General features: G+C 65.6%; 47 protein-coding genes (1 of these 47 running past the window's edge). 13 read left to right on the plus strand and 34 right to left on the minus strand.

Features of this window, described 5'->3' with window-relative positions; translation table 11 throughout:
* The 4 genes from I8J29_RS33965 to I8J29_RS24790 form a co-directional block, all read right to left on the minus strand.
* A partial coding sequence (locus I8J29_RS33965) for a N5-glutamine methyltransferase family protein (protein WP_420831156.1) occupies window positions 1-715 on the minus strand: 715 nt, incomplete at its 3' end.
* Between the two features lie 123 nt (window positions 716-838).
* Entirely contained in the window at window positions 839-1,912 is a 1,074-nt protein-coding gene (gene prfA, locus I8J29_RS24780; RefSeq protein ID WP_090642498.1) for a peptide chain release factor 1, read from the minus strand.
* A 173-nt stretch (window positions 1,913-2,085) separates the two neighbouring features.
* Window positions 2,086-3,186, minus strand: a complete 1,101-nt coding sequence (gene ychF, locus I8J29_RS24785) for a redox-regulated ATPase YchF (protein WP_208850106.1) — start codon at window positions 3,184-3,186, stop codon at window positions 2,086-2,088.
* 125 nt (window positions 3,187-3,311) lie between these two features.
* Complete coding sequence (locus I8J29_RS24790) at window positions 3,312-4,037, minus strand: hypothetical protein (RefSeq protein ID WP_208850107.1); 726 nt, start codon at window positions 4,035-4,037, stop codon at window positions 3,312-3,314.
* Between the two features lie 231 nt (window positions 4,038-4,268).
* Between I8J29_RS24790 and I8J29_RS24795 the strand changes: the two genes are divergently transcribed.
* Window positions 4,269-4,415 carry a hypothetical protein gene (locus I8J29_RS24795; RefSeq protein ID WP_177222212.1) on the plus strand — a complete coding sequence of 49 codons (147 nt, stop codon included), beginning with the start codon at window positions 4,269-4,271 and terminating at the stop codon, window positions 4,413-4,415.
* Window positions 4,416-4,839: 424 nt separating this feature from the next.
* Here the strand turns inward: I8J29_RS24795 and I8J29_RS24800 are convergent, their stop codons facing one another.
* The 8 genes from I8J29_RS24800 to I8J29_RS24835 all read right to left on the minus strand — a co-directional run bounded on the left by I8J29_RS24800 (window position 4,840) and on the right by I8J29_RS24835 (window position 12,671).
* Window positions 4,840-5,610, minus strand: coding sequence for a MerR family transcriptional regulator (locus I8J29_RS24800; protein ID WP_208850108.1), 771 nt, complete (start codon window positions 5,608-5,610; stop codon window positions 4,840-4,842).
* A 178-nt stretch (window positions 5,611-5,788) separates the two neighbouring features.
* Complete coding sequence (locus I8J29_RS24805) at window positions 5,789-7,030, minus strand: molybdopterin-dependent oxidoreductase (protein WP_208850109.1); 1,242 nt, start codon at window positions 7,028-7,030, stop codon at window positions 5,789-5,791.
* Between the two features lie 40 nt (window positions 7,031-7,070).
* Window positions 7,071-8,231 carry a HAMP domain-containing sensor histidine kinase gene (locus I8J29_RS24810; RefSeq protein WP_208850110.1) on the minus strand — a complete coding sequence of 387 codons (1,161 nt, stop codon included), beginning with the start codon at window positions 8,229-8,231 and terminating at the stop codon, window positions 7,071-7,073.
* Window positions 8,228-8,968 carry a response regulator transcription factor gene (locus I8J29_RS24815; RefSeq protein WP_208850111.1) on the minus strand — a complete coding sequence of 247 codons (741 nt, stop codon included), beginning with the start codon at window positions 8,966-8,968 and terminating at the stop codon, window positions 8,228-8,230. Before I8J29_RS24815 ends, I8J29_RS24810 begins: the two co-directional genes overlap by 4 nt.
* Window positions 8,969-9,809: 841 nt before the next feature.
* Window positions 9,810-10,121: a thioredoxin gene (gene trxA, locus I8J29_RS24820; RefSeq protein WP_208850112.1), complete on the minus strand. Its 312-nt coding sequence runs from the start codon at window positions 10,119-10,121 to the stop codon at window positions 9,810-9,812.
* Between the two features lie 64 nt (window positions 10,122-10,185).
* Window positions 10,186-10,611 (minus strand): RrF2 family transcriptional regulator, encoded by a 426-nt coding sequence (locus tag I8J29_RS24825; protein WP_090642487.1) that lies wholly within the window; start codon window positions 10,609-10,611, stop codon window positions 10,186-10,188.
* 97 nt (window positions 10,612-10,708) lie between these two features.
* Window positions 10,709-11,602, minus strand: a complete 894-nt coding sequence (locus I8J29_RS24830) for a DUF72 domain-containing protein (protein WP_208850113.1) — start codon at window positions 11,600-11,602, stop codon at window positions 10,709-10,711.
* Between the two features lie 157 nt (window positions 11,603-11,759).
* Window positions 11,760-12,671 (minus strand): LysR family transcriptional regulator, encoded by a 912-nt coding sequence (locus I8J29_RS24835; RefSeq protein ID WP_208850114.1) that lies wholly within the window; start codon window positions 12,669-12,671, stop codon window positions 11,760-11,762.
* Window positions 12,672-12,855: 184 nt separating this feature from the next.
* On the opposite strand from I8J29_RS24835, the gene I8J29_RS24840 reads away from it, so the two are divergent.
* The 5 genes from I8J29_RS24840 (at window position 12,856) to I8J29_RS24860 (ending at window position 18,539) form a co-directional block, all read left to right on the plus strand.
* Window positions 12,856-14,022 (plus strand): ABC transporter substrate-binding protein, encoded by a 1,167-nt coding sequence (locus I8J29_RS24840; protein ID WP_240546470.1) that lies wholly within the window; start codon window positions 12,856-12,858, stop codon window positions 14,020-14,022.
* Window positions 14,022-15,707, plus strand: a complete 1,686-nt coding sequence (locus tag I8J29_RS24845; protein ID WP_208850115.1) for an ABC transporter permease — start codon at window positions 14,022-14,024, stop codon at window positions 15,705-15,707. Before I8J29_RS24840 ends, I8J29_RS24845 begins: the two co-directional genes overlap by 1 nt.
* The gene (locus I8J29_RS24850) at window positions 15,704-16,903 is read left to right on the plus strand and encodes an ABC transporter ATP-binding protein (protein ID WP_208850116.1); all 1,200 of its coding nucleotides are present in this window, start codon (window positions 15,704-15,706) and stop codon (window positions 16,901-16,903) included. Before I8J29_RS24845 ends, I8J29_RS24850 begins: the two co-directional genes overlap by 4 nt.
* A 19-nt stretch (window positions 16,904-16,922) precedes the next feature.
* Window positions 16,923-17,582, plus strand: a complete 660-nt coding sequence (locus I8J29_RS24855; protein WP_208850117.1) for a metallophosphoesterase — start codon at window positions 16,923-16,925, stop codon at window positions 17,580-17,582.
* A 327-nt stretch (window positions 17,583-17,909) separates the two neighbouring features.
* On the plus strand, window positions 17,910-18,539 hold the full coding sequence (locus tag I8J29_RS24860) for a DsbA family oxidoreductase (RefSeq protein WP_208850118.1): 630 nt from the start codon (window positions 17,910-17,912) through the stop codon (window positions 18,537-18,539).
* Window positions 18,540-18,642: 103 nt separating this feature from the next.
* On the opposite strand, the gene I8J29_RS24865 is transcribed toward I8J29_RS24860, so the two are convergent.
* The 4 genes from I8J29_RS24865 to I8J29_RS24880 form a co-directional block, all read right to left on the minus strand.
* On the minus strand, window positions 18,643-19,263 hold the full coding sequence (locus I8J29_RS24865) for a YjgB family protein (protein WP_208850119.1): 621 nt from the start codon (window positions 19,261-19,263) through the stop codon (window positions 18,643-18,645).
* Window positions 19,264-19,447: 184 nt separating this feature from the next.
* The gene (locus I8J29_RS24870) at window positions 19,448-19,771 is read right to left on the minus strand and encodes a DMT family transporter (RefSeq protein ID WP_090642476.1); all 324 of its coding nucleotides are present in this window, start codon (window positions 19,769-19,771) and stop codon (window positions 19,448-19,450) included.
* Between the two features lie 35 nt (window positions 19,772-19,806).
* Window positions 19,807-20,190 carry a DMT family transporter gene (locus tag I8J29_RS24875; protein WP_208850120.1) on the minus strand — a complete coding sequence of 128 codons (384 nt, stop codon included), beginning with the start codon at window positions 20,188-20,190 and terminating at the stop codon, window positions 19,807-19,809.
* 6 nt (window positions 20,191-20,196) lie between these two features.
* On the minus strand, window positions 20,197-20,793 hold the full coding sequence (locus I8J29_RS24880; protein WP_208850121.1) for a TetR/AcrR family transcriptional regulator: 597 nt from the start codon (window positions 20,791-20,793) through the stop codon (window positions 20,197-20,199).
* Window positions 20,794-21,553: 760 nt separating this feature from the next.
* On the opposite strand from I8J29_RS24880, the gene I8J29_RS24885 reads away from it, so the two are divergent.
* Window positions 21,554-21,883 carry a YnfA family protein gene (locus I8J29_RS24885; RefSeq protein WP_208850122.1) on the plus strand — a complete coding sequence of 110 codons (330 nt, stop codon included), beginning with the start codon at window positions 21,554-21,556 and terminating at the stop codon, window positions 21,881-21,883.
* 124 nt (window positions 21,884-22,007) lie between these two features.
* On the opposite strand, the gene I8J29_RS24890 is transcribed toward I8J29_RS24885, so the two are convergent.
* The 13 genes from I8J29_RS24890 to nirB form a co-directional block, all read right to left on the minus strand.
* Window positions 22,008-22,790, minus strand: a complete 783-nt coding sequence (locus I8J29_RS24890) for an SDR family oxidoreductase (protein WP_208850123.1) — start codon at window positions 22,788-22,790, stop codon at window positions 22,008-22,010.
* A 45-nt stretch (window positions 22,791-22,835) separates the two neighbouring features.
* Entirely contained in the window at window positions 22,836-24,821 is a 1,986-nt protein-coding gene (locus I8J29_RS24895) for an oxidoreductase (protein ID WP_208850124.1), read from the minus strand.
* Between the two features lie 7 nt (window positions 24,822-24,828).
* On the minus strand, window positions 24,829-25,944 hold the full coding sequence (locus tag I8J29_RS24900) for an acyl-CoA dehydrogenase family protein (RefSeq protein ID WP_240546471.1): 1,116 nt from the start codon (window positions 25,942-25,944) through the stop codon (window positions 24,829-24,831).
* A gap of 119 nt (window positions 25,945-26,063) precedes the next feature.
* Window positions 26,064-27,674: an AMP-binding protein gene (locus I8J29_RS24905; protein WP_208850126.1), complete on the minus strand. Its 1,611-nt coding sequence runs from the start codon at window positions 27,672-27,674 to the stop codon at window positions 26,064-26,066.
* 146 nt (window positions 27,675-27,820) lie between these two features.
* Window positions 27,821-29,128: a 3-phosphoshikimate 1-carboxyvinyltransferase gene (gene aroA, locus I8J29_RS24910; protein ID WP_208850127.1), complete on the minus strand. Its 1,308-nt coding sequence runs from the start codon at window positions 29,126-29,128 to the stop codon at window positions 27,821-27,823.
* Between the two features lie 243 nt (window positions 29,129-29,371).
* Window positions 29,372-30,118, minus strand: coding sequence for a GTP cyclohydrolase II (locus I8J29_RS24915; protein WP_420831160.1), 747 nt, complete (start codon window positions 30,116-30,118; stop codon window positions 29,372-29,374).
* A gap of 195 nt (window positions 30,119-30,313) precedes the next feature.
* A complete protein-coding gene (gene nagZ / locus I8J29_RS24920) occupies window positions 30,314-31,693 on the minus strand; it encodes a beta-N-acetylhexosaminidase (RefSeq protein WP_208850129.1) in 1,380 nt (459 codons plus the stop codon).
* Window positions 31,694-31,735: 42 nt separating this feature from the next.
* On the minus strand, window positions 31,736-32,005 hold the full coding sequence (locus I8J29_RS24925; protein ID WP_208850130.1) for a hypothetical protein: 270 nt from the start codon (window positions 32,003-32,005) through the stop codon (window positions 31,736-31,738).
* Window positions 31,993-32,817: an alpha/beta hydrolase family protein gene (locus I8J29_RS24930; RefSeq protein ID WP_208850131.1), complete on the minus strand. Its 825-nt coding sequence runs from the start codon at window positions 32,815-32,817 to the stop codon at window positions 31,993-31,995. The genes I8J29_RS24925 and I8J29_RS24930 overlap by 13 nt, the downstream gene beginning before the upstream one ends.
* Before the next feature lie 124 nt (window positions 32,818-32,941).
* Window positions 32,942-33,637 carry a DNA alkylation repair protein gene (locus tag I8J29_RS24935; protein WP_208850132.1) on the minus strand — a complete coding sequence of 232 codons (696 nt, stop codon included), beginning with the start codon at window positions 33,635-33,637 and terminating at the stop codon, window positions 32,942-32,944.
* Between the two features lie 153 nt (window positions 33,638-33,790).
* Window positions 33,791-34,615 carry a uroporphyrinogen-III synthase gene (locus I8J29_RS24940; protein WP_208850133.1) on the minus strand — a complete coding sequence of 275 codons (825 nt, stop codon included), beginning with the start codon at window positions 34,613-34,615 and terminating at the stop codon, window positions 33,791-33,793.
* 88 nt (window positions 34,616-34,703) lie between these two features.
* On the minus strand, window positions 34,704-35,039 hold the full coding sequence (gene nirD / locus I8J29_RS24945) for a nitrite reductase small subunit NirD (protein WP_208850134.1): 336 nt from the start codon (window positions 35,037-35,039) through the stop codon (window positions 34,704-34,706).
* Window positions 35,040-35,146: 107 nt separating this feature from the next.
* Window positions 35,147-37,576, minus strand: a complete 2,430-nt coding sequence (nirB, locus tag I8J29_RS24950; protein WP_208850135.1) for a nitrite reductase large subunit NirB — start codon at window positions 37,574-37,576, stop codon at window positions 35,147-35,149.
* A gap of 354 nt (window positions 37,577-37,930) precedes the next feature.
* On the opposite strand from nirB, the gene I8J29_RS24955 reads away from it, so the two are divergent.
* Window positions 37,931-38,485 (plus strand): ANTAR domain-containing response regulator, encoded by a 555-nt coding sequence (locus tag I8J29_RS24955; protein WP_208850136.1) that lies wholly within the window; start codon window positions 37,931-37,933, stop codon window positions 38,483-38,485.
* Window positions 38,486-38,799: 314 nt separating this feature from the next.
* A complete protein-coding gene (locus tag I8J29_RS24960) occupies window positions 38,800-40,038 on the plus strand; it encodes a nitrate/nitrite transporter (RefSeq protein WP_208850148.1) in 1,239 nt (412 codons plus the stop codon).
* 145 nt (window positions 40,039-40,183) lie between these two features.
* On the opposite strand, the gene mobA is transcribed toward I8J29_RS24960, so the two are convergent.
* Window positions 40,184-41,050 (minus strand): molybdenum cofactor guanylyltransferase, encoded by an 867-nt coding sequence (mobA, locus tag I8J29_RS24965; protein ID WP_208850137.1) that lies wholly within the window; start codon window positions 41,048-41,050, stop codon window positions 40,184-40,186.
* A gap of 326 nt (window positions 41,051-41,376) precedes the next feature.
* Here mobA and I8J29_RS24970 point away from each other — a divergent pair, with 326 nt between their 5' ends.
* Window positions 41,377-41,967 (plus strand): nitroreductase family protein, encoded by a 591-nt coding sequence (locus I8J29_RS24970; protein ID WP_420831157.1) that lies wholly within the window; start codon window positions 41,377-41,379, stop codon window positions 41,965-41,967.
* A gap of 325 nt (window positions 41,968-42,292) precedes the next feature.
* On the opposite strand, the gene I8J29_RS24975 is transcribed toward I8J29_RS24970, so the two are convergent.
* Window positions 42,293-43,951: a glutamine--tRNA ligase/YqeY domain fusion protein gene (locus tag I8J29_RS24975; RefSeq protein ID WP_208850139.1), complete on the minus strand. Its 1,659-nt coding sequence runs from the start codon at window positions 43,949-43,951 to the stop codon at window positions 42,293-42,295.
* Window positions 43,952-44,173: 222 nt separating this feature from the next.
* Between I8J29_RS24975 and I8J29_RS24980 the strand changes: the two genes are divergently transcribed.
* From I8J29_RS24980 to I8J29_RS24990, 3 genes are read left to right on the plus strand one after another with little or no spacing between them, the layout of a single operon-like run.
* Window positions 44,174-44,701, plus strand: coding sequence for a MarR family winged helix-turn-helix transcriptional regulator (locus tag I8J29_RS24980; protein WP_208850140.1), 528 nt, complete (start codon window positions 44,174-44,176; stop codon window positions 44,699-44,701).
* A 6-nt stretch (window positions 44,702-44,707) separates the two neighbouring features.
* The gene (locus I8J29_RS24985) at window positions 44,708-46,438 is read left to right on the plus strand and encodes an ABC transporter ATP-binding protein (protein WP_208850141.1); all 1,731 of its coding nucleotides are present in this window, start codon (window positions 44,708-44,710) and stop codon (window positions 46,436-46,438) included.
* Window positions 46,435-48,405 (plus strand): ABC transporter ATP-binding protein, encoded by a 1,971-nt coding sequence (locus tag I8J29_RS24990; protein ID WP_208850142.1) that lies wholly within the window; start codon window positions 46,435-46,437, stop codon window positions 48,403-48,405. The genes I8J29_RS24985 and I8J29_RS24990 overlap by 4 nt, the downstream gene beginning before the upstream one ends.
* A 344-nt stretch (window positions 48,406-48,749) precedes the next feature.
* Here the strand turns inward: I8J29_RS24990 and I8J29_RS24995 are convergent, their stop codons facing one another.
* From I8J29_RS24995 to I8J29_RS25005, 3 genes are all read right to left on the minus strand, one after another.
* Window positions 48,750-54,434: a tandem-95 repeat protein gene (locus I8J29_RS24995; protein WP_208850143.1), complete on the minus strand. Its 5,685-nt coding sequence runs from the start codon at window positions 54,432-54,434 to the stop codon at window positions 48,750-48,752.
* A 319-nt stretch (window positions 54,435-54,753) separates the two neighbouring features.
* A complete protein-coding gene (locus I8J29_RS25000) occupies window positions 54,754-56,253 on the minus strand; it encodes a response regulator (RefSeq protein WP_208850144.1) in 1,500 nt (499 codons plus the stop codon).
* Window positions 56,246-57,671, minus strand: partial view of a cache domain-containing sensor histidine kinase gene (locus tag I8J29_RS25005; RefSeq protein ID WP_208850145.1) — the 3' portion only. It continues 317 nt past the right edge of the window; the window shows 1,426 of its 1,743 coding nt (coding positions 318-1,743); its start codon lies beyond the right edge, outside the window; it ends in the stop codon at window positions 56,246-56,248. The genes I8J29_RS25000 and I8J29_RS25005 overlap by 8 nt, the downstream gene beginning before the upstream one ends.

The raw sequence follows: 57,671 nt of genomic DNA on the forward strand, positions 1-57,671 counted from the left end.
GGGTGCCGACGTCGACGACCGTCGGCACGGGCAGCGGCGCTTCGCCCGCCGCCGCGGGCCACAGCCGGTCGGCCGCCTCCAGCACGGCCTCCACGAGCAGCTCCGTCTCCGGCCGCGGAATGAGCACGGCCGGCGACACCGCGAACGGCAAGCCGTAGAACCACTGCTCGCCGATCAGATACTGCACCGGCTCGCCCGCCGCTTTGCGCTTCAGCAGCGCCTGCAGCCGCTCCCAGTGCTCCGCCGGGAACGGTTCGTTCCAATCGCGCAGCAGCTGCGCCCGCTCCAGGCCGAGCACGTGCAGCACGAGCAGCTCCGCGTTGTTCCGCGGCTCCAGAAGGCTGCGCTCCCGGAGCTTCTCCGCCGCGGACCGGCAGACCTCCCCTATCGTGAACGACGACAGCGGTTTGAACATCGTCCAACCGGCGCCCTCCGGCAGGTTCTTCGGCGGAGAGCCGGACTCATCGGCGCTTGCGTCCGCTGCCGAAGGCACCGCGCCCGCCACCCGTTGATCCGGTTCCGGTTCATGATGGCGTGCTTGTCCGCTTTCCGAGTCGCGCCGGTCCGCTTGCCCGTCTTCCGCTAGGCGCTCCCGCTCCCGCGCGTCTCCCAGGCCCGGAGGCCGTTCTTCTTGACCGGCTCCCCGAGCCCGCTCTGCTCCCGCGTCTTCCGGTCCGCTCGACCCCTTGGCCGCCCGCTGTTCCCGCTCCGCCATATCCTGTTCGCCCCTTTCCGTGCTTGCTCTTTCCGTTCCCATTCTACGCGCCGCCGTCCAAGCGGCAAAAACGGGAGCGCCGTTAGGCAGCTCCCGTCCGTTCGAATCCCTGATCGCCCGCGCTTACGCGAGGTTTTCCCGCTCCATCAATTCCGTCCGCTCCGTGAGCGTCAGGGCGTTGATGATTTCCTCCATGTCGCCGTTCAGCACGGAATCGAGCTTGTGCAGCGTCAGGCCGATGCGGTGGTCGGTCACCCGGCTCTGCGGGTAGTTGTACGTGCGGATCCGCTCGCTGCGGTCGCCCGTGCCGACCTTGCTCTTGCGCTCGCCGGCGTACTTCGCTTCTTCCTCTTGGCGCTTCATATCCGAGATGCGGGCGCGAAGCACTTGCAGCGCCTTGGCCTTGTTCTCGTTCTGGGACTTGCCGTCCTGGCACTGCGCCATGATGCCCGTCGGCACGTGCAGCACGCGCACGGCGGATTTCGTCGTGTTGACGGACTGGCCGCCCGCGCCGCTCGAGCAGTACGTGTCGACGCGGATGTCTTTGTCGAGAATCTCGACCTCGACCTCTTCGACCTCCGGCATGACGGCCACCGTCGACGTGGACGTGTGGATCCGGCCGCCGGATTCCGTCACCGGAATGCGCTGCACGCGGTGAGCGCCGCTCTCGTATTTCAGCTTGCTGTACGCGCCTTTGCCCGTCACCATAAAGATGACCTCCTTGAAGCCGCCGAGATCGCTCTCGTTGGACTCCATCAGCTCCACGCGCCAGCCTTGGGCGTCCGCGAACTTCATGTACATGCGGTACAGATCCGACGCGAACAGCGCCGCTTCGTCGCCCCCGGCCGCGCCGCGGATCTCGACGATGACGTTCTTGTCGTCGTTCGGGTCCTTCGGCAGCAGGAGCACTTGAATCTCGGCTTCCAGCTCCGTCCGGCGCTCGCTCAGCTCGTCGATCTCCATCTTGACCATTTCGCGCATGTCGTCGTCGAGCTTCTCGTTCTGCATGACCTTCGCGTCTTCGAGCTGCTCGGTTACTTGCTTGTATTCGTTATATGCCGCGTAAACGGGCTGCAAATCGGACTGCTCCTTGGAGTAGTCGCGAAGTTTCTTCGGATCGCTGGCCACGTCCGGATCGCACAACAGCTCGCTCAGCTTCTCGTACCGGTCGGCGAGTGCCTGTAAACGGTCCAACACTGTCATTCACCTCAATAAATGGTTTTTAGAATAAAATCCAAACCTTCGTCTTCTTCTTAGTATATCATATCGCGCGGCATTCCATAAACGTGACAATTCTGGATGACCGGCATTCACGCGGGCGTCCACGCCGAAAAGGACCCGGCTGCCCGAGTCCTTCTTCCCCGTATCCGCTAAACGTTGAAACGGAAATGCATGACGTCGCCGTCCTGCACGACGTATTCTTTGCCTTCGAGACGCAGCTGGCCGCGCTCCTTGGCCGCGTTCATCGAGCCGGCCGCGACGAGATCGTCGTAGGAGACGACCTCCGCGCGGATGAAGCCGCGCTCGAAGTCGGTATGGATGACGCCCGCCGCCTGCGGCGCCTTCATGCCTTGGCGGATCGTCCAGGCGCGCACTTCCTGCACGCCGGCCGTGAAGTACGTGTACAGGCCGAGCAGCTTGTAAGCCGCGCGGATCAACCGGTTCAGGCCGGACTCCGTCAGGCCGAGCTCCTGCAGGAACATCTCCTGCTCCTCGCCTTCGAGCTCCGCGATCTCCGACTCCACCTTCGCGCTGATCGGCACGACTTCCGCGCCCTCCGCCTTCGCGAACTCGCGCACGAGCTCGACGAAGCCGTTGCCCTCGGAATTCGCCGCTTCGGCTTCGCTGACGTTCGCCGCGTACAGCACCGGCTTCATCGTGAGCAGGTGCAGGTCGCGGATCACGAGCTTCTCCTCGTCCGACAGCTCGATGCTGCGCGCCGGCATGTCGTTGTAGAGCGCTTCTTTGACGCGCTCCAGCGTCTCGACCTCGAGGGCGACCTTCTTGTCGCCGCCCTTGAGGTTTTTGCGGGAACGCTCGATCTTGCGGTCGACGGAATCGATGTCCGCCAGGATCAGCTCCAGGTTGATCGTGTTGATATCGCCGATCGGGTCCACCTTGCCCGAGACGTGCGTGATATTCTCGTCCTGGAAGCAGCGAACCACGTGCACGATGGCGTCGACCTCGCGGATATGCGCCAGGAACTTGTTGCCGAGCCCCTCGCCCTTGCTCGCGCCCTTGACGATGCCCGCGATGTCGATGAATTCGAAAGCGGTCGGCACCGTGCGGTTCGGCACGACCAGCTCCGTCAATTTATCCAAACGCTCGTCCGGCACTTCGACGACGCCGACGTTCGGGTCGATCGTGCAGAACGGATAGTTCGCGGACTCCGCGCCCGCTTGCGTGATTGCGTTAAACAGCGTCGATTTGCCCACGTTCGGCAAGCCGACGATTCCAGCCTTCAAAGCCATTGCCGTACACCCCTGTTCCGTAATAAACAATCTCACGCCATTATACCCGATGCGCCGCGGGATTGAAAGGTTGTTTGCCCCGATGCGCGCGGCGGGACGGCCGGAACTTTCCGCCAGCGGGCGGCCTACATCGCCGGGAACGACAGGAACGTCATCAGCGCCGCGTAGGCCGCGATCGCGCAGCCCGCGAAGGCGAACCGGCGGCTCCTGGGAACGCCGGCCAGTTCCATGCCGGCCGCGACGTTCGTCGCCAGCGCCGTCAGCAGCGCGACGGCGAGGATGAAGAAGGAGATGCGCAGGTCGGCGAACGCCAACAGGCCCGCCGCGACGAAAGCGACGGCGAACAGGTACTGCGAGCCGCCGATGACGGTCAGCAGCGCCCGGAGCGGCGGTCTGCGCGCGCCCAGCCAGCTGCCCGCGAGCCACAGCGCGAGGAAGAGGGATACGAGCGAGATCAAGGCCAACCGGAACAGCTTGCCCGTGAGCAGCGATCGGATCGCGCCCGAGGCCCCGGTCATATCCGCCAGACCGGCGAAGCCGCCGAACAGCCCGTCCAGCATCGCTTCGATTCTCGTCCCGGCCATCCAGCCCCACAGGAGGAAGCCGAGCATCGCCGCCGCAAGGCCGGCCGCGCCGTAGATCCAGTCCCTGCCCGGCTCGAGCTCTTCGGCCAGCTGCGGGTTGCGGAGCAGCTCCAGCATTCGCCGGTAATCCGTCCGCTTGGCGGCCCCGACGGCCGCTTTCCAGCCGCCGCCGTCCTGCCGGGCGGGCTTGTCGAAGCCCGACGTCTCCGCGCAGACATGCGCATCGCCGTCGTAAAAGGGTTGTCCGCAAAACATGCAATGGTTCATGGTCCGAAAGCCTCCCGATATCGTCGATCATCGTTTCCGAATGCCATAAATAGACATATTAGCCCAGTATATCGGATCAAGAATGTCGAAAGTTGTCGCAATGGGGGATTTAACGGAAATTTAAAATCGCCGCCGGTTCCGGCGATCGCCCGTATCCATGTACCGCCCTGCGGCGGTTCGCATGGCCCGGCCGCCGGGCGCGCATACTACGTCTTGGAGGTGATCGTCGCCATGGAAAACAAAACGCACGAAGGCAACTACAAGGGCACGACGCACATGAAGGCGAAAAACCAGGACATGGCTTTCGTCAACGACGTTCTCGAGGACGCCAAGTCCGTCACCAATTACAGCAGCGTGAAGAAGAAAACGGACAAGTAAACGCTGAAGCGGCGGCCGGCATGAGCCGATACCGGCCGGAGGCCCGCAGCCGGGCGGCTTCGTTCGGCACGCGCACGAACGTGCCGCCTGCGCGCCGTCTCCGGCGCGGCGCGCTCGAAAAAGGTGCCTTCCCGCTTCCGCGGGAGGCACCTTTCGCCGTTTATCCATTCCCTCGTCTTTTTATTGCCGTTCATGGCTTCCGCTCGCCGCTCCTAAGCGCGGCTTTTATTCGCAGCTCTTATTCGCAGCCTCTACTCTAATCGAAGCCTCTGATTAAAATCTCTAATTGAAGCCTCTGATTGAAGCCTCTAGGGTTGAAGCCTCTAGGGTTGAAGCCTCTAAGTTGAAGCCTCTATTCGCAATCTCTGTTCGAAACTATTCACGCTTCTTTTCACGGTTCCTGTCCGCGCCTTTATCGCGGCTTCTATTCGCCGGCATCCGCGCCGGTATAGATCCGAATCGCGTCGCGCAGAAATTCCGCCGTGCCCGGCTGCTTGGCGTCATAATACGCCTTGAAGCGGTCGTCGTCCACGTACATTTGGGCCAGATTGGCGTGCGCCTCCTTGCTGTAGCCGTCCCAGTGGAACGTCAGCCACTGCCGGTGCAGGTCCGCCGCCTTCTGGGCGAGCGCGCCCGCCGGATCGCCCGCCGCGAACGCTTCCGCGAGCGTGTCCGTCACTTCCTGCGTCAGCCGGTTCACCTCTTCGTGCTGCTCCCGCGTCATGCCTTTCAGCTTCGCGTTCGAGCGGTTCACGGCGTCGTCGCCGTATTTCTCCCGCGCTTCCTTGCCGTATTTCCGTTCGTTCTCGTCGATCATCCGCTGCTTGAAGCCTTCGAACTTCTCCTGATCACTCATGTCCGTTCCTCCTTCGGCCGATGCGATCGTCTTCTCCACGTTCGCAATGAGCGCATCGAGCCGGTTTCGTTTATCGAGAAGCTGTTCCCGATGCCGTCGCAGGGCCGCCGCGCCGTCGAACGACGGATCGTTCACGATCGCCTTGATGCTGTCCAGATTGACGCCGAGCTCGCGGTAAAACAAGATCTGCTGCAGCTTGTCGACCTCCGCCTGGCCGTATATCCGGTACCCCGACGAGTTCGTCCTGGCCGGCTTCAGGATGCCGATCTCGTCGTAAAACCGCAGCGTCCGCGTGCTGACGCCCGCGAGCCTGCCCAGCTTTTGCACGGTGTATTCCATGTTCTCGCCTCCCGACACCTTCACTCTACACCTTTACGCAACGTGAATGTCAAACGCGTTTCGCGCGGAAATGTTTCTCTTTTCCGCTATGGCCGCGAATGCCGCCGGACAACGAAAAGCCCGGCGCATCGCCGCGCCGGGCTCTTGACATCCTTGCAACGCCGTCGCTCGCTTCGCCCTACACCCAAGCGTCGTTCGAGTAGCCGCGCTGCTCCCAGTAGCCGATATGATCGCCGTCGATCAGCTCGATGCGGTTCAGCCACTTCACGGACTTGTACGCGTACATCTTCGGCACGACGAGCCGGACAGGCCCGCCGAGATCGCTCGGAATCGGCTTGCCGTCATGCATGACCGCGACGAGGACGTCGTCCATGCTCGCCTGATCCAGCGTCAGCGCGTCCGTGTACACCCCGTCGCCGGAGTAGAACTTGACCGTCTTCGCGCCCGGCTTCACGCCCGCCAGCTGCAGAAAATCCTTCAGCTTGATGCCTTCCCACGTGTTGCCGTAGACCGACCAGCCCGTCACGCAGTGGAAATCGCTCACCTGCACCTGGCGCTTCAGGGCCACGAACTGCTCCCAGTTCCACTGCTGCTTGCGCTCCACCAGCCCGTCGATCGTGAACGAGAAGGTCGTATTATCGAAATGCGGAATCGGCGTCACCGTGTATATGCGGAATTCGCCCTTGCTCCCGCCTCCGATCGGCGGGCTCGAGGCGGGCAGCGGCGCCGGCGCAGGGAACAGCTTGTTGGCGTCCGTCGCGACCGCTTCCTCATAATTCGTGCCGGCGCTCAGCTGGCCGCCGAGCCACTTCAGGAAGGACGGGCCGATCGCGATCGCGATGCCGGCGCCCACCGCCGTCTTGATGAACGTCGCGCGCGACATGACGGCGGCGGGCTGCGCCGCGGGATGCACGCCGCCCGCCATGGTTTCGCCCTCCCGCCCCGTCTTGACCGTGCGGCGATGCGGCTCCTTGAGCCATTTCAACCGCGTGACGGAATGATAGATGATGTACGGCAGGCCGACCCATGTCAGCAGGTCGTGAATCCATAGCGCATTGCCCGCTGCGCGCGGTCCGACGAGCCGGAACTGCCACAACACCAGCCCCGAGAGCAGCCAGCCGACGAGCAGCGCCAGCACGATGACGACATTGGCCCGCTGCGCCGTCTTGCCCCGCAGCTGCTTCCAATGCTTGCCCGCCAGCAGCAAATAATAGACCACCGGGACGAGCGACGCGAGGCCCACGATAATATGGACGTACCGGATGAGCACGCGGCCCTCCCCCAAGATGCCCCGCCACAGCCCCTGGAACAGAATCAGCCCCGTGAACGTCAGCACGACGACGATCCAGCCGTTCCACGTATGCAGGCCCGCCAGCTTCCGCCCGTAGCCCTTTCTCACCTTCTTCAGCCATTCCGCCATGGGATCGGCCTCCTTTTCACGAGCATGCGCATCCAATGAATTAAACGTTCGTTCCCGCGATTTCGGTTCGAGCCTTTCGCGCGTCCGCGCGCGCGCCGCCCGCCGGATCGCCGCGGCCGGCCGGCACCGTGAACCAGAACGCGCTGCCCGGTCCCGCCCCCGCTTCCGGAGCGGCGGCGTCCCCGCGCTGGACGCCGATGCGGCCGCCGGCCTGCTCCGCGAGCGACTTGGCGATCGCGAGGCCGAGCCCCGCGCCCCCGCCGTCTCGGCCGCGCGCGCGGTCCGCGCGGTAGAACCGCTCGAAGATCCGCTCGCGGTCCGCTTCCCGCACGCCCGCGCCTTCGTCGGCGACGCTCACGCGCACCATGCCCCCGTCGGCCGGCTCCCCCGCGATGCGGATCAAGCCGCCCGCGGGGGAGTGCCGAACCGCGTTCTCGAGCAGGTTTTGCAGGATCCGCGCCAGCGATTCCGAAGCGAGGCCGCAGACGAGCGGCACGTCCGGCAGCGACACGCGCAGTCTTAGCCCTCTCGCGTCGAGCGACGGCGCGAAGCGCGGGAGCAGCTCCACGAGCACGTCCTCGAGGACGCACGGAACGGAATCGGTCCGCGCCATGTCCGCCAGCGATTCGGGCAGGGGCCGCTTCGCGGCGTCCAGCGTGCTGATCTCGAACAATTGGCGGATCAGCGTCCCGAGCCGGATGCTCTCGCCGCGGATCGTCGCCATGTAGCGGCGCTTCGTCGGCTCATCCGGCACGATATCGTCCTCCAGCGCCTCCGCGTAGGCCTGCAGCGACGCGAGCGGCGTGCGCAGGTCGTGCGCCAGGTTCGCGACGAGCTCGCGCCGTGCCGCCTCCGCCGCCTGCAGCTGCCGGAAGCTCGCCTCCAGCCGGCCGCCCATCTCGTTGAACTGCCCGGCGAGCGTCTTCAGCTCCGCCGGCCCGACGAGCGGCACCCGCGCGCCGAGATCGCCGTCCGCGATGCGCGCCGAGCCCTCGCCGACCTGCCGGACGGCCGCCTCGACCGGCCGCACGAGCAGGAAATGCAGCAGCGCGGACAGCAGCCCCGCGCCGAGCGAGGCGAGCGTAAGCCAGATCAGCTGCCGCTCCGACAGCAGCATGTATTGATACAAACAGACGAGAATGACGACGATCAGCAGAAGGCTCACCGCGTTGGCAAGCAGCAAATACACGCGCAGCCTCATGGCTGCCCCTTGGCGTCGAACTTGTAGCCGATGCCCCAAACCGTCTTGATCCAGCGCGGCTCGGAGGGCGCCGGCTCCAGCTTCTCGCGCAGCCGCCGGATATGGACCGTCACCGTCGTCGTGTCGCCCTCGAAGCCGATGTCCCAGATCAGGCTCAGCAGCTGGCTGCGCGAAAACACGCGCCCCGGCGAACTCGCCAGCGTCAGCAGCAGGTCGAATTCCTTCACCGTCAGCTCCGCGTCGGCCCCGTCGACCGCCACCCGGCGCTCCGCCGGGTAGATCGCCAAGCCCTCGAACGCCAGCACGCCGGCCGGCCGCTGCGCTTCCGCAGAGACGCCGCTCGAAGCCCCGCGAGCCGCCCCGCCGGCGGACCGCCCGACGCGCCGCAAAATATTGCCCACGCGCAGCACCAGCTCCCGCGGACTGAACGGCTTCGTGATATAATCGTCGGCGCCCATCGTCAAGCCCAGCAGCCGGTCCGGCTCCTCGCCGCGCGCCGTCAGCAGCACGACCGGCACGTCGCTGCGCGCCCGCACCGTCTCGCACACCTGCCACCCGTCGACGCGCGGCATCATTACGTCCAGCACGAGCAGATCCGGATCGTGCGCCTCCCACAGCCGAAGCGCCTCCTCCCCGTCCTGCGCGACGAGCACCCGGTAGCCTTCCCGCTCCAAATAGCGCCGGCACACGTCGGTAATGTTGCTCTCGTCGTCCGCGATCACGATCGTCCCGTTCACCTCGCCGCCTCCTTCCGCCCAAGCCGCTTGTTATTCCTAGTATACCTCTCCTCGGGCGGGAAGCGAACTCCGCCTTGCCTCCCCGCCAGCATAGCCCAAGAAGGTAACCGAAGAAGAACGAAAAGATTACGAAAGTATTAAATCGGGACGCGCAGCGGCTAGGCTGTTGGCGAGACAACCGAGTGCAACGAGGGCGGTGAGCCGGGACGCGCAGCGGCCGGGTAGTTGGCGAGGCAGTCGAGGGAAATGAGACGCGGTGAGCCGGGACGCACAGCGGCCAGGCAGTTGGCGAGATAACCGAGTACAACGAGGGCGGTGAGCCGGGACGCACAGCGGCCAGGCAGTTGGCGAGATAACCGAGTACAACGAGGGCGGTGAGCCGGGACGCGCAGCGGCCGGGCTGTTGGCGAGGCAGTCGAGGGACACGAGACGCGGTGAGCCGGGACGCGCAGCGCCCGGGCTGTTGGCGAGATAACCGAGTGCAACGAGGGTGGTGAGCCGGGACGCGCAGCGGCCGGATGTTGGCGAGGCAGTCGAGTGAAATGAGACGCGGCGAGCCGGGGCGCGCAGCGCCCGGGCGGGCGGCGCAGCCGACCCGCCCGCCGGCGCAGCCCCCAGCGAAGCCGGCCCACGCGAAAACGGGGCGAGACGAAGGAGAGCGACCTTGGTGCGAAGCACCACGGGAGCAATCCTTCGTCTCGCCCCGAATCCCGGGCCGGCGAGCCCCCACCCAAGGGGGGAGGGGGGCCTAAGCCCCCAAACCATTCCGCGCGCAGGTATTGCGAATGGATGCGACTTTGGTGCGGAGCACCACGGGAGCATCCATCGCAAAACCGGAGCCTCAGATTTGGTTTTGGATTTTCGACTTCAGCGAATCCTTCGACTGCAAGCCGACCATTTTGTCGACCGGTTGGCCGTCCTTGAACAGGATCAGCGTCGGGATCGACATGACGCCGAATTGGGAAGCCAGTTCAGGCTCCTCGTCGACGTTGATTTTGCCGATGTTCGCCGTGCCGGCGAGCTCGGAGGACAGCTCCTCGACGATCGGAAGCTGCATTTTGCAAGGTCCGCACCAAGGGGCCCAGAAGTCGACGAGCGTGACGCCGCTCTCGATGCTTTGGTTGAAGTTGTCTTTCGTCAATACGTTTGCCATGGTCAATCATCCTTTCTACAGATAAGTTCGAAGCTATGGGAAGGGATAACCCGTCTCACCGAAGCTAACAGTCGCTGCATTCCTTGATCTGGCTCAAGACACCGGAAATCGTGATTCCGCCGAAATAAGCCTCCAGCTGCTTCTCCGCCTTGCAGAAAATCCCATCCATGACTTCCCGCATGTTGGAGCCGACGACGCAATCCATATCCGGATCGCCCGAGCACCAGCTCGGAATAACGGAGCCTTGGGCCATGAGCCGATAGATGTCGGCCAAATTGACGACCGCCGGATCCAGCGTCAGCCGGTACCCGCCGCCCGCGCCTTCGCGCGTATCGACGTAACCGCCCCGCTTCAAGCAGCTCATCACTTTCCGGATGCGGGCCGGGTTGGTCGACACGTTCTCGGCGATGGCTTCGCTCGAAGCCATGCGTTCCGGCACGTGCGCCAAGTAAACCAAACTGTGGACGGCAATCGTAAATTCGCTGTTCATGGTGGAAGGTCACCCCGCTTTGTACTGTAATCATATCAGTTACAGTTGAAACTGTCAACGGCGGTTACCCGATTATTTTGCAGATAAGCGGCCGGTTCTATTCGAGGTCGAACAGCTTCAGCTGTTCCGGCGCTTCCTTGGGCGGCGCGAGCGCGAAGCTGCCCCGCGGCGGGAGCTGGCCGAGCATGGCCATCAGCTGCAGGGCGTTGTCGGCGGCATCCCCGCCGGAGTTGTTGTTGAACAGCACGCACACCTCGCGCGACAGCCGCTCCAGCCGCCGCAGGCGCGCCGCCCACTCGGTCAGCTCCGCTTCATCATAGCGATACAGATAACGCACGTCCCGCCAATCCGGACGCCCCGCCGTCACCCAGCCGTCCGCGTTGCGCCCGTGAAACCGCACGATCGTCATCGCGTCGTCCGTCGCCGCCTCCACGACCGGAATCGATCCGGCGCCGGCCTGCGGCTCGTCGCAGACGGTATGGATCCAGCCCTCGCGCCGGGCGAAGGCGAGCGTCTTCTCCGTCATGCCGTCCGCATACCAGCTTTGGTGGCGGAATTCCAGCGCGCAGGGCGTATCGCCCATGCGGGCTTTGGCGGCGCGCAGAATCTCGACGCTCCGACGCGTGCAGTCGAACCACGGCGGGTACTGGAAGAGCACGGCCAGCAGCTTGCCGGCCGCGCGTATCGGCGCGATCGCCTCGAGGAACGCCGCGAACATCGCCTCGTCGCTCTCGTACGGCCGGCGTCCGCCTCGTCCGCCGCGGTCGTGGCCGGTCATGCCCTGGTAGGCTTTGATCACGAACCGAAAGTCCGCCGGCGTCTCGTTCGCCCATTTTTCCAGGACGGAGGCCGCCTGAATCGCGTAAAAGGTACTGTCTACTTCTACTACCCGAAACCATTGCGCGTAAACCGGCAGCTTGCCGCGCGACGCGCCCGCCTCGCGGTACAGTTCCGAATGGTCGCCCCAGCCGCACAAGCCGATGTCGATCATTTTCGCCCGCCTCCTTCCGGTCTCGTCCGTCCCTGTTACCATCATTGCCCGATGGACCGGCAACGGAACCATCTTCGCCGGGATTTCTTCCGGCATACCGCGGCGCGTTCCGACTCCTTCATCGTTCCCCCGCGCGATGCTCCGCCTTCCGGCCTGCTCAGCCGGGCACCGCGAACGCCGCCGCGCCCCGCTCGTGCAGCAGGTATTGGATGAACGCGCGAACCTGCCGGGAGATCTGCTCTTCCTTCCGGTACACGAGGCAGATGTGCCGCCGGTTCGCGTGCCGCGGCAGGTCCCGCATGACGAGCTCTCCGGATTCCGCTTCGCGCAGCACGCTCCGCTTCGGCAGGACGCCGACCCCGATGTTGCATTTCACCGCTTCCTTGATCGTCTCGATCGCCCCGAGCTCCATGAAGGACTCCCAGACGAGGCCGATGCCGGCCGCCCACTCGTCCGTAAGCTTGCGCGACGTCGAGCCGTCCTCGTGCAGCAAGAACGTCTGCGCCTGCAGCTCCGCCGCGGTCAGCTCCTCGCGCCGCGCGAGCGGATGCGCCGGGGAGAACATCAGCTTGAGCTCGTCCTCGAGCAGCTTCTCCATCACCAGCCCGTCCAGATGATCCGACGGCAGCGAGACGACGGCGGCGTCGATCTCGTACTTGCGCAGCATCTCCAGCAGGCTGCCCGCTTTCTTGACGGTGAGCTGGATGCGGGTCCTGGGGTGCCGCCGGCCGAATTCGGCCATGTACGGCGGCAGGAAATACGTCGCCGGCGTATAGCTCGCGCCGAGCTTCAACTTGCCCTCGCCTTTGTCCCGACGCTCCTCCATCATCGCCTCCACGTCCTCCATCAGCGATACGATCCGCCTTGCGTACGGCAGCAGGTCGGCCGCGTTCTCGGTCGGAAAGAGGCTCCGCGCGGGCTTGTGGAACAGCTTGACGCCGAGCTCCTCCTCCAGCTTCCGCAAATGAAAGCTCACCGTCGGCTGCTTCAACCCGAGCTTCGCCGCCGCCTCCTGCAGCGTCCCGCCGCCGCATACCTCCACGAATACCCGCAGCTGCTGCACGTTCATGTCCCTCGTCCCTTCTTTCGTTTCGGCAGTTGCCGCGCTCTCTCCGCTTAATATAGATGACATCTATGTTTATATCAATATATATAGATGACACTTCATAAAAACTAGACGTGCCGTTAACGTTCGTCTGATACTTCTCCCCTAAATTGGACATAGACCATTTGACGGAGGAGAGAAGAACCATATGAAAAGCATGAACGGCAAGTTGGGAATGGCAGCCACGCTGCTGCTGCTGTCGATCGTCTCGACGGCGTGCAGCCAAAGCAACAACGACGCGAACGGCGGCAACGCGGCGGATACGACGACGAACGCGGCAAGCGGCACGAATGCGGCAGGCGGCACGAACGACGCGGCGGCGAACGGCGCGGCGAACGCCGGCAACCAGCCGGCCGATGCGGCGGCCGACGCGGCAACGGGCGGCAAAGGCACGCTGACCGTCTACCTGAACGATTTCGACGACATCGTCAAACCGATGTTCGAGGAGCAAACGGGCTACAAGCTGGATATCGTCAGCGGCAACGGCGCGGAAATCATGTCCCGCATCGAAGCCGAGAAGGGCAACCCGCACTGGGACGTCGTCTGGATGGATTCCATGCCGTCGATCAACGGCTTGGACAAGCAGGGCGAGCTGCTCACCGGCTGGACGCCGGCGAACGCTTCCGGCTTGACGGACTTCTCCAAATCCTTCGTGCCCGCGGACGGCGCCTTCTACCCGACCGGCACGCACGCCGCCGGCGTTATCGTCTACAACAAGAACGAAATCAAAGCCGAGGACGCGCCGAAAACGTGGGCGGACTTCGCGAACGCCAAGTACAAGGGCCAAATCGGCATGGCCGACCCGGCCGTCGCGGCGCCGGCTTACCCGTTCGTCTCGTGGTTCTTCCAAGACAAAGGCATGGACGCCGGCAAGGACTACTTCAGCGCGCTGATGAAGAACGGCCTGCACGTCTACCCGAAAAACCCGAACGTCGTCGAAGCGCTCAAGGGCGGCGAGATCAAAGTCGCGGCGCTGCAGGAGAGCAACGCGTACGTCATGAAGACGCAAGGCGACCCGATCGAAATCGTCTGGCCGGAAGAAGGCGCTCCGGGCTCCGTCCGCGTGGCCGCCATCCAGAAGGACACGAAGAACGCGGACGCGGCGAAAGCGTTCGTCGAGTTCCTGCTCGATCCGAAGACGCAGCAAGCCTTGATCGACAAAGGCGACGAAAGCTACTTCGAGCCGTCCGTGACCGGCGTCCAGGCGAAAGCCGACCGCCAAGCGAACGCGAAGCTCGTCGTGGCGAAGGCGGATTGGGCCGCCGATAACGAAGCAACCATCAAGCAGTGGTTCTCCGACCAGTCGGTGAAGTAATGTTCGCCCGCTCCACGGACGGCCGTCTCGGATGGCCGATAACGCTGCTGTTGTTCATACTCGTGCTTTTCCCGCTGGGAGCAGTCATCGTTCAGGTGCTGCTCCCCGGCATCTTTTTCGGAAGCCTGAAGCCCGGCGACTGGCGCATTCTGTTCGAAATCGCCGAGCGGCCGCTGTGGCAGAAGTCGCTGCAAAACTCCCTCGTGCTCGCGTCCGGGACGACGATTCTCGCGACGGCGCTCGGCGGCGCGCTGGCGATGACCCGCGCAAGCCGGGCGTTCCCGACGGCCAAGCTGCTCGACGCCGCCGTCTGGGTGCTGCTCATCACGCCGTCGTTCATCCTGTCGCAGGGCTGGGTCATGTTCGCTTCGCCGAACGGTCTCGCGGCCTCCGTCTTCGGCGCGCATTGGGTGAACGCGTTCATCTTCAGCCCCGCCGGCCTGATCGCGGTCATGACGCTCAGCAAGTTCCCGCTCGCGTATCTCAGCGTCTACTCCGCCATGGAGTGGAAGGTCGATTCGCTGTCGCAGGCCGCGCGGCTGAGCGGCGCTTCGCCGTTCACCGCCTGGCGGACGGTCCAGGCGCCGCTGCTGCTGCCGGCCTTCCTGGCGGGCGCGGCTCTCGTGTTCATGGATACGATCGGCGACTTCGGGCTGCCGGCCTCGATCTCGGCCGTATACCGGTTTCCGACGCTGCCGTATTCCATCTACTCGGCGATCTACACGTCGCCGATCCGGTTCGACATGGCCGGGGTGCTGTCGTTCTACCTCGTCGTGCTGATCGGCGCGGCGATGACGCTGCAGTTCTACGCGATGCGCCGCTCGCGGTTCGACTTCCTAACGGGCCGCGCCGAGCGGCTGGTGCCGCAGCCTGCCGGCCGGCTCAAGCTGCCGCTGGCGGCGGGCAACGCGTTGCTGCTGCTCGTCATCCTGGGCATCCCGATCGGGACGAACGTCTGGACGTCCTTCGCGAAAACCGCGAGCGGCGGCATCAAGCCGAGCAACTGGACCTTCGGCAATTACGCGGCGCTGTTCGCGGACGGCCAGCAGCTGCTGAAGGGGCTCGGCCACTCCCTGCTCATCGCGGCCGGCGCGGCCGTGCTGGCGCTCCTGATCGGCCTCGGCGTCGCCTACGTCCTGACGTACTCGAACTTCCGCTTCAAGCGGTTCGTCGAGACGATCTCCATCCTGACGCTCGCCGTGCCGGGCGTCGTGCTCGGCATCGGCTACATCTTCGTCTGGAACCAGCCGTGGCTCGAGAAGGTCGGCCTGCTGCTGTACGGCACGCCGTGGATTCTGGTGCTCGCCTCGGTCGCCGGCGCGATTCCGATCATCACGCGGATGCTGGTCGGCGCCATGGCGAAGGTGCCCGCCCAGCTGCTGACGGCGGCCCAGCTGTACGGCGGTTCGTTCTTCGGCCGGATCCGCGTCATTCTCGTGCCGCTCATCCGCGGCGCGCTGCTCTCGGCGGCGCTGGCGGCGTTCGGCTCGGGCGTGTTCGACCTCGCCGTCAACTCGATTCTATTCCCGCCGAATTTCCTGACGCTGCCGGTGTCCATCAACAAGGCGTTCGAGGACTTGAAATTCGGCTACGCTTCGGCCGCGACGGTGTTCGGCTCCGTCGTGGTCATCGCGATCATTCTCGGACTGGAGCTGCTGCTCCGGCGCAAGGAGGTTAAAGCATGACCCCATCCGCATCATCCGCATCATCCGCGGCCGCCGCTCGCGAACGCGTGCCGGCGCCGCATCGAGCCGCCGCCGCGCAGCCCGCGCCGTCCGAGGCGCCGCTGCTTTCGGCCCGGTTCCTGAGCCGCAGCTACGGCGCGTTCCAAGCCTTGAAGGGCATCTCGTTCGACATGCAGCCCGGCGAAATCATCAGCGTGCTCGGCCCTTCGGGCTGCGGCAAGTCGACGCTGCTGCAGCTCGTCGCCGGCCTGCTCCGGCCGGACGGCGGCGAGCTGCTGCTGAACGGCGCGGTCATCGCCTCCTCCCGCACGATGCTGGCGCCGGAGAAACGCGGCGTCAACATGGTATTCCAGGATTACGCGCTGTGGCCGCACCTGTCCGTCTACGAGAACATCGCCTACGGCTTGAAGCGCAAGCGGATGGCCCGGGCCGACATCGACCGTACGGTCGGCGAGCTGCTGGCGCTGCTCCGGCTCGGCGGCCTGGAGAAACGGCTGCCGCCCGAGCTCTCCGGCGGCCAGCAGCAGCGCGTCGCCATCGCCCGGGCGCTCGCCACGCGGCCGCAGCTGCTGCTGCTCGACGAGCCGCTGTCCAACCTCGACATGCGCCTGCGCGTCGAGATGCGCACGGAGATGGCGGAGCTGTTCCGCAAGCTCGGCACGAGCGTCTTCCACGTGACGCACGACCCCGAGGAGGCGTTCGCGATGGCGGACCGCCTGCTCATCATGCGCAGCGGGCAGATCGATCAGATCGGCTCGCCCGAAGAATGCTACAACCGGCCGGCAAGCCGGTGGGTCTGCTCGCTGCTCGGCGGCATCAACAGCCTGAAGGGCGAGCCGGCGGTGCTGCCGGACGGCGCGGCCGCGCTGCGTCTGCCCGGCGGCGGCCGCCCCGTCCGCGGCATGTTCCCGCGCGGCGCCGGGCTGCCGGACGACCCCCGCGCGGAGCTGCTGTTCCGCCCGGAGGACGCCGAGCTGACGGCGCTGGACGAGGCGGATCCGTCCCGGGAGCTGCCGAACGGCTTGCCGGTGACCGTTCTGAACAGCCTGTTCGAAGGCAAGCGCTGGCGCTGCAAAATCGAATCCGACTGCGGGCAGCGGCTGTACCTCCTGCACGAAGGCCCGCTCGAGCCGGGCAGCCGGCGGTGGCTGACCATTCCGGAGGTTTCCGCTTTCCTGTACCCGGAGGCGGATTAGAGAGAGAGAAAGGAAGAAGATGGTAGTGTCCTCTAACGCGATCGCACCGACACGCTTGCTGGCCATCTCCGACATCCATGGCTGCGAGGAAGGACTCCGGCAGCTGCTCGCCGCCGCCGAATACGATCCTTCCCGCGACCGCTTGATTCTGCTGGGCGACTATATCGACGCCGCTTATCCCGGCACCTACGGCACGCTGAGCTACATCCGCGCGCTCGTTCGGCAAGGCGCGTGCGCGCTGCTGGGCAACCACGAGCTGAAGCTGCTCCGGCAATACGATTATTCGCATTTGCCGGCGGCGGAAGCGGCGGAATGGAGCGGCTGGATTCGGAGCCTCCCCCGCTACCGGATGGAGGACGGCTATCTGTTCGTCCACGCCGGCATCCGGCCGGGCGTCGGCCTGCACGGCCAGACGCTCGTGGATTTGACCGAAATCCGCGACGATTTCCTGAATCACCCGAACGACACCGATTATACCGTCGTCTTCGGCCATACGCCGACCTTCAAGCTCGGCGCGAGACCGGGCAAGCTCTGGTTCGGCGAGGGCAAGATCGGCATCGACACCGGCGCCAAGCACGGCCACCGGCTGACGCTGCTCGACGTGCACAAGCGAATCAGCTACTGGTGCTCGACGGGTCCCGCCGCGAGAGGCGGCGCGGTGAACAAATCGTTCTATTGAACCGACATCATACGTGGAATCGAAACGACATGAACATGAAATCGAAACGACACGAAACATGGAACGGACAGGAGCCGCGGCTCCTTGACACACGCACCCCTTGGCGGAAGGCGAAGGCGGCTCTCGGGCCGCCGGCGGCTTCCGCCAAGAGGTGTTCGGCATGGCGCGCGGCGCCCCGCTTCGGTCCGGCATCATTTGGCATCCTTCGTTCCCGGCTTGCTTGATTCCCCGATCTGCATTAGCATGAAAGGAGAACTTTCGCGCGCGAGCGCCCTTGACCGGGCGAGCCGCCGTCAACTTCAACTAAGGAAAGGTTGTCGCGAACGCATGCATATTGACCTCTACTCCGACGTCGCTTGTCCTTGGTGCCGAATCGGGAAGCAGAACCTGTCCCGCGCCCTCGCGCTGTGGGCCGAACAACACGACGAGCCCGTCACCGTCGCCTACCACGCGTACCAGCTCGATCCCCATTTGCCGCCGGAAGGCCGCGCCTTCGACGAGGCGATGATGCGCAAGATGGGCGGGCCGGAGTCGCTGAAGCGGGTCGTGGAGCATGTCACGAAGGCGGGTGCGGCGGTCGGCCTCACGTTCCGGTTCGATCGCGCCCGCAACATGCCGAACACGCGCCTCGCGCACCGTTTCGTCGCGCTCCTGCCGGAGGACCGGAAGGACGAAGCCGTCGAAGCGCTGTTCAAGGCGTATTTCGAAGACGGCGAGGACGTGACGGCGCTGTCGACTCTGCTCGCGATCGCCGATTCGCTCGGTCTGGATGCCGGCGAGCTTGAAGCGCGGCTTGCGCGCGGCGAAGGCGACGACGAGGTCGAGGCCGATCTCAGACGGGCGCGCCAGATCGGGGTCACGGGCGTGCCGTTCTTCGTCTTCAACAACCGGTACGCGCTGTCCGGCGCCTACCCGGCGGAGGAGCTGCTCGGGCTGATGGGCGGCGTGCGGGTATAACGCGGGCGGCATGGCGGCCGGCGGTTGGCGAATACGCAAAAAACACCGTTCCCTCCGGCTGCGCCGGTTCGGGAACGGTGTTTTTGCTGCGCTCGGGAGCGGATTATTGCGCCGCCGCTTTCGCCGAGTAGACGTTGATATGGTCGATGTGCGCGATCTTGCCTTTGACGACCGTGCCCGGGCCGACGAATTTCAGCTCGTACATCGCGGACGGATGGTAGACGTAAATTTTGTCCGTGCCGTTCCAGCGCACTTCCTTCGGCATGCCGAGCGTCCGGATGACGGACGCGAACGTCAGCGATTTGATGCCGACCGACCGGTCGACGGATTGGCCGAAGTTGCGCAGGTCGTAGATGACGCCGGCTTTGTTCACGCCGAAGCCGTACGCGCCTTGGCCCATGCCGAAGTTGTACAGCTCGTAATGGTTGCCTTTCTGGTCGCCGCCCTTCTCGGGCTGGCCCCATTTATAGTGGACCGCGGAAATCGGCGTTTTGCCGGCGATGGCCTGCAGACCCGGAATCTGGCCTTTTTTCGCGAGGCTGTAGATCGTCTTGATGTACGTGCTGCCGGTCTGCGCGCTCAGGCTAGCCGGAACGGCGCCCGTAGCTTGCGCCGCGCTGGCTTGAGGGCCGGCCGCGAACGTAACGGCGCCTGCCGTGATGAGTCCTGCGAGGGCGAGTTTGCCCCACGTTTTCCAAGCTGGTGTATTCGTTGCTGCGTTCATCTATATCCACCTCTTCGTAGTAGTCGGGACAAGTGACGTTGTCGGCTTACATGCTCATCTTACCCGGATCGAAGGCGGCGTGCGTTACAAAAGCGTAACGAAAAAGCAACAACAAAGTTACGGCCGCGGCAGCACCGCGTTCCGCCCCTGCGCGCCCGTCCGCACGCAAAAAAAGCGGCAGGCCTCAGTGCCCGCCGCCGACGATTTTGAGTCCCGCCACCCCGACGATGATCATGCCGATGAAGAGCAGCTTGCGTTTGTCCCGCGATTCGCCGAAGAGCAGCATGCCGAGGATGACGCTCCCCACCGAGCCGATCCCCGTCCAGATGGCGTACGCCGTGCTGATCGGAATCGCCTGCAGCGCGCGCGACAAACAATAGAAGCTGACGAACCCCGAGGCCAGGGCGAGCAGCGTGCCCCTCCAGTTCTTGAAGCCGTTCGACAGCTTCATGCCCGTGACGCCCCCGACTTCCCCGAGTCCCGACAGCAACAAAAACAGCCATGACACGGCCGATCCCCCCTTTTCTTTTTCGCGCTTGCGTTTCAGTCCGCGGCCGTTTCCGCGTCGGCCATCGCTTTCGGCCGGGAAGCCGCTTCCTCGGCTTCCGTCCGCCCGGACACGACCTTCAGGCCGACGATGCCGCCGACGAGCAGCGCGATGAACAGCAGCTTCGGCACGTTCACCGGCTCATCCAGCACCGCGATGGACACAATCACGGTGCCGACCGAACCGATGCCCGTGAACACCGCGTACGCCGTGCCGATCTCGACGCGCTTCATCGCCTTGGCGAAGCAGAAGAAGCTGGCCGCCAGAAGCGCGACCGTGACGACGCTCGGCAGCCATTTCGTGAAGCCCTCCGATTCCTGCAGCCCGTAGGCCCAAGCGACCTCCAGCCCGCCCGCGATCAGCAAATACAGCCATGCCATGATGCGTCACCCCTTCCTTTCCGACTGCGCCAGCCGGAGCGCTTCCTGCAGACAGCCCCAGACCAGCGTCTGGCGGCGCCGGTACAGCTCGGTATCGTACAATTTATGTTCCACCAGCAGTCCGTCCGCCAAGGCGTAAAAGAGCGCGAGCAGACGTTCCGCCTGCTCCTCGCCGAAGCCGCCCGGCCCGGCGTACTCATGAAGCAGCCGCTGCATGGGCACGGTAAAGACATGCTCGTAGGCGATGAATGCCGTGCGCAGCCGGTCCTCGAGATTGCGCGGCGGCATGAGCATCGTCCGCTTGAGGAACGATTGGCCCTTCGTCAGGCCGTCCAGGTCGGTGAGAAAACGAAACGCGGCATAGAACCGCTCCAGCGGCGGCCGGTCCGCCATGCCGGCGAGCAACTGCACGAACTTGCCGCTCTCCTCGTGCACGGCGTCCTCCAGCAGCTCGAGGAAGAGCTGCTCCTTGGACTCGAAATGCGCGTAGATCGACGGCGTCTTGATGCCGACGGATTTGGCGATCTCCGACAGGGAGACGCCCTCGTACCCCGATTCCGCGAACAGCGTCAGGGCGGCTTGCTTGATGCTCTTGGCGGTCATGGGATTCCTCCTTTATCCATGCAAGGGCGAGTATGCTTCGCGTGCGGTGCGGACATACCAGCCTAACGAACGTTAGTTAGTCTTTGGCTATGATAGCTTGAGGCGGCGGATACGTCAAGCCTCTTTTTTTGCGGCGGAGGGTACGCGAGAAGCACTCTTGTGGCGCTGCGCACCAATGACGGCGGAGGGCATGGGCTCCCGAACGCGCGAGAAGGGCTCCCGTGGCGCTGCCAAAGGCGGCGGAGGACTCGGACTCCGTCCCGAACGCGCGAGAAGCGCTCCCGTGGCGCTGCGCACCGAAGTCGCTCTTCTTCGCGCGTTCGGGGCTGCGCCCCTGCCGCCGCTTCTGCTCATTACGGTTGTGTCCGATGGGCTGCTTTTTGGAGTTAGTACGTAGTATTCTACTTATGTACCGTACTAGGTGACGTTCATCAGCGCTGAGCCACGACTTTGCGATCATGTACCGTACGTGGTACCGTTCTTCGGCACGAAGCCGCGATTTCGCGCTCATGTACCGTACGTGGTACCGTACATCGGCGCCGGTGCGTGATTTTCCGCTCATGTACCGTACGTGGTACCGCTCATCGGCACGAAACCACGATTTCGCGCTCCTGTACCGTACGAGGTACCCTACATAGGCGCCAGCGCGTGATTTTCCCGTCGTACCGTACCGGGTACCGTTCTTCTCGGTAGATCCGTGCCGCGTACTCCGGCCGAAGCTTCCCATTACACGTCCCACGACGGGGAGAGGAGCCCATTCATGTTCATCGCCATCGTTTTGTTCATCTTGGCCGGTCTCGCGGAGATCGGCGGCGGCTATCTCGTCTGGCTGTGGCTCAAGGACGCCAAGCCGCTCTGGTTCGGCATCGCCGGCAGCCTCGTCCTCGTGCTGTACGGCATCCTTCCGACTTTTCAAAGCTTCCCCTCGTTCGGGCGGGTCTATGCCGCGTACGGCGGCGTCTTCGTCGCGCTTGCGGTGCTGTGGGGCTGGCTCGTCGACCGCAAGGCGCCCGACCTGTACGATTGCCTCGGCGCGGCGGTCTGCCTGATCGGCGTGTCGATCATGCTGTGGGCGCCGCGGCACGGGTAACCCGTTCTCGGTCCGTCCCCCTGCCCATCCTCGCATCGCAAGAAAAAGGAGCTGCGCCGACGCAGCTCCTTTTTCTTGCCGATTAGACGGGGTCCGAACCTTCGGAACGGCCTCGCGCCCGCCGTCAATTCCCGTCGATGTCGTACGAGATCAGCGTCAGGCCACCGTCGACGGAGATGATCTGGCCCGTGATGAAGCCGGCCGCCTCGCTCGCCAGGAACAGCGCGACGCCGGAGACGTCCTCCGGCTGCGTCAGCCGGCCGAGCGGGGTGCGGCGCGTCACGTTCGCTTTGAACGTCTCGAAGCGCTCCTTGGCGTAGAACCGCACGGAGTCCGTCTCGACGACGCCGGGCGAGATGGCGTTGCTCGTGATGCCCTTCGGGCCGAGCTCCGCGCCCAGGTAGCGGGTCAGCGATTCCAGCGCCGCCTTGGCCGAGCCGATGTTGGAGTAGTTCGGCAGCGTGAACTGGCTGCCCAGGCTGGACACGGTGATGATCCGCCCCGGCCGGCCTTCCATGAGCGGCACCGCGCGCTGGACCGCGTGCAGCACGCTCTTCACGATGACCTGGTACGTCCGGTCGACGTGGTAATCCTTCGTCTCCATGATCGGCTTGAACGCGGTCGCCGCCGCGTTCGCCATGAAGACGTCGAGCGCGCCCCATTCGCTCGCGATCATGTCGAACATGGCGTCGATCTCCGCCGACGACTCCAGCTCCGCCTTGCAGACGAGCACCTGCCCGCCGCAGCGGCGCGCTTCCTCGGCCGTCTCCCGCGCGGCGTCCTCGTCCCGCCGGTAATGGATGGCGACGTCCGCGCCCGCCTTCGCGAACGCGAGGGCGGTCGCCCGTCCGATGCCCCGCGAGCTGCCCGTAATCAGCACCTTCTTGCCTTTAAACGATTCCGTCACTGCTATCCGTCCTCTCGCACTCGTTTTCGATCTTGCCCGCTATTCCTACAAGGTCATGGCGATCTCGTACGCCTGCCGGATCGCGCGCGCGGCGTTCAGCTCCGCCGCGTCGCTGGCGCCGCCGACCACGTCCGGCCGCCGGTCGCCCTCCCCCAGCAGGCCCATCCACTCCGTGCGCGACCGCTGGCCCGTGCACAGCACGACCTGATCCGCCTCCAGGAACCGTTCCTCCACGTCGTTCTCCACCCAGACGCCGCCGGGGACGACGGCGCGGCAGCGATAGCCCTTCAGCACGTCGACGCCCCGCCGCTTCAGCTCCTCGAGCAGCACCCAGCGCGTCGTCACCCCGACGCCCTTGGCCACCTTCTCCGAACGCGACACGAGCGTGATGCGCACCGGGGCCGCCTGGGCCGGCGCGGCCGCATAGCCGCGCTCCGCGAAGAACGCGTGCACGTCCGGCCGGAGCGCCGCCGTCTCGGCGATGTAATGGGCGACGTCGCTGCCGATGCCGCCGCCGCCCACGATGACGATGCGCCGCCCGAGCGGCCGCCCGCCGGCCAGCAGCTCCGCGTACGTGCACACCAGCGGCAGATCCGCGCCCGCCAGCGTCTCCGGCACGTGCGGCTGCACGCCCGTGGCGACGACGACCCGGTCGAACGCCCGCAGCTCGTCCGCGGACGGCGACACGTTCGTGCGCACGTCGACGCCGAGCCGCTGCAGCGCCACCGTATAATAGCGCAGCGTCTCGCGGAACACGGCCTTGCCGGGAATCCGCGAGGCGAGCAGGAATTGCCCGCCGAGCCTCTCGCGCGCCTCGAACAGCGTGACGGCGTGGCCCCGCTCCGCGGCCGTCTTGGCCGCCTGCAGCCCTGCGACCCCGCCGCCGACGACGGCGACCGTCAGCGGCGCGGCCGCGCGGACGAACGGCTCCGCCTCCCTGCCGGCCCGCGGGTTCACCAGGCAGCCCACCGTCTTGCGCGCGAACGCCCGGTCGAGGCAGGCCTGGTTGCAGGCCAGGCAGACGTTCAGCCCGTCGCGGTCGGCCTGCAGGATCTTCCGCGCGAACTCGGGGTCGGCGAGCCACGGTCTAGCCGGCGCGACGAAATCCATGTCGCCCCGGGCGAGCGCCTGCTCGGCCGCCTCCGGCGTATGAAGGCGGTTCGCCCCGATGACCGGGATGCCGACCGCGCCGCGGACGGCGCCGACGATGTGCGCGAACGCCCCGGCCGGCACCGTCGCCCCGACGGTCGGCAGCCGCGATTCGTGCCAGCCGATGCCGACGTTCAGCGCGTCGGCCCCGCTGCGCTCCAGCGCCCGGGCGAGCGCCAGCGTCTCCGCAGGCGTCGTGCTGCCGTCCATGCAGTCGTCGCCGGACATGCGGAAGATGACGGGAAACTCGCGCCCGACCCGCTCCCGGATCCGCGCGACGACCTCGGCGCTCATCCGGATGCGTCCCTCGAGCGTGCCGCCATAGCCGTCATCCCGCGCGTTCGTGAGCGGCGACATGAATTCGTTCAGCAGATAGCCTTCGGAGCCCATGATCTCGATCGCGTGGAACCCCGCGTCCCGCGCGAACGCCGCGCCCTCGGCGAACGCCTCCTGCACGCGCGCAATGTCCGCGAGCGTCAAGGCTTCCGGCGTCTCGCGCGTCAGCCGCGAAGCGATCGCGCTCGGCGCCCGCGGCGCGAGCCCGGTCTCTTCGCCGCGGGCGTACCGGCCGGTATGCGTCAGCTGCAGGGCGAGCTTGCCGCCCGCCGCGCGGATCCGGCCCGCCAGCTCGCGCAGCTGCTCGCGATGGTCCGCCGCGGTCAGGTCGTACATGCCGTGCCCCCCGCCTTCGGGCAGGACGGCGGCATGGCCCGTGACGATGAGCGCCGCGCCGCCGCGCACCCGCTCCTCGTAGAAAGCCGCGAGCTGCCCGAGCTGCGAGCGGTCTCCTTCGATGCCGAGGTGCATCGCCCCCATCAGCATCCGATGGTCGAGCGCCAGCGAGCCGATCCGGCCCGGTCGGAGCAAGAGCGTTGGTATCATCGCGCCCTCACCTTTCCGCCAAAATATGCTTGGCAATGACCGCCTTCTGAATCTCCGCCGTGCCTTCCTCGAACTTCTGCGCCCGCGCGTCGCGGTAGATGCGCTCGATCTCGTAGCCCTTGAAATACCCGATGCCGCCCCAGATCTGCTGGGCCTTGTCCGTCACCCGCTGCAGCATCTCGAGCGCGTACAGCTTCGCCATCGAGGCGGGCGGCGGCGTCAGCGCGCCGGCGTCCTTCAGCCGGCCCGCGTGCATGACGAGCTGCCGGGCGGCTTCGATGTCCGTCGCCATCTCGGCGATCCACGTCTGCACGACCTGCCGCTGGCTGAGCGGCTTGCCGAACGTCACGCGCTCGCCGCTCCGCATGACGGCCAGATCGAACGCGCGCTGCGCCAGACCGACGCACGTCATGCCGACGCACACCCGGCTCGGATCGAGGAAGCCGTTCAGCGCGCCCGCGAGCCCTTGGCCGATATCGCCGAGCAGGTTCGCCGCGGGGACGCGCGCGTCCTTCAATACGATATGCGCGTGGCCCGTGCCCGTCAGCCCGAGCGTCGGCGGCATGAGCCTGATTTCGACGCCGGGGGCCGTGCGCGGCACGAGCAGCGCCATCGTCCCGTCGTAGCCGCGCGTCCCTTCCATCCGGCAATAGAGCATGAGATAGTCCGCGGTGTCGCCGAACGTGATGAGCCACTTCTCCCCGTTCAGGACGTACTCGCCGCCTTCCAGGCGCGCGGACGTCTCGATGTCCGCCCCGGAACCGGCGTTCGGCTCCGTCAGCGTGAACGCGACGCTGATCTCGCCGCGCACGAGCGGCTTCACGAACCGTTCGCGCTGCTCCTCGGTCGCGAGAAAATCGATCGGCCGCCACACGCCGTTAATGACGTGCACGATCATCCGGATCGAGCCGTGCGACTGCGAGAACAGCTCCAGCAGCCGCAAATACTGCGTGAAGCTTAAGCCACGGCCGCCGTAGGCTTCCGGCGCCGCCAGGCGCAAATAGCCGCGCTCGCGCAGCTCCGCCCAGACGTCCGGCCCGCATTCCCCGGTCTCCTCGATCCGCTCGGACAGCTCCCGCAGCCGGCCGTGCACGTAACGCTCCACTTCGTCTTTTAATTTCAAGAACGCCGTCTCTTCCATATGCCCCTACCTCTCCAACGGTTATAAACGCTTGGTAACGCACGCAATCGGCCCCGCGACGCGCGCAAGCCGGAAGGCGCGCGTACGGCCGTCCGGACGGATCATTCCGCCCGGCTCGTCCACTGCAGCTCGGCGCCCAGCTTGTCCGCGATCGACTGCCGCAAAATAAACTTCTGGATCTTGCCCGTCGTCGTGCGCGGCATGTCGCCGATGACCTCGAGCCGCTCCGGCCAATAGATTTTGGCGACGCCCTGCGACTTGAGATACGCCGTCAGCTCGTCCAGCCGGAGCGTGTCCTCGGCATTCCGCAGCGACACGTACGCGCAGATCCGCTCGTTCAGCCGCTCGTCCGGCATGCCGACGATCGCGACGTCCCGCAGCCGGTCCATCTGGTACAGCACGTTCTCGACCTCCGCGACCGGCACCTTCATGCCGCCGCGGTTGATGATGTCCTTCACCCTGCCGGTCAGCCGAAGATTGCCCTCCTCGTCGATGACCGCCAGGTCGCCGGTGTTGAAGAATCCGTCCGGATCCACCGCCGCTTCGTACCATTCCGGATGGTCGAGGTACGCCGTGAACATGGCGGGCGTTCTGACCTTGAACAACCCTTCCTTGCCCGGCGGCAGCGTCCGTCCTTCCTCGTCGGTCACCTTCATGTCGCGGCCCGCGATGGCCCGTCCGTCCGTGTTCCAGGACGCCTCGCCGTACGCCCGCACGCTGCCGACGCTGATCATGCACGACTCGGTCGAACCCCAGCCGCCGACCACCTTGCAGCTCAGCTTCTCCGCCGCTTCCTGCGCCAGCTTGCGCGGCACCGGGGCGCCCGTGGCGACGAACGCGCCCAGGCCCTTCGGCGGCGCGCTCACGCGCGTCAGATCGGCCAGAAACGGCATCGCCGCCTGCACGAACGTCGCGCCGTGCTCCTCGATGGCGGCGCGGGCGGTGTCCATCTGCCAGACCGACTGGCAGATCTGGGTCGCGCCGAGATAAAGCGCGAGCGACATGCCGTATAGGAAGCCGGTCTGATGCGCCATCGGCGACGGAATCCAGACCCGGTCGTCCGGGGTGAGTCCGAGCGCCTCCACGTGCGCGGCGACGCCGTGGCCGAGCGTGCCGTGCGTGTGCACAACGCCCTTCGGCTCGCCCGTCGTGCCCGACGTGAAGAGCAGCTGCGAAGCCGCCGAAGCTCCCGGCCGCCGCCGCCCGAGCCGCGCGCGGTCCGGCGCTTGGGCGGCCAAGCCGCCGAGGCTTGTCTTCCGGCGGGCCGGGCTGCCCGGCTTGATCGTGATCAGCGACCGCATACCCGGCAGCTCGCCGAGGATGCGCCCGATCAGCTCGCCGTAGCGGAAGCCCTTGTGCTCCTCCGCGATGATCAGCACCTTGCTGTTCGACTTGCGCATGATGAACGGGATTTCCCGTTCCCGCAGCGCCGGCAGCATCGGGCAGGCAACCGCTCCCGCCTTCCAGATCGCAAGCGTCAGCACGACGAACTCCCACCCGTTCGGCAGCAGATAGGCGACGTTCTCGCCCGCCTCCACCCCGAGATCGATCAGCCCTTGCGCGGCGCGGTCGCTCAGCTCGTTCAGCTCGCCGAAGGTCAGCGCGACCGGGCGGCCGCCGTTCAAATCGACGACCGCGGTCTTCCGCGCGTCCGCCCGCTCCAGCCGGTCCAGAAACAAATAGTCGTGATCCTGTCTGTTATCCGTCTTCATCCCGATTCGATCTCCTCTGTTTGTGCTTGAAGTGGCGCCAAGGCGCCGCTCCGGCCTTCCGCGGCGATCCGCCGGGACCGCGCCGAAGCCGCCTGGCGCGTCGATTGCCTAGGGTTGAACCCGATGCGACGGTGCCGAATCCCGCTTCAGCGGCTCAGCGCCGGCTCGCGGACGTTCACCCCGACCGCCTCCAGATGCCGGAAGAACTCGGGGTACGAGATCCGGTACGCGTTCGGGTACGTCAGCGCGCTGACCCCGTCCTCCGACCGGAGGCCGGCCAGCGTGAACGCCATTTGGACGCGATGGTCGTTGTACGTGGAGATCGCCGCGCCCTTCAGCCGCTCGACGCCTTCGATGACGAGGTCGTCCCCGGTCTCCTCGATGCGCGCGCCCATCTTGTTCAGCTGCAGCATCGCCTTGACGCGGTTCGATTCCTTCATCCGGCCCGGCCCGATATTGCGCAGCACCGTCTGGCCCCGCGACAGCGCCGCGACGACGGACAGCACCGGAATGAGGTCCGGGATGTCCCGCATGTCGATGTCGAGGCCGCTCGTCGGCCGAATGCCGGCGTGGCGGATGCGCAGCCCTTCGCCGGCGGGATCGTACGCCAGCGGTATGCCCAGCTCCTCGACGATCTCGAGCACCCGGTTTTCCGGATGCGTGCCTTTCCCCGCGATGCCCTGCAGCGTCAGGTCCGCCGGATAGAGCGCGGCGAGCGCGAGCAGGAAGGCCGACGAGGACAGGTCCGGCTCGATCGCGATTTCCGTCGCCCGGTACGTCTGTCCCGCGGGCACCCGCCATCTCGCGCCGCCCGGCTCCTCTTCGATGACGATGCCGAACTGCCGCATCATCTGGATGGTGAGCCGGACGTACGTCAGCTCGTTGACCGGCGGCAGCGCCTCGATCACCGTGTCCGCGGCGGCGAACGGCGCCGCGATCAGCAGACCGGAGATCCACTGACTGAGCGTGCCCGGCACTTGGACGAGCCCGCCGCGCGGCCGTCCGGGCGCGATCGTGACCGGCATCTTGTGCCGGTCGGCCTGCCAGCCGATGCCGACGGCGCCGAGCGCCTCCAGCAGCGGGCCGATGGGCCGTTCCCGCAGCGCCTTATGCCCGTCGTATGTAGCCGGCCGGCCTTCGGACAAGCTGCCCAGCCCGAGCATGAATTGCAGCGTCGAGCCGGAGCTGCCGACCCGAATCTTGCCGTTGCGAGGCTTGTACGGCCCGCCCTTGACCCTGTAGCCGTCCTCGGTCGGCTTCACCGCGATGCCGAAGTCCTGCAGCGAACGGAGCGTGTCCTTGATGTGCAGCGCGCCGGATTTGCCGCGGATGACCGTCTCCCCGTCCGCCAGGGAACCGAAGATGAGCGCGCGGTGCAAATGATACTTGGACGGAGGAACCCGGACGACGCCCTTCACTTCGCCCCGATGCGGGTAAACAATCGTTTTTGCCAAGCGGCACACCACCCTATCCTATCGTTTCCGGTACCCCAGATCGGCCGGAATACTAATAGATACGACGATGCGCCGCCAAACATGATTGGTTTTTTATAACGCGATGCTATCAGTCTTTCATCATCGCCCGCCGGTTAAACGTTTCCCGCGCACAAAAAAGAGGAGCGGACAGCCTATGCTGCCCGCTCCCCGCGGTCCCGCGTCTTCGTTCCGTTCGGGCGCCGGGTCCCGTCCCCCGCCGCCCTACGGCCGGCGAACCGACTGCTCCTCGTCGAAATGGCCGGAGCGGTTCACCTTCGTCTGCAAATACTTTTGGTTGAATTCCGAAACGTCGCCCCACAGCGGCACCCGGCCGTCGACGTTCAGGCCGGACGCCTTGAGCGCCTCCAGCTTGCGCGGATTGTTCGTGATCAGCGTGACCGGCTTGCTGCGCAAGTGCTTCAGCACGACCAGCGTGTCGTCGTAGCTGCGCGCGTCGTCCTTGAAGCCGAGCTCCAGGTTCGCGTCGACCGTGTCGTAGCCCTTCTCCTGCAGCAGGTACGCCATCGCCTTGCTGAACAGCCCGATGCCGCGCCCCTCGTGGTTCGCCAGGTAGAACAGCGCCCCGGCGCCGTGCGACGCGATCATTTTCATGGACTGGTGCAGCTGATAGCCGCAATCGCACCGCTTGCTTCCGAATATGTCGCCCGTATGGCAGATGCTGTGCATCCGGATGAGGGCATCCTCCGCGTTCGCGAAATCCCCGTGGACGAGCACGCTCGATTGCTGCTTCTCCGCCAGATTGGAAGCCGACAGCTGCTCGATCAGAAACTCCGTCCGCTCCTTCTCCTTGCAGCCGCCCTCCTTATGGACGAGATCCTTGCACGGCAGCCAGCAGTACCATTGAAATACGACGGTCTCGCCGTCGAGATTGACGGGGAGCCGGATCGGCCCCACGAGTATGATCGTTCCGTCCTTGCCTTTGATCGTGTCGATGTTCTGATCGAGCATCGACACGATGCTTTCATCGATGACTGGCATGATTGCGCCTCCTTGACCTTGCGTCTCGCGCTTCGGCTCCGCACAGTATACTGTAGGTTTCCCCAGAATTGCAAAAAAATAAGCCGTTCCCGCGGGCGGCCATGGAGACCGCCGGGAACGGCTTCGCGCGCGGCCGGGACGGATGCCTCCTGGTTCGCCGGCCGGTCAGTGCGCCGACACGGCCTTCTTGATGATCGCGTTCACGCCGCTCACGTCCGGCTTCGCCGGAATCGCCGCGTCGCTCAGCTTGTAGCGCTGCTTGAGCGCCAGGATGCGCGTCACGCTTTCGTCGATCCGCTGCTGCGTAATCGCGCCCTTCTGCACGGCCTGCTTCAGCGCGCCGACGACCGTCTTGGCATCGTCGTACCCGTGCGCGAGCAGAATGATGTCGCTGCCGGCCTTCACCGACGTCACGGCGGCCTGGGCCAGGCCGAAATGCTCGGAGATCGCGCCCATCGTCATGTCGTCCGTGATGACGACGCCTTGGAAGCCAAGCTCGCCGCGCAGTTCGTCCGTGATGATCGTCTTCGACAGCGAGGCCGGATGCGACGGGTCGATCTTCGGGAACAGGATATGCGCCACCATCACCATGTCGGCCCCGTCCTCGACGGCCGCCTTGAAGGGCACCCATTCGAACGCCTTCAGCTGCGCCAAGGTCTTGTTCACGACGGGCAGCTCCAGGTGGGAATCCACCGAGGTATCCCCATGGCCCGGAAAATGCTTCACGACCGGCACGACGCCCTGCCCGCGGATGCTCTCCAGGACGGAGAGCCCCATGTCGGTCACGCGCTTCGGCGTCGTGCCGAAGGAGCGGTCGCCGATGACCGGATTGTTCGGATTGCTGTTGATGTCCAGCACCGGGGCGAAATCGACGTTGAAGCCCATCAGCTTGCCCGCCTTCCCGAGCGCGGTGCCGATCTGTCCCGCGTACGCCGCGTCGCCCGTGTCGCCGATCGTCCGGGCGGGCGGGATTTTCAACAGGCCGGGCAGCCGGCTGACGCGCCCGCCTTCCTGGTCCACCGAGATGAAGAGCGGCGCGGGATTGGCCTTGTTCCACGCCTTCAGCTGATTGACGTAAGCGGCCACGCCCGCGGGGGTCGTGACATTGTTCTTATAGAAAATAAAGCCGCCGACATGCTGCTCCTGAATCATGCGCTTCGCCTGCGCGCTCGCCGTCGTGCCGTCGAGGCCGGCGATGAGCATCTCGCCGACCTTCTCGTCCAGCGTCATCTTCGCGACGCGCTGCGCGAGCAGCTCTTCGGCCGTCGGCTGCGCGGGCGGCGGCGGCTCGTTCGAGCCGGAATTGCCGTTCTCCGCGGGAGGCGTCTGCGCCCCGTTATTGCCCGCGCCCGCGTTCCCGCCGTTGCCCGATCCGGGCTGCTCCGGCGTCGTCTGCGGCGCATTGCCGTTGTCCGGCGTCTGCGCCGGCGGCGCGGCGTTCCCCGGATTCGTCCCGCCCGTCGCGCCGCCGTTGCCCCCGGCAGAGCCGCAGCCCCCCGCAAGCACGACCGACAGCGCCAGCGTTGCCAGCCAAAGCTTTCTCATCTATACCACCACTCGTTTCGTCGTTGTAGGTTTAGTCTTACCCTAACCGACGAAAGCAGACGCCGAAATTGTTGCAATGGCCGCAAAAGACGGCTCGATCGGGTAGGAAACCCGGATCCGAACGAGGTATGGAACAAGATGCGAAACCAGCAGCGAAGCAAGCAGCAAGACAAGCAGCGCAACGAGACGCAATGCAGCGATTCCGGCGGTATAACGGCGTTTATGACGCATGCCGGAAAGCGAAAAGCCGCCCGCGACCGTGTCGGTCCAAGGCGGCTGACGCCTGCGGGAATTTCCCGTCAGATCGTCCACAAGCTCCAATCGCTGCGGCGTTTGCCGACCGCGTCGATCCAGCGCAGCGAAATATCGAACAGCTCGTCGCGCGAGGTTTTGCTCGAGAAGGTATGGTCGCCCTGCAGGATGACCTCTTTGTCGCAATTGCCCTCTTTGCGGAGCCAGAACATTTTCTGGTACAGGAAGCAGTAGTCGACCGGCACGACCGTATCGGCCGTTCCGTGCACGATCAGCACGTCGCCGCCGAAGCCGCGCAGCTCCGTGAGCGGCTGGTACTGAGCCAGCGAGTCCGCGAAGCGCTTGGTGAATTGGTAATGCATGTAGTCGGTCTTGCCGACGTTCTCGATCTCCTCGATCGCCTTGGTTCCGATGATGTTGCGAATATCCATGAACGGATGCGCGACCGGCGCCCACAGGACGAGCGACTTCACGCGCGAATCCCGCGCCGCCGTCAGCACCGCGACCGCGCCGCCCAGGCTGTGGCCGAGCAGGATCAGCCGCTCCGAATCCACCAGGTCGAGGCTCGACGCGTAGTCGATGACCGTGCGGGTCTGCTCGATGAGCGCGTCCAGACCGCCGCCGCCGTAGTCGCCGCCGCTCTCGCCGCAGCCGCCGTAATCGAAGCGGAGCACGAGATAGCCGCTGCGCGTCAGCCGCTCCGCCGCTTCCACGAACAGCCGGTCCGTGCCCATCCGGTTGCCGATGAAGCCGTGGCAGACGATGACGAGCGGATATTTGTTGCCGCATTTCGCGCCTTCCGGCACGACGGGATATTGAAGCACGCCGGACAGCTCGATCTCGCCGCTCCGGATCGTAATGGGATGATTCATCTTCGGCACCACCTTATTCCTATAATTCCTACCTACTTTGTTGGAATTAGAATACCACGGGACGAGCATGCCCGTCAAATACCTTTTGCAATGCGGCCAAAAGCCTTGTGCGACGCCGTTCGGGCTACTCTCCGATATGCTTCAGCGCCTCGCGCACGCTGAGCGGCGACAGCTCCGCCCGGCGCACGAACGCCCGCACCGCCTCCGGATTCGTCTTGGCGTACTCCCGCAGCACCCAGCCGATCGCCTTGCGCATGAAAAAATCGCTCTCGCCCGCCGTGCGGCGGATGAGCGCGAACAGCAGCTCCGCATCGGTGCCCGCCTTGTAGCCGAGCTGGAACAGAATCGCCGAGCGGCGCAGCCACAGGTCGTCCGACGCGATCCATTTCTCCGCGAACGCCGGAACGAGCTCCGGGTGCTTGGCGAACAGCGCCCCGGCCAAATGGTTCGCCAGCATGTCCACCGTATCCCACCAGCTGTGCGTCGTGATCAGCTGCTCCAGCAGTCCCGTCTGCTCCGGGCGCAGCTCCTTCTTGCGCTTCGTCAGCAGCTCCAGCGCCGCATAGTGAAATTCCCGCTCCGGCAGCGCCCACAGCCGCCGCGCGACCGCTTCGAGCGCTTCGCCGGAAGGTACGCCATGCTCCTTCGCGTAGGCTTTCGTCAGCGCCGTGCGCGCCGGATTGCGGATCCCGAGAAACGGAAACCGGTCCCGCATATACGCCGCCATCGGAACGGCCGTCGCCGCGTCGGCATGGCCACGCAGCAGCCGCTCCAGCCCGTCCGCGTACGCGGCCGCGTCTCCCGTCCATCGAACCGCCATCGCGCGTCCGCCCCCTTCGTTCATCGAAACAAATCCGATTATACAGGATGCGCGGCCCGGCTCCTAATCGCCCGCTCCGCAAGGCGCGAAAAAGAGCCCCTCCGTCCGGAGAGGCCCCCGTTCTCTTGCGTGCTTGGCGCCGGGCGCCGCTCTTTACGCCACGTGATGGCCCCCCGCGGCGCCGAAATGCTTCCCGAGCGCCACGATCAGGCTGCCCATCCGCTCCTCCTCCGGGTACAGCACCCGCTCCACGCCTTCCTCGCGCAGCGCTTCGGCCGACACCTTGCCGACGGATGCCGCGAGCACGTCACCGGCGAACGCCTCGCGCACGGCTTCCAGCAGGCCCAGCTCGGCCGCGCGGCCCATCACGCAGCGGACCTGCGCCGTGCTCGTGAACGCGACGGCATCCACGCGCCGGCCCGCGATCTCGTCCAGCAGCTGCCGGAGCACGGCGCCTTCCGGCGGCAGATGGCGGTACGGCAGCAGCTCCTCGCAGACGGCGCCGCGGGCGGCGAGCTCGCCGGTGAGCCGCGGCGCGGGATCGCCGTACAGCTGCAGCGCGATCCGCGCGCCGGCGAGGCCGCGCTGCCCCATCGCGCGCAGCAGCCCCGCCGTCGTGCCGTCGTCGTCGCGCGCGTCCGGCGCCTGGCCGTATTTGCGCAGCGCGTTCACGGTCTTGTAGCCGCGCGCCGCGATGCGCATCCGCCCGAGCGCCGCGAGGAACGGCATCAGGAGACCGAGCCGGTCCGCCGCCTCCAGCAGCGCCTCGGTCCCCGTGCCGGTCGTGAGCACGAGCCAATCGGCCGGGCGGACGATCAGCCCGCGCAGCTGCTCCTCGATCCGGGCGTCGTCGAGAAACACGTCGCCCTGCGCCGGACGGAGCACCATCGTCCCGCCGAATTTGGCCACCATCCTGCCGAACTCCTCCGCCTTGCGCGCGCCCGTCACCGCTATCGTTTTCCCTTCCAATCGCGCCATGCCGCCGCCTCCCGTCTTGGTCCGATCCGCTTCTGCCGGCCCGGGCGCTCCTGCGCGCGCCCCTTGCCGCCCCGTATGCTTGCTCGATCTACGATACCTTCGCTTCCGCCTCTTCCTTCAGAAACAATACGACGTTGCCGCTTTCGTCCACCTCGACCCGGTACGGTGCCACGCAGCCCTCGTCGGGCGCCTGCACGAGCCCGTCGCGCAGGTCGATCTTCCAATCGTGCAGCGGGCAGTAGACGTGATGGTCGCAGACGATGCCTTCGGAGAGCTGTCCGCCCTTGTGCGGACACCGGTTCTCCACCGCCCGGACCGTGCCGTCGGACAGCTTGAACAGCGCCAGCTCCAAGCCGTCCATCCGGAATATGCGCCCCGACCGCGCGGGAAACTCGTCAATATGGCCCACAATCACTTCGTTCATCGCTCTTCCGCTCCTTTGCGCGGCTGCCGCCCGGGCGGCAGCGCGTCTCTGTCTCATTCGGTTAAAGCCGTCCCCGACCCGACCCTATCCGCAGCGTGCCGCGGCCGTTACTTCGCGTCCGCCGGCGCGGTCAGCGTCTCGAACGCGCTGCGCAGCTCGGCGTTCTCGATGATCTCCTTCCACGGATCCCGCGTCAGCCCGAGCGTCGCGTCGATGCGGGCGTTCAGCGCGTCGCGGTCCGCTTTGTCCGCGAGCGCTGCCTTGACCGCGTCGAGTCCGACGCGCTGGCACCATTCGCTCGTGCGTTCCAAATAATTCGCCGTTTCGCGGTAGTACTGGAGGTACGCGCCGGTCCACTCCAGCACCTCCTCCTCGGTCTTCACCTTCGTCAGCAGCTCCGCGGCCCGGACGCGGGTGCCGCCGTTGCCCGCGACGTGCAGCTCCCAACCGCCGTCGATCGCGACGACGCCGAGGTCCTTGATCGTCGCCTCCGCGCAGTTGCGCGGGCAGCCCGACACGGCGAGCTTCACTTTATGCGGCGTGTCGAGCCGCTCGAATTTCTTCTCCAGGTCGACGCCCATCTTCATCGCGTCCTGGGTGCCGAAGCGGCAGAAAGTGTTGCCGACGCAGGTCTTGACCGTGCGGAGCGACTTGCCGTAGGCGTACCCCGACGGCATGTCGAGGTCCTCCCACATGCCCGGCAGGTCCTCCTTCTTCACGCCGAGCAGATCGATCCGCTGGCCGCCGGTAATCTTGACGAGCGGCACCCGGTACTTCTCCGCGACCGTCGCGATCCGCTTCAAGTCCTCCGGCGTCGTCACGCCGCCGTAAATCCGCGGGACCACGGAGTACGTGCCGTCCTTCTGGATGTTGGCGTGGCTGCGCTCGTTGACGAAGCGGGACGCCCGTTCGTCCTCGTGCTCCTCCGGGAACGCCATCCCGATATAGTAATTGAGCGCCGGCCGGCACTTGGAGCAGCCCTCCGGATTGCTCCACTCCAGCACGTGCATCGCTTCCTTCGTCGTCGTGAGACGCATCTCCCGGATGGCGCCGACGATCTCGTCGCGCGTCAGCTTCGTGCAGCCGCAAATGCCTTCCTTCACCGCCGCCACCTTGTCGGCGCCGAGCGTCGACGTCAGGATCGCTTCCACGAGCGGCTTGCACCCGCCGCAGCCGCCGGACGCCTTCGTGCACGCCTTCAGCTCGGGCACGCTGGCGCAGCCCTTCTCCGTGATGGCGTCCACGAGCATATCCTTCGTCACGCCGTTGCAGCCGCAGACGATTTCGTCGCCGCTCATCGCCGCCGCGAGATCCTCCGCGCCCGCGGGCTTGCCGCCTCCGCCGGACGGGCCGAACAGCAGCTCCCGCTCGCTGCCCGCGTAGTCTTTCCCGCTGCGGATCGCGGCGAACAGCTTCGAGCCGTCGCTCGTGTCGCCGAACAGCACCGCGCCGACGACGCGGCCGTTCTCGAACACGACTTTCTTATAGATGCCGTCCAGGTCATCCTGCACGCGGAGCGCCCTCGTGCCGGGATCGTCGGTATACCGGCCCGCCGAGAAGACGTTCACGCCCGATACCTTCAGCTTCGTCGACGGCACCGAGCCCGCGTATCCCGCGGTTTCCGCGCCGGCCAGCCGCTTGGCCAGCACCGCTCCCTGCTCGTAGAGCGGCGCCACGAGGCCGTACGCCACGCCGCGGTGCTCCGCGCACTCGCCGACGGCATAGACGTGCGGGAGATTCGTTTCCATATAATCGTTCACCACGATGCCGGTCTGGACCGATACGCCGCTGCGCGCCGCCAATCCCGCGTTCGGCCGGATGCCGACCGCCATGACGATCAGATCGGCTTCCGCGCGCGTCCCGTCCGTGAACGTCAAGCCTGTGACGCGCGACTCGCCCGTAATGGCGGCGGACTGCTTATTCAGCAGGAACGTCATCCCTTGGCGCTCCAGCTCCGTCCGCAGCATCCGCGAAGCCGTCTCGTCGAGCTGCCGGTTCATGAGGAACGGGCCGTTATGCACGACGGCCGCTTCCATGCCGAGATGGAGCAGGCCGCGGGCCGCTTCGAGACCGAGCAGGCCCCCGCCGATGACGATCGCCTTGCGGTATCGTTTCGCCGCCTCCATCATCGTCTCGCAGTCCTTGATGTCGCGGAACGCGATGACGCCTTCCTTGTCGGCGCCGGGCAGCGGCAGCATGAACGGCAGCGAGCCCGTTGCGAATACGAGCTCGTCGTACGGCAGCGCCGCGCCGCGGTCCGTGCGCACCTCGCGCTTCGCGGCATCCACCTCGACCGCCTCCTGTCCGGCGAGCAGCGCGATGCCGTTGTCTTGGTACCAATCCCAATCGTTCAGCACGATCTCGTTCAGGCCGGCGTCGCCGGCGAGGACGGACGAGAGCATAATGCGGTTATAGTTCGGATGCGGCTCCGCGCCGATAATCGAGATGTCGTACCGGCCCGGGTTCAGCTTCAGCAGCTGTTCGACGAACGAGACGCCCGCCATTCCGTTTCCGATCATGACCAGCTTCTTCTTCATGGCGATCTCTCCTAAACGTAAAGTGAGGGCGAAACGCGAATGACAACTCGGATGAAACCATAAAAAGCCCATCCCCGCGCCAAAGAAAACAAGACGCTCGGGATAGGCTCCATTGCCGGATCGTAAGGGCACGCCGTTGTGCCGTCGGATCGAAAGTTCTTGACCCGATTATAGATCGCCTTCAGACATATGTCAACTATCTTGACACGTAAACCCCGCCCAATTCATAATACAAAGAAGAAGCCCTTCGAAATGCGCGTTATTCGAAGCGATTCCGTGTAACCATACGTGACATTCATAACCGGCATAAACAGCCACGAACGCTTAAGCCCCAGTTTAGCGAGGTGAAGGTCCATGAAGTCGATTTTGTTGCTTGAGAACGAAACGCCGCCCGCGGCCGCGGACAGTCTGCGGCGATGCTGCAAGTCGCTGCGCCGCGCGGCCGGCGAGAGCGAAGCCCGCGCCGCCGTCGGCGCCGTCGACGCGGTCGTCCTGCATGTCCCGGCCGCGGCGCTGGCCGGCTGGCAATCCGCCGTCGCGGGCATGCGCCGGCTGCCGACGCTGTGGCTCTGCCCGGACGGGGACGTCCCGCCGGACGCCGATTGGGGCTGCGAGCTCGACGGGATCCTGTTCGCTTCCATGGGCTCCCGCGAGACGAAGATCGCGCTCCAGTGGAGCGTCCGCGCGTTCCGGCAGCGCCGGCGCTGGGCGGAAGAACGCGAGCAGCTTCTGCAGCGGATCGAGGAGCGCAAATGGATCGATCAGGCGAAGGCCGTGCTGTGCGAGATCAAGGGCATTACGGAAGCGGAAGCGTACGACTTCCTCCGCAAACAGGCGATGAACGAACGCAAGCGGATCGGGGACATTTCCGCGTCGATCGTCAAGGTGTACCAGCTCATTCACGGGTGAACCGGGGGCTGCGAGCCTGAAATCTGTTATCGCCTTTTTTCCCGAAAATAATGTCAGGTATATTGACATCCGTTTTCGGCCGCCTCTATAATGCAAACAAGATCACAAAGATGTGGATCCGCGAATGAACCGGCGCGCACACCGACGTGCGGCCGGGTGGCAATGAGGCCGCGTTGCAGTTCTATTTGACTGCGATGCGGCCTTTTCGGTTGTTCCGGGCCCTGCCCGTTCGCGGATTTCCGCCGGCCGGCATCCGGCAGGAATGATGGAGAGAGAGAAGCAACGCCAACCATGGAGAGGAGTTTTGCAGGATGATGGATCGCAAAAGTTTCTTGAAAAGCGGGCACGGCCCTTCGCTGCTGAGCGCGTTTCTGTATTTCGATTTGAGCTTTATGGTTTGGTCGCTCCTCGGGCCGCTCGCCGTCGTCATTATGGGCGACTACCAAATGGACGCCGCGCAGAAAGCCAACCTCGTCGCGCTGCCCGTCCTCGGCGGCTCGGTGCTGCGCCTCGTGCTCGGCTACCTGACGGACGTCATCGGGCCGAAGCGCACCGGCCAGCTCGGGCTGCTGCTGACGATGGTCCCGCTCGTCTGGGGCTGGAAGTTCGTCGACTCCTTGAACGAGCTGTACGGCGTCGCCCTCATGCTCGGCATCGCCGGCGCCTCGTTCGCCGCCGCCCTGCCGCTCGCGAGCCGCTGGTACCCGCCGAAATACCAGGGCCTGGCGATGGGCATCGCCGGCGCCGGCAACAGCGGCACCGTGTTCTCGACGCTGTTCGCGAACCGGATCGCGCAGCATTTCGGCACGTGGCACGTCGTCTTCGGCCTTGCGCTCATCCCGATCGTCATCGTGTTCGTCGTCTTCTCCGTTCTGGCGAAGGACAGCCCGAACCAGCCCGCGCCGCGCAAGCTGTCCGATTACGGCGCCGTGCTGCGGCAGCGCGACACGTGGATGTTCTGCGTGTTCTACGGCGTCACGTTCGGCGGCTTCGTGGGCATGTCCAACTACCTGACCATCTTCTTCAATACCCAATACGGCCTGAGCCCCGTACGGGCGGCCGACTTCACCACGCTGTGCGTCATCGCCGGCAGCTTCTTCCGCCCCGTCGGCGGCTGGCTGGCCGACCGGATCGGCGGCATCCGCATGCTGATGCTGCTTTACGGCATCGTGGCGCTCATGATGGCCTGCATCTCGTCCCTCCCGGCGCTCCCGGTCATCCTCGTGCTGCTGTTCGTCGGCATGATGGCGCTCGGCATGGGCAACGGCTCCGTGTTCCAGCTCGTTCCGCTCCGCTTCCAAAACGAGATCGGCATCGTGACCGGCATCGTCGGCGCCGCGGGCGGTCTCGGCGGCTACTTCCTGCCGAAGCTGCTCGGCAACCTGAAGCTGTCCACCGGCTCGTACGCGCCCGGCTTCCTGATCGTGAGCGGCGTCGCGGCGCTGTGCGTCGCGCTCATCTTCCTGATCCAAGGCTCGTGGAAAAAATCGTGGATCGGCAGCGGCGGCAAAGCCCGCGTCGACGCGAGCGTGCCGGGCGGCATCGCTTCGTAGAAGCAGGCGGCCGCGGCGCGGCGGCGCGGCGGAGGCAAGATAAAGCAACAGCCACGATTGGCGACATTAACGGCAACTTTAAAGATAAGGATAATGGCGAGATAAAGGCAAAGCCCCTTGACCCGCGCGGAGCTTCCGCGAACGGTCAAGGGGCTTTCGGTTGTTCGCCGAGACGGACGTATCGTTCGTACGCGTCCGGCGTGTTCAGGTTCGCGAACGCGCCTTCCTCGTCCGCGTCCGGCGTCAGCTCGAGCGTCCGCAGCGCGCCGGCGAGCGCCATGACGCGCAGGTCCCCGCGCGCCAGCCGCGACGCCAGCTCCGCGGCCGCGCTCGTATGGTACAGCGCGTGGAAGGGCTGCCCCGCCGCGCGGATCAGCTGCGGGCCGCGGAATGCCTCGCGGCCTTCGGCCTTGGCGCCTCCGGCAGCCGCGGCTGCGGCAGCCGGCTCGGGGGCGTTCGGAGGCGCGCCGGCCGCGGCGGGTTCTTCGCCTCCGCCGGCCGCGCCGCGGGCAATGCCGCCTGCCGGCGCGACCGTTTCTCCCGTGCCCGCGACGACTACGCCGCCCGCGGGTTCCGACGCGGAATCGCCGACGGCGCCCGCAGTTGCGGGCCAGTCCGCTCCGCCCGGCGCCGCCTCCCCGACGGCCCGAAGCAGCCGCGCCAGCAGCGGCGCCGACAACGCCGGCATGTCGCAGGCCATCGCGAAGCCGTAGCCGGGCGCCGGCATCGCGGTCAGCGCGGCATGCAGGCCCGCGAGCGGCCCGCTATCCGGGAAGCGGTCGGCCGCGAAGCCGATCTCGCCCGGCAAGCCCGCGAGCAGCGGCCCGTAGTCGCCCGCGCGCTCCGCCGGACCGCAGGCGACGACGACGCGCCGCAGGCCAAGAGCGAGCATCGCCTCCGCCGCATGCCGCAGCAGCGGCTTGCCGCCCACCGGCAGCAGCGCCTTGTTGCGTCCCATCCGCGAGCTCCGTCCGCCCGCGAGGAGGATGCCGGTCACTTCCTCCGCTCTCATGCGCATGACGCTCCTTCCGCTCCGTTTTCGCTAGATGCGCGTTTTCTCCAGTATAGAGGGCCGTGAAGCGATTGTGAAGAAAGCCCGGCGCAAGCTTGCGGGCTTTGCAGCCGAACCGGAAGGAAGTCTATAATAAAACAGGAAGAAATCAACGGCGAAAGCGAACGCTAGGCTGCGCGGCCGCTGCCGCCAGACTGTAAGCCGGCTCTGCTCGCCGTGCCGTTCCCGCCCGTGAACGAGCGTCCCGCCCCCCTCGATAACAGACGGGCGGCGGGGGATGACCAGCCTGACCGCCATCCCATTTTCCCGACGAAAGGATGAGATCGATGTCGTTCGCCGAAATCGTCAAAGGACGCCGCTCCATTCGCAAGCTGACCAACTCGCCGGAGGTGCCGCGCGCCGCGGTCGAAGACGTGGTTCGGAACGCGCTGCACGCGCCGTCCGCCTTCAACATGCAGAGCGGCCGCCTCGTCGTGCTGACGGGCGCCAATCACGCCAAGCTCTGGGACCTCGTGACCGAAACGCTCCGCGCCCACGTCCCGGCGGAAAAATTCGGCGCGACGCAGGACCGCATGAACGGCTTCAAAGGCGGCGCCGGCACGGTGCTGTTCTTCGAGGACGAAACGACGGTCAAAGCGATGCAGGCGAAATCGTCGCCGTCGTACCAGATGCATTTCCACAATTGGTCGCATCAAGGCAGCGCGCTGCTCCAGTACGCCGTTTGGCTCGGCCTGACCGAACAAGGTCTCGGCGCGTCGCTGCAGCACTACAACCCGATCATCGACGACCAGGTGAAAGCGGAGTGGGACGTTCCCGCCTCGTGGACGCTCATCGCCCAAATGCCGTTCGGCCGGCCGGCGGAGACGCCTGGCGACCGCTCCTTCCTGCCGTACGAGGACGTCGTGAAGTGGCACTGACCGCTTGACGTTCTTTTCGCCGCAAACAAGCCGTACGCCATAGGGCGTACGGCTTGTTTTATCATTGGGGTATCCCGTCTTAGATTCGCATGCACGGCACCGCGTACCATACATGCACCCGCCAAACGCCAAATCCGCTCCATATCGGTACTCAGCGCCGTACATTCACCCGCCTCCCCAACCCTGCGGGAACCCCCGCCCCAAGAACGACGCGCAATACCGCTCGCTGCCCCCATTTCCCCCAAACAAACAAAAAGGACCGCCCCCGCAGGGACGGCCCTTCACGTATCTGCCGGCGTTCCGCTCGCCGGCTAGCTCACAAGCGTCACGCCTTCGGGTCGAACGAGCTCTTCAGCGACACGATGCGGTTGAACACGATCCGCTCCGGCGTCGCGTGCTTCGGATCGACGTTGAAGTAGCCGTGGCGGAAGAACTGGAACTTGTCCTGCCCCTTGGCGTCCTTCATGTTCGGCTCGACGAAGCCCTGCAGCGTCGTCAGCGAGTTCGGGTTGATGCGGTCGAGGAACTCCTTGTCCCCGTCGGCCTCGTCGTCGAGCAGCAGCGGCTCGAACAGGCGGAATTCCGCCGGCACGGCTTGCGACGCCTCCACCCAGTGGATCGTCCCCTTGACCTTGCGGCCGGTGAAGCCGGTGCCGCTCTTCGTCTCCGGATCGTACGTGCAGCGCAGCTCGGTCACGTTGCCGTCCGCGTCCTTGACGACGTCCTCGCACTTGATGAAGTACGCGTTCTTCAGCCGGACCTCGTTGCCCGGGAACAGCCGGAAATATTTGCTCGGCGGGTTCTCCATGAAGTCGTCGCGCTCGATGTAGATTTCGCGGGAGAACGGGATTTGGCGGATGCCCATCGCTTCGTTTTCCGAATTGTTCTCGGCGTCCAGCAGCTCCGTTTGCCCTTCCGGGTAGTTCGTGATGACGACCTTCAGCGGGTCCAGCACGGCCATCGTGCGCGGCGCCTTCAACTTCAGGTCCTCGCGGATGAAGAACTCCAGCATGCGCTCGTCCACGACGCTGTACGCGCGGGCGACGCCGATCTCGCGGCAGAAGGCGCGCAGCGCTTCCGGCGTGAAGCCTTTGCGGCGCAGGCCGCTGATCGTCGGCATGCGGGGATCGTCCCAGCTTTCGACGACGCCTTTGTCCACGAGCATTTTCAAATAGCGCTTGCTCATGATCGTGTTCGTCACGTTCAGGCGGGCGAATTCGTATTGACGCGGCTTCGCCGACATCTCGCATTCTTCGATGACCCAGTCGTAGAGCGGCCGGTGGTCTTCGAATTCCAGCGTGCAGACGGAATGCGTCACGCCTTCGATCGCGTCGCTGATCGGATGCGCGTAGTCGTACATCGGATAGATTTTCCACGCGTCGCCCGTGCGGTGATGATGGGCGTGCGCGATGCGGTACAGCGCCGGGTCGCGCAGGTTGATGTTCGGCGACGCCATGTCGATCTTGGCGCGGAGCACGCGCTCGCCGTCCTTGAATTCGCCGGCCCGCATGCGGGCGAACAAGTCCAGGTTCTCGTCGACGCTCCGGTCGCGGTGCGGGCTGTTCTGGCCGGGCTGCGTCAGGGTGCCGCGCATTTCGCGCATTTGCTCGGCGGTCAAGTCGTCGACGTACGCCTTGCCCTTCTTGATCAGCAGCACCGCGCGGTCGTACAGCTCTTCGAAATAATCCGAGGCGAAACGCAGGTCGTCCCACTCGAAGCCGAGCCAGCGGACGTCCTCCTGGATCGCTTCCACGAACTCGGTATCTTCCTTCACGGGATTCGTATCGTCGAAGCGCAGGTTCGTCTTGCCCTTGAACTCGTCGGCCAGCTCGAAGTTGAGGCAGATCGATTTCGCGTGCCCGATGTGCAGGTAGCCGTTCGGCTCCGGCGGAAAGCGGGTGATGACCTCGCCGACCTTGCCGGACTGCAGGTCGTCGCTCACGATGTTCCTGATAAAATTAGAGGATGATGTCTTATTCTCCATAACGACCAACCTTTCTCCACTCTAGCGGATGCGCCGTCCGAAGCGTCGGCTTCGAACGGAAGCCGATCCGCTCTTATCCTACTATTGTACACAAAACTAGACGTCTTTATAAATAGCAACTTGGCGGTCGCGCCCGGAAAAACGATTCTTGACATTCTCCGTCCCTCCCATATACTTAGGTTAGCTAAACAAATTAATTGGCAAGCAAAGGAGTACCCGCTTATGCAGGATGACCGCGAACACCCCAGCCCTTCCGCGCACGAGCTCATCCGCGCCCTGCGTCAGCTGCGGCAGCTCCCGTGGAACAACCGCAACCCGATCGAGAACTGCACGCCGAGCGAGACGATGACGCTGTTCTGCATCCGCCGGGCCACGGACAGCAATCCCGCCGGCGTCAAGGCGTCGGAGCTCAGCACGATGCTGAACGTGGCGTCCCCGACGATCACGCAGAGCGTCAACCTGCTCGTCGCCAAAGGGCTGCTGCAGCGCAGCGCCGACCCGCAGGACCGCCGCGCCGTCCGCATCACGCTGACGGAGGAAGGCATGCGCCTGACCGGGCTCGCGCAGGACGCGATGCAGGAGCGGATGACCCGGCTCGTCGCGCATCTCGGCTCGGACCGGGCGCATCAGCTGGTCGAGCTGCTGCACGACGTCGCTTCGTTCTTCGGCGGCGGCGAAACCGAACCGGGGAACGGCGGCCCGTGCCGGAACGGCTGCAATTCCCCCACTACGTCCAAAGAAGGTGAATGAATCTCCATGCTCAAACTGCTCCGCATGCTGAAACCGTACCGATTGCTCGTCTTTTTCGTGCTGCTGTTCGTGTTTCTCCAGTCGCTGTCCGACCTGTACCTGCCGACGCTGCTCGCCGACATCGTCGACAAAGGCGTCGTCAAGGGCGACAACCCGTACATCTGGAAAATCGGCGGCCTCATGCTCTTCATCGCGCTACTCGGCGGCCTCTGCTCCATCGGCGCGAGCTTCCTGTCCGCGAAGTCGTCCAGCGCCTTCGGCCGCGACCTGCGCAGCCGCGTCTTCGCCCACGTGGAGAAGTATTCGCTCCACGAGTTCGATAAAATCGGCACCGCCTCGCTCATCACGCGGACGACGAACGACATCACGCAGGTGCAGCAGGTGCTCATGATGATGATGCGGGTCATGGTCGCGGCGCCGATGATGTGCTTCGGCGGCATCATCATGGCGCTTTACAAGGACGCCCATCTGTCGCTCATCATCATCGCGATCGTGCCGATTCTCGCGCTGGTCATTTTCGCCGTCGTCAGCCGCGGCGTGCCGCTGTTCAAGGTGATGCAGGTCAAGATCGACAAGCTGAACCTCGTGCTGCGCGAGAACCTGACCGGCATGCGCGTCATCCGTTCCTTCAACCGCGCGAAGCACGAGCAGACGCGCTTCAACGACGCGAACGCGGACTTGACGGACACCGCGATCAAGGTCAACCGCATCATGGCGTCGCTCATGCCGATCATGATGCTCGTGCTGAACTTCGCCAGCCTCTTTATCGTCTGGTTCGGCGGCCTTCGCATCGAAGACGGCCACATGGCGGTCGGCGACCTGATGGCCTTCATCCAATACGCGTGGCAGATCATGTTCGCCCTCATCTTCGCTTCCATGATGTTCGTCATGATTCCGCGCGCGTCGGCTTCGGCGACGCGGATCAACGAAGTGCTGCACACGGTGCCGGACATTCACGATCCGGCGCACGGCGGCGCGAAGCGCCCGTCCGTCCGCGGCGAGCTGGCGTTCCACGACGTGTCGTTCCACTACCCGGGCGCCGAGATGCCGGCGCTGTCCGGCATCTCGTTCGCGGCCGGACCCGGCGAAGTGACCGCCATCATCGGCGGCACCGGCTCCGGCAAATCGACGCTGATCAACCTCATCCCGCGCTTCTACGACGTCTCCGGCGGCCGCATCACGATCGGCGGCACGGACGTCCGCGAGCTGACGCAGGAAGAACTGCGCTCGGGCATCGGCCTCGTGCCGCAGAAGGCCGTGCTGTTCACCGGCACGATCGCGGACAACATCCGCTTCGGCAAGACGGACGCCACGGACGAGGAAGTCCGCCATGCCGCCGTCGTGGCGCAGGCGTACGACTTCGTCTCCGAGATGAAGGACGGCTTCGACGCCCCGATCGCGCAGGGCGGCACCAACGTGTCCGGCGGCCAGAAGCAGCGGCTGTCGATCGCGCGGGCGCTCGTCCGCAAGCCGTCGATCTACTTGTTCGACGACAGCTTCTCGGCGCTCGACTTCAAGACCGACGCCAAGCTCCGCGCCGCGCTGCGCGGCGAGACGTCGGACGCCACCGTCCTGATCGTCGCGCAGCGCGTCAGCACCGTCATGGACGCCGACCGCATCATCGTCCTCGACGACGGCAAGGTGTCCGCGATCGGCACGCACCGCGAGCTGCTGCAGTCGTCCCCCGTATACCGCGAAATCGTGACGTCACAGCTCTCGGAGGAGGAAATCGCATGAGCGAACAACAACGCGGACCCGCGGGCGGCGGCCCGGGCGGCGCCGGCAGACCCGGCCAGCGGCCCGGCGGCGCCGGACCCGGCTTCGGCTTCGGGCCCGGACGCGGTCCGGGCGCCATGGGCATGCCCGTGCAGAAGGCGAAGGACTTCAAGGGCACGCTGCGCCGCCTGATCGGCTACCTGCGCCCGTACCGCGTCTCGCTGCTCGTCGTCCTGCTGACGGCCGTGCTCAGCACGGTGTTCTCCATCGTCGGCCCGAAAATCATGGGCAAGGCGACGACGAAGCTGTTCGAGGGCCTTATGGGCAAGATCCAGGGCACGCCGGGCGCGAAGATCGATTTTCATTACATTTGGCAAATTCTCGCCTTGCTGGGCGTCCTCTACATCATCAGCGCCCTGTTCGGCTTCATCCAGCAGTACGTCATGGCGGGCGTCGCGCAGAAGACCGTCTACGGCCTGCGCAAGGACGTCAACGAGAAGCTCGAGCGACTGCCGCTCAAATATTTCGATTCCCGCACGCACGGGGAAATCCTGAGCCGCGCCGTCAACGACGTGGACAACATCAGCGGCACGCTGCAGCAGAGCTTGACGCAGTTCATCACCTCGTTCGTCACGCTGATCGGCGTCATCGTCATGATGCTCACGATCAGCTGGATCATGACGCTCATCACGATCGTCACGCTGCCGCTCAGCTTCCTGGCGATCAAGATGATCGCGAAGCGGTCGCAGTTGTATTTCAAAGGCCAGCAGAAGGCGCTCGGCGAGCTGAACGGCCACGTCGAGGAAATGTACACGGGGCACAACATCGTCAAGGCGTTCGGCCGCGAGAAGAGCTCCGTCGCGAAGTTCGACGAAGTGAACGGCCAGCTGTACGAGTCCGGCTGGCGCGCGCAGTTCGTCTCCGGGATGATCATGCCGGTCATGGGCTTCATCGGCAACATCGGCTACGTGCTCGTCAGCGTGGCCGGCGGGATCCTCGTCCTGCACAGCCGGATTACGATCGGCGACGTGCAGGCGTTCATCTCCTACTCCCGCCAGTTCGCGATGCCGATCACGCAGACGGCGCAGATCGCCAACGTCATCCAGTCGACGATCGCGTCGGCGGAGCGGATTTTCGAGCTGCTGGACGAGGAGGAGGAAGTGCCGGAAGCGGCGCAGCCGGCCGCCCTCGCGGCGAACGCGAAGGACGCCGTTCCGGGCAAGGCCGTCAAGGTGCGCGGCGACGTCAGCTTCAATCACGTGCAGTTCCGCTATAAGGACGACGCGCCGCTGATCGAGGACATGAACATCCGCGTCGAGTCCGGCCAGATGATCGCGATCGTCGGCCCGACCGGCGCCGGCAAAACGACCTTGATCAACTTGCTCATGCGCTTCTACGAGCTGAACGGCGGCAGCATCACGATCGACGGCGCGGCGCTGACCGAGCTGAAGCGCGGCGACCTGCGCAGCCTGTTCGGCATGGTGCTGCAGGACACGTGGCTGTTCAACGGCACGATCCGCGACAACATCGCCTACGGCCGCATCGGCGCGACGGAGGAGGAAGTCGTGGCGGCTGCCCGCGCGGCGTACGCGGACCACTTCATCCGCACGCTGCCGGAGGGCTACGACACCGTCCTGAACGAGGAAGCGTCCAACATCTCGCAAGGGCAGAAGCAGCTGCTCACCATCGCCCGCGCGATCTTGGCGGATCCCGCGATCCTCATCCTCGACGAGGCGACGAGCAGCGTCGACACGCGGACCGAGATCCACATCCAGCGCGCCATGAGCGAGCTGATGCAGGGCCGCACGAGCTTCGTCATCGCGCACCGCCTCTCGACGATCCGCGACGCCGACCTCATTCTCGTCATGAACCACGGCACCGTCATCGAGCAGGGCACGCACGAAGAACTGCTCGCGGCGGGCGGCTTCTACGCCGACCTGTACGAGAGCCAGTTCAGCACGCAGAAGCGGACGCAGGACGTCAGCTAACCCGGCCGCGTCTGCCGTCTCCGGCAGACGCGGCGGCGAACCGGGCGGCAAAACCGCGAGCCGTGCTGCCCGCTCGGCGCCGGCGCGATCGCCGCGCGTGCCCGGGGCAGCGCGGCGCATCTCTCGCGATACAACAGCCTCTCCGACACCGGAGAGGCTTTTTGCCGCCCGCGCCGGGCGCGCGCGCAAGTTAGCCCCGGCCCCCCGCCGGTTCGCCGCAATCGTTCCGCCATACGCCGATTTCGGGCGCAAAAAAGCCGCGAGCCCCGTCACTGCGGGCTCGCGGCCTTTTGAACCGCTTATTTCGCTTGCTCTTATTTCATTTGCTCTTATTTCATTTGCTCTTATTTCACTTGATCGTCGACCTGCTTGATGAAATGCTCCTCGCCTTCGTCATTCCAGCTCGAGGCGTGGGAGACCGACGCTTCTTCGATCTGCCCGAAGCCCCAGTAGCCCGCGGGCACGTCCGGGAACGTCGGCGCGATGTCCGTCAGCGGACCGCGGAACAGCATCGCGTTGATCAGCACGACCGCCTCCACCCGCTTGATCGCGTTGTTCGGCTTGAACGTGCCGTCCCCGTAGCCGCTGATCATGCGGTTGCGGTACAGCGCCTCGATGGCCGAAGACGCCCAGCTGCCCTGAATGTCCTTGAAGTGCAGCGCGATCGGCGTGCCGGCTTTCAGGTTCAGGAACCGCGCCATGACGGCCGTCAGCTCCGCCCGCGTCACCGGCTGGTCGGGCAGGAAGCGATGGTCCTCGTAGCCTTGGAACAAGCCCTCCGCCGTTACCGCGCGGATATAGCCCGATGCCCAATGCCCGGCCGGGACGTCCTTATAACCCGGGTCCGCCCCGTCGTACTTGCCGAGCAGTCTCGCCATGATCGCCGCGAGCTCCGCCCGGGTCAGCGAACGGTCCGTATGGAAACGGCCGTCCGGATAGCCTTGCATGTAGCGCTGATGCTCCTGGTCGCCGTACCGGTCCGAGACGACCGTCAGCTTCACGGACGAGACCGTCCATTCGGGATGCAGCAGCTTGCCGTCGTATTGGAAGCCCGAGACGAGCTCGAGCGTTTGCGATTTCCCGTCGATCTGCGGCAGCGCCAGCACCGGACGGAACGCGACCGTTTTCCCCGGTTCGGCATGCGGCACGGTCCATGCGATGACCGATCCGCTCACCGTGCCCCCATCGGCGTTGTCGACCTTGACGCCGTCCGGCAGCCGCAGCGTGACCTTGCCGCCCTCGATCGCCTGCTCGGACAGGTCGCTGAACTGCACCTCCACCGTCACCTTCGTGCCTTCCGGATAGACGGTTCCGCCCAGCTGCAGGTTGGTCGCCGCGTCGGCGTCCGTCTTCGCGGGCGGCGCCACGATCGGGCCGCCCGGGTATTCGATCGGCGCCATGCCGAAATCGTGGCGGACGATCGCGTCCTCGACGGACAGCGTCGGGCTCGTGTAGGTCGAATACCCGGCTTTCGTCGCGACCAAATAATAGTCCGTGTGCCCGTATACCATGTACGCGTATTTGCCGAACGCGTCGCTATCCTGCGGGTTCGCGTTGTCGTTCGGCGCGAAGCCGGTCAGTCCGGGCAGCGCCACGGCCGTGTCCGGCGCGATGCCCTTGCCGCGGTTGCGCGCGGTATCGGCGTAATACAGCACGACGTGCGCGCCTTCGATCGTCTTTCCGGACTTGGCGTCCGTAATCGTCCCGTACGGGTCGATCAGCTCCTGCGCGATATTGAGCTGGCCGTCGGCCGTGACGCCGACCGTCGGCAGCGAGCCGTCCGCCAGTCGGTTAATGATGATTTCCTCGCCGTCGTCATGCACGAACCGCACTTCCATGGCGTACGTGCCGACCGCAAGGTCCGCGGCGCTGAACACGCCGTCCGCGCCGACCGGGAAGCGCTTCGGCTCGCCGGACGCGCCGTCGAGCACGTAGTCGCCGTTGCCGTCCTTGAGATAGATGACGAGGCTGCTCGCGACCGGCGGCGACAGCACGCCTTTGCCGTTCGAATCCTTGGTGCCGATAAGGCCGGACACCGTCTTCGTGGACGCGAACGTCTCGCCGCCCGCGCCGGTGACGACGCCGACCTGGGCTTTCTGATTGAACGTGACCGTCTTGCGCTGACCGTCGCGTTCGATCGTCTGCGTGATGGCGACGTCGTATTCCTCGTCGCCCCGCGGAATGGCGATGGTGTAGCTGCCGTCCGCGTTCGTGACCGCTTCGCCGGAGAAGTCGATGACGCCGTCGCCGTCGAAATCCTTCGTAATGCGGACGATCGCGCCGGCGATCGGATCCGGCTTGCCGTCATGGTCGGCATCGGCGTTGTTGTCGGTGATAATGCCCGTAATGGACGCCGGCTGGAACGTCACGATGATTTGGTCGACCGCGTACAGGTTGTGCTCGGGGTCGTCGACCGTCGCCGTGACGACGATGTTTTGCGACAGGATCCCTTCGATCTTCTCGGACTTGTACGTCACGACGGCCGCGCCGTCCTTGTCCGTCACGGCTTCCGCGCCGCCGGCGAACGTGCCGCGAGGGGCGGAGAACGCCACTCGTACGCCGGCAATCGGCTTGCCGTCCTTATCGGTCAGCACCGCGCGCAGCGCCGAGGTCGACGCGCCGTCGCCGACGATCGCGCTCGGGGATGCCGACAGCGTCATCGCGAACGGCACGAGCGCGTAATCGCGCACGATGTCGGTCTGGGTCAGGTTGTCCGGAAGCGCGCGGACCGCGCTCCGCTTCGTGCCGAAACCGTCCTTCTTCACGATCAGCAGGTAGTTGCCCGTCTTGATCGGGGCGAACCGGTACTTGCCGTCGGCCGGGGTGACGAACGGCGTGCCGATCGGCACGGTGCCCGTGGAGTCGTACAAGGCGACGCTCGCGCCCGCGATCGGCGCGCCGCTCTCTTGGTCCGAGATCGTGCCGGTCAGATTGATCTGCGCCCGCACGTGGAAGGCGTTATCCTCGCCGACGCGGAACGGCTTCTCGGTTTGCAGCGCGCCGCCGTTGCGGTCGTACGCGACGAATTGCACGCCGTAATCCCCGGACGCGATCGTATCGGGCAGACGGTAGCCCGTCGCGGCCCATACCTTCTTGCCGTCTTCGGCGGCCGTGCCGCCGTTCGTCAGCGTGAGGTCCGTCGCCTCGCCGTTCACCGTGGCCGTCACTTTAACCGCCTCGGGCGAGCTCGCCGCGGACAGCTTCAGCGGGCTGCCGGGCGATACGATGACGTACGGCGCCGTCTCGCCCTGCTTCCGCTCGCCGGCCCAGCCGTCAAGCGGCGCCAGCGGCTTGACCGTGATCGTCACCGTCGCCGGTTCGCTGATCGCGTCGCCGTCGGACACCGTTAACGTCACCGTATCCGTGCCCGTGAAGCCATCCGCCGGCATATACGCGTACTCGCGTCCGGACAGGCTGCCCTCGCCGTGCTGCGGCCCCGTCGCGATCGCGTAGGTCAGCTCGCCGGCAGGCGTCTCCGGATCGGAGCCGGTCAGCGTGATCACGATCGGCAGCTCCTGGTCGGCGGACACCGCCTGCGGATTCGCGGTCGGCTTGTCGTTCGCTTCGCCGATCGTGATCGTCACGGTCGCCGGCACGGCGGCGTAAGCCGTGCCGTCGCTGCCGTTCCATTGGAACGTCGTCGCGCCGTTCCAGTCCGCGTCCGGCGCGAAGATCAACCCGGGCAGCGCCGCCGCCGGGACTTCCTGGCCTTCGGTCACGGCTTCCCCGTCCAGCTTCAGCGTGCCGTGCGCCGGCAGGCTCGCCGCTTTCACGAGAACCAGCCCATCCGCTTCGTCGACATCGGCGAACTTATCCGCGAAGTCGGCGGCCGCGAACGTCAGCGCTTCGTCCTCCGTGCCGTTCTTGGCGATATCCGACACCGTCGGCGCGTCGTTGGCCGCCGCGATCGTCACCGTGACGGTCGCCGGCGCCGCCGCGTACTGCTTGCCGTCGCTGCCGTTCCACGCGAACGACGCGCTGCCGCTCCAATTGGCGGCCGGCACGAACGTCAGCTTGTCCAGCTGCGCCGCGGGAATCTCCTGGCCTTCGGTCACGTTCGCTCCGTCGAGCTTCAGCGTGCCGTTCGACGGCAGGTTCGTCAGCTTCGCGACCGCCAAGGCATCGGCTTCGTCCTCATCCGCGAAATGGCCCGCGAAGTCGGAAGCGGCGAACGCGACCGGCTGGTCCTCCGTGCCGTTCTTCGCGATGTCCGACACCGTCGGCGCGTAGTTGCCCGGCGCGATCGCGATCGTCGCGGTCGCCGGCGACGCGGCATAGGCCTGGCCGTCGCTGCCGTTCCACGCGAAGGAGGTCGTGCCGGTCCAAGACTCGGCCGGATGAAACGCCAGCCCGTCCAGATCCGCCGCGGGAATTTCCTGGCCCGCGGTTACCGGCGTCCCGTCCAACGTCAAGCCGCCGTTGGCCGGAAGGCTCGTCACCTTCACGTAAACGAGCTCGTTGCCGGCGTCCGGATCGCTGAATTTCGCCGCGAAGTCCGACGGCGCGAACGTCACGGGCAAGTCCTCCGTTCCGTTCTTGGCGAAGTCCGCCACCGTCGGCGCGTGGTTCACGCCGGCGACCGCGATCGTCACGCGCGCGGGCGCCGCGCCGTAAGCCGTGCCGTCGCTGCCATTCCATGCGAAGCCCGTGCTGCCGGTCCAGGACTCGTCCGGAAGGAACGCCAGCGCGCCTAAATCGGCCGCATCGATCTCCTGTCCATCCGTCACCGGCGCGTCGCCCAGCATCAGCGTGCCGTGCGCCGGAAGCTCGTTCAACCGCACCTTCGACAAGACGTCCGCGCCGTCCGCGTCCGTGAAGCGGCTCGTAAAGTCGATCGCCGCGAAGACGACCGGCTGATTCTCCGATCCGTTCTTGGCGATATCGGCCGCGGCCGGAGCCGTGTTGTCCTTGATCGTGGCGGCCGTCGCGGGAACGGCGCTCGGGTTGCCGTCCGCGTTGACGACGGTCGCCTCCGCGCTGATCGGGCCCTTCGGATACGCGCTCATATCGATCGGCAGCTCGTAGCGGCCGCTGCCGTCGACGTTAGTCGAATACGTTTTCGTCCCGTTCGCCGCATCCTTCAGAATGATCGTCACCGGCTGCCCCGTAACGGAGCTGCCCGTGCCCGCATTGACGTCGCCGGATACGACGACCTGCGCGAGATCGTCGGCGCCCGGCGTCAGATGGCCGTCGCCGCCGTCGGCGATGCCGACCGTCAGCGTCGGCGCGCTGGGATTATTGATCGTCTGGATCGGCTCCTTGAACTGATCGATGCCGCTTGCCCCGAAGTTGATCGAGAATTGGCGGGAGCTCATCGGCCCGGTGTTGCCGACGACGACCGTCATCGAGCTGATCGGCGCCGTGTAGTTGGTCACGAAGGAGTCCCGGTCGTTGAATACCGTGTTGTTGATGCCGTCCGGAATGCCCCTGAAGCGGGTCTTGCCTCCGGCGACGGACGTAATGGTCAAGCCTTTCGGATTCGAGGCCGCGGTATACTTGCTGCTGGCCGTGTAGCTCGCGAACGCGGAAGCCTCGATGAATTCCGTGCTGGAATTGTCGCCGTCAACGTCGATGACGGTCATGTAGAAGTTCTGGAGCTGCACGGGCAGCGAGGTGGCGTGGTCGTAGAAGTCGATCTTGAGCGTGAACGAGCCTTCGCCGGACGTCGTCGTGATCCATGGATTAAGCCGTTTCTGCAGATCCGCGTCGGCCGGGAAATTATTGTCGAATTGGGCGAGCGACGCGTTGCTGCTGCGCGAGGCGATCGTCACCTTCGCGTCGACCGTGATGCCGTCCTTGGTAATGACGTCGGAATAGAGGTAGACGGCGCCTTGGTCCTTGTCCGGCCCCGTGCGCGACGCGGGTTGTCCGAAGTTCATGGCGTTGTTGGCGACGTTGACCACCTGCAGGCCTTCCGGCACCGCGGCGGACGCTTGCGGCGGGACGATCGCGGCGGACGTCGCCAGCAGCGCGCCGGCCAGCAGCGCGGAGACCGGCTTCCGCCAGCGCGAGAATCGAGTACGAGTCATAACGAATAATTCCATCCTTTCATTTCCCTCATAAGCGTGAATGTTTTTGTAAGACTATTGAATCATATTCTGGCGACGTATAATCCTCCCTTAGGTATGTATTCAATGAAATATAGTAGTTCTTAAAGACTATTTTCCGAACAACTTTTCCCATTATAGCACCATTCCCTCAAATTGGTAGAGAAAATCGTCGAAAAATGCCGAAGCCCGTCCGCCGTTCCCGAACGCCTTCCGGACGGCGCAAAAAAGCCCCTTCGCGCGAAGAGGCTTTTTCCCTTGCCTTTAGGCATGCGATGCGCGTCCCGGACGGCGCGCCGGTTCAAAATCGGCTCGGCGACCGGCCGGTGAACTTCTTGAACACCTTCGAGAAGTACTTGCTGTCCGAAAAGCCCAGCTGCTGCGACAGGTCGGCGAGCTTGATGTCCTTGTTCCGGCCGAGCATCTCCACCGCGCGGTCGATGCGCAGCTTGCTCACGTACTGATTGAACGGCATCCCCGTCTCCCGCTTGATCAGCTGGCCGAGGTAAATGACGTTGTAATGGAATCGCTTCGCCACGTCCTCGAGCGTGATCGGCCGGTCGAAGCGCCGTTCGATATGCGCGATGATGGCGGCGGTCTTCCCGCCGTCCGATTCCTGCCAATCATGCGGCTTGCGCAGCAGCTCGAGCAGCGGCCGCTTGCCCGGCAGCGCCAGCGCGGGCAGCGCGGCGGTCTCCAGCTCGCCGCGCAGCGCGCGGAACATGGGGACGTATTCGGCATAGATCCCGATCGCCGCCTTGACGAAATAATCGAGCCCGGCGCAGGACGGCTCGGCCGCGAGGTACCGCTCGAGCCAGTCCGCCAGCAGCCGGGAGGCGCCCACGTAATCGTGCATCGCCAGGTGCATGCGGAGCGTATGCTGGTCGGCCGCGGAAAACGCGTCTCCCGCGCCCCTGTAGCGGAACGGCGCGCCGTACAGCCGCCCGTAGAGCCCCGCGGCCGTCTCGAGGAACGCGGCCCCCGCCTCTTCCGGCCGCGCGAACGGCCGGCCGGCGGCATGCTCGCCCGGCAGGCCGTCCCGGTCGAGCTGCGCCTGCAGGGCGCGAATCGTCTCCGCCGTCCGCTCGCGGGACGCATGCGGCGCCAGCACGGCCAGCAGCGCCTCCGCGGGCCGGCAGACGATCGCGCCTTCGCCGGCGGCCCGGACCGCCAGCCGCCGGTAGGCAGGCAGCCGGTCCGCGTCCAGGTCCGCGTCGCGGAACTTGTAGTCCTCGCCCATCGGCAGCCGGAAGAGCAGCCACTGCGCGGCGTTCGCCCCCGCGAAGACGTCCGGTGCGGCCGGCAGGCCGCCCTCCCCGTCGCGCGCGTCCCGCAGCCAGGCCAGCAGCGTCAAGTTCAGGGCGCGGATGCGCTCCCGCTCCTCCAGCGCTTCGACGGACCGGCTGATCCGCGTCACCCGTTCCCGCTCCCGCACGAGCCCCGACGCCTTGCGCAGCGCGTCCTGCAGCTCGCCGTCCTGAACCGGCTTCTTCAAGTACGCCACGACGTCGAAGTCGATCGCCTTCTTCATGTACTGGAAATCGTCGTACCCGGAGATGATGACGACCTGCACCGGGACGCCTTTCAGCCGAAGCTGCTCGATCAGCGACAGCCCGTCCGTGACGGGCATGCGGATGTCCGTCAGGATGATGTCCGGCGTCTCCCGCAGCGCCAGCGGCAGCAGCTCCGCGCCGTCGAAGCAGACGCCCGCGAGCTCCAGCCCGAGCGCCTCCCACGGAATCCGGCTGGCCAGCGCCCTGCAGATGACGGGATTGTCGTCGGCGATCATCACTTTAAGCATGGTTCTCGCTCCTCTCTCTCCGGTTGTCCTGCAGCGCGAGCGTCACCGTCGTGCCCTCGCCGGGCAGCGAGCGGATCGTCAGCAGCGGCTCCCCGCCGCCGTAATAGAGCCGGTAGCGCTCGCCGACGTGGCGCAGGCCGATCCGCACGCCCGAGCCGCCGCGGCCGCCCGGCTTCCCGAGCCCGTCCCGGAGCCGCGCCAGCTGCTCCGGCGACAAGCCCCGGCCATTGTCCGCCACGGAGACGACGACGCGCCCTCCGGACAGGGCCGACGAAATGACGATCCGGGAGAAGTCCGCCCCGCCGCGATCGCCGAACCCGTGCTTGAAGCAATTCTCGACGATCGGCTGCAGCGTCATCTTCGGAATCAGCTGGCCGTGCGTCGCCGGGTCGATCGCGAAGCGCACCTCCACGTTCCGATAGTAGAAGCTGTTCTCGGCGATGTACAGGTAGTCCTTGAGCTGGCCGAGCTCCCGCTCCAGCGTCACGAGGTCGTTCTCCTGCAGGCTGTAGGCGAACAGCGCCCCGAGCTTCTGGCACATGACGCTGGCCGAAGGCGAGCCGTCGACGATCGCCTGGCTGGAGATCGTCTCGAGCGCGTTGTACAGGAAATGCGGATTGATCGTCCGCTGCAGCGCCTCCAGCTCGGCTTGCGTTTTCAACAGGCTCGTTTCATAATTCTCGTGAATCAGGCGCTTCATGCCCGACACGAGCCGGTTGAACGACCCGTACAGGTCGTGCAGCTCCGCGATGCGGCCCCGGTAGTCCGCCGTCACCTCGAAGTCGCCCTTGACCACCTGCTTCATGTCGTTCATCAGCAAATAAATCGGCTTCGCGAACCGCTTCGTCGACACGGACAGGATGACGAACACCGCCAGCAGGTAGAACGCCATGATGATCAGGCAGATCGTCACGATCCGGCCGATCTGCGCGATGAACCAGGGCTTCGTCACGTAGCTGGTCACGGTAATGCCCGTATACCCGGAGCGCTGGCCGATGACGGACCGCCCTTCCGGCGCCGCGGCCTCCTTCGCGTTCATGTTGGAGAACAGCACGCGGCCGGACGGATCCTTGATCGTCAGCGGAATGGACGGATGCGTCTCCTCGATCATGTCCGTCAGCCGCGCGTAGGCGATGTCGATGACGATGAAGGCGATCGGCTCGCCCGATTGCATGTCCCCGATCGGCTTGACGACCGACACGGCGTTGTCGGCGGAGAGATAATAATCGCGCTTGTTGTCAAACAGAATATGGGAATGGCCGGTGTCGGCCGTCACCTTTCCGTACCAGGCGGCGCGCTCCGGCAGAAACGCCCCGTTGACGACCTCCGGCGAGGACGAAATATTGAGCGGCCCTTCCTTGCCGAGGACGATGAATTCCAGCCCCGTCTGGAACAGCGTCATGTTCAGCAGCGCCTGC

The sequence above is a fragment of the Paenibacillus artemisiicola genome (assembly GCF_017652985.1).
In the GTDB taxonomy this organism is placed as follows: domain Bacteria; phylum Bacillota; class Bacilli; order Paenibacillales; family Paenibacillaceae; genus Paenibacillus_Z; species Paenibacillus_Z artemisiicola.

What these genes read in the sequence shown, in the direction of transcription:
- I8J29_RS24985 (WP_208850141.1), top strand. Translation starts at nt 44,708, where the DNA reads ATGCTCAAACTGCTCCGCATGCTGAAACCGTACCGATTGCTCGTCTTT.
- I8J29_RS24855 (WP_208850117.1), top strand. Translation starts at nt 16,923, where the DNA reads ATGGTAGTGTCCTCTAACGCGATCGCACCGACACGCTTGCTGGCCATC.
- mobA (WP_208850137.1), bottom strand. Translation starts at nt 41,050, where the DNA reads ATGAGAGCGGAGGAAGTGACCGGCATCCTCCTCGCGGGCGGACGGAGC.
- I8J29_RS24930 (WP_208850131.1), bottom strand. Translation starts at nt 32,817, where the DNA reads ATGAATCATCCCATTACGATCCGGAGCGGCGAGATCGAGCTGTCCGGC.
- trxA (WP_208850112.1), bottom strand. Translation starts at nt 10,121, where the DNA reads ATGGCAAACGTATTGACGAAAGACAACTTCAACCAAAGCATCGAGAGC.
- I8J29_RS24880 (WP_208850121.1), bottom strand. Translation starts at nt 20,793, where the DNA reads ATGACCGCCAAGAGCATCAAGCAAGCCGCCCTGACGCTGTTCGCGGAA.
- I8J29_RS24865 (WP_208850119.1), bottom strand. Translation starts at nt 19,263, where the DNA reads ATGAACGCAGCAACGAATACACCAGCTTGGAAAACGTGGGGCAAACTC.
- I8J29_RS24960 (WP_208850148.1), top strand. Translation starts at nt 38,800, where the DNA reads ATGGATCGCAAAAGTTTCTTGAAAAGCGGGCACGGCCCTTCGCTGCTG.
- I8J29_RS24885 (WP_208850122.1), top strand. Translation starts at nt 21,554, where the DNA reads ATGTTCATCGCCATCGTTTTGTTCATCTTGGCCGGTCTCGCGGAGATC.
- nirD (WP_208850134.1), bottom strand. Translation starts at nt 35,039, where the DNA reads ATGAACGAAGTGATTGTGGGCCATATTGACGAGTTTCCCGCGCGGTCG.
- I8J29_RS24935 (WP_208850132.1), bottom strand. Translation starts at nt 33,637, where the DNA reads ATGGCGGTTCGATGGACGGGAGACGCGGCCGCGTACGCGGACGGGCTG.
- I8J29_RS24895 (WP_208850124.1), bottom strand. Translation starts at nt 24,821, where the DNA reads ATGATACCAACGCTCTTGCTCCGACCGGGCCGGATCGGCTCGCTGGCG.
- nagZ (WP_208850129.1), bottom strand. Translation starts at nt 31,693, where the DNA reads ATGAGAAAGCTTTGGCTGGCAACGCTGGCGCTGTCGGTCGTGCTTGCG.
- I8J29_RS24805 (WP_208850109.1), bottom strand. Translation starts at nt 7,030, where the DNA reads ATGGCGGAATGGCTGAAGAAGGTGAGAAAGGGCTACGGGCGGAAGCTG.
- I8J29_RS24975 (WP_208850139.1), bottom strand. Translation starts at nt 43,951, where the DNA reads ATGGAGAATAAGACATCATCCTCTAATTTTATCAGGAACATCGTGAGC.
- I8J29_RS24955 (WP_208850136.1), top strand. Translation starts at nt 37,931, where the DNA reads ATGAAGTCGATTTTGTTGCTTGAGAACGAAACGCCGCCCGCGGCCGCG.
- I8J29_RS24795 (WP_177222212.1), top strand. Translation starts at nt 4,269, where the DNA reads ATGGAAAACAAAACGCACGAAGGCAACTACAAGGGCACGACGCACATG.
- I8J29_RS24940 (WP_208850133.1), bottom strand. Translation starts at nt 34,615, where the DNA reads ATGGCGCGATTGGAAGGGAAAACGATAGCGGTGACGGGCGCGCGCAAG.
- I8J29_RS25000 (WP_208850144.1), bottom strand. Translation starts at nt 56,253, where the DNA reads ATGCTTAAAGTGATGATCGCCGACGACAATCCCGTCATCTGCAGGGCG.
- I8J29_RS24970 (WP_420831157.1), top strand. Translation starts at nt 41,377, where the DNA reads ATGTCGTTCGCCGAAATCGTCAAAGGACGCCGCTCCATTCGCAAGCTG.
- nirB (WP_208850135.1), bottom strand. Translation starts at nt 37,576, where the DNA reads ATGAAGAAGAAGCTGGTCATGATCGGAAACGGAATGGCGGGCGTCTCG.
- I8J29_RS24835 (WP_208850114.1), bottom strand. Translation starts at nt 12,671, where the DNA reads ATGAACGTGCAGCAGCTGCGGGTATTCGTGGAGGTATGCGGCGGCGGG.
- I8J29_RS24980 (WP_208850140.1), top strand. Translation starts at nt 44,174, where the DNA reads ATGCAGGATGACCGCGAACACCCCAGCCCTTCCGCGCACGAGCTCATC.
- I8J29_RS24790 (WP_208850107.1), bottom strand. Translation starts at nt 4,037, where the DNA reads ATGAACCATTGCATGTTTTGCGGACAACCCTTTTACGACGGCGATGCG.
- I8J29_RS24905 (WP_208850126.1), bottom strand. Translation starts at nt 27,674, where the DNA reads ATGAAGACGGATAACAGACAGGATCACGACTATTTGTTTCTGGACCGG.
- I8J29_RS24845 (WP_208850115.1), top strand. Translation starts at nt 14,022, where the DNA reads ATGTTCGCCCGCTCCACGGACGGCCGTCTCGGATGGCCGATAACGCTG.
- I8J29_RS24800 (WP_208850108.1), bottom strand. Translation starts at nt 5,610, where the DNA reads ATGGAATACACCGTGCAAAAGCTGGGCAGGCTCGCGGGCGTCAGCACG.
- I8J29_RS24810 (WP_208850110.1), bottom strand. Translation starts at nt 8,231, where the DNA reads ATGAGGCTGCGCGTGTATTTGCTGCTTGCCAACGCGGTGAGCCTTCTG.
- I8J29_RS24915 (WP_420831160.1), bottom strand. Translation starts at nt 30,118, where the DNA reads ATGCTCGATCAGAACATCGACACGATCAAAGGCAAGGACGGAACGATC.
- I8J29_RS24830 (WP_208850113.1), bottom strand. Translation starts at nt 11,602, where the DNA reads ATGATCGACATCGGCTTGTGCGGCTGGGGCGACCATTCGGAACTGTAC.
- I8J29_RS24840 (WP_240546470.1), top strand. Translation starts at nt 12,856, where the DNA reads ATGAAAAGCATGAACGGCAAGTTGGGAATGGCAGCCACGCTGCTGCTG.
- I8J29_RS24875 (WP_208850120.1), bottom strand. Translation starts at nt 20,190, where the DNA reads ATGGCATGGCTGTATTTGCTGATCGCGGGCGGGCTGGAGGTCGCTTGG.
- I8J29_RS24995 (WP_208850143.1), bottom strand. Translation starts at nt 54,434, where the DNA reads ATGACTCGTACTCGATTCTCGCGCTGGCGGAAGCCGGTCTCCGCGCTG.
- I8J29_RS24850 (WP_208850116.1), top strand. Translation starts at nt 15,704, where the DNA reads ATGACCCCATCCGCATCATCCGCATCATCCGCGGCCGCCGCTCGCGAA.
- I8J29_RS24825 (WP_090642487.1), bottom strand. Translation starts at nt 10,611, where the DNA reads ATGAACAGCGAATTTACGATTGCCGTCCACAGTTTGGTTTACTTGGCG.
- I8J29_RS24860 (WP_208850118.1), top strand. Translation starts at nt 17,910, where the DNA reads ATGCATATTGACCTCTACTCCGACGTCGCTTGTCCTTGGTGCCGAATC.
- ychF (WP_208850106.1), bottom strand. Translation starts at nt 3,186, where the DNA reads ATGGCTTTGAAGGCTGGAATCGTCGGCTTGCCGAACGTGGGCAAATCG.
- I8J29_RS24990 (WP_208850142.1), top strand. Translation starts at nt 46,435, where the DNA reads ATGAGCGAACAACAACGCGGACCCGCGGGCGGCGGCCCGGGCGGCGCC.